Annotated in this window: 52 protein-coding genes, 2 tRNA genes, 1 other RNA gene, 2 pseudogenes and 1 riboswitch (1 of these 58 running past the window's edge); of the genes and pseudogenes, 30 read left to right on the forward strand and 27 right to left on the reverse strand. The window is 46.3% G+C overall.

What is annotated here, in order from left to right; genetic code table 11:
* Positions 1–78 precede the first annotated feature (78 nt).
* The 3 genes from ICE90_RS07205 to tsaE all read right to left on the reverse strand — a co-directional run bounded on the left by ICE90_RS07205 (position 79) and on the right by tsaE (position 2,145).
* Positions 79–154 (reverse strand) — tRNA-Lys (locus ICE90_RS07205).
* A gap of 87 nt (positions 155–241) precedes the next feature.
* Positions 242–1,588 (reverse strand): N-acetylmuramoyl-L-alanine amidase, encoded by a 1,347-nt coding sequence (locus tag ICE90_RS07210; RefSeq protein ID WP_216191753.1) that lies wholly within the window; start codon positions 1,586–1,588, stop codon positions 242–244.
* A gap of 14 nt (positions 1,589–1,602) precedes the next feature.
* Positions 1,603–2,145, reverse strand: a complete 543-nt coding sequence (gene tsaE, locus ICE90_RS07215) for a tRNA (adenosine(37)-N6)-threonylcarbamoyltransferase complex ATPase subunit type 1 TsaE (RefSeq protein WP_215320465.1) — start codon at positions 2,143–2,145, stop codon at positions 1,603–1,605.
* 43 nt (positions 2,146–2,188) lie between these two features.
* Here tsaE and queG point away from each other — a divergent pair, with 43 nt between their 5' ends.
* From queG to ICE90_RS07230, 3 genes are read left to right on the forward strand one after another with little or no spacing between them, the layout of a single operon-like run.
* The gene (queG, locus tag ICE90_RS07220) at positions 2,189–3,283 is read left to right on the forward strand and encodes a tRNA epoxyqueuosine(34) reductase QueG (RefSeq protein ID WP_216191754.1); all 1,095 of its coding nucleotides are present in this window, start codon (positions 2,189–2,191) and stop codon (positions 3,281–3,283) included.
* A gap of 27 nt (positions 3,284–3,310) precedes the next feature.
* Positions 3,311–4,096 (forward strand): AzlC family ABC transporter permease, encoded by a 786-nt coding sequence (locus tag ICE90_RS07225; RefSeq protein WP_215320462.1) that lies wholly within the window; start codon positions 3,311–3,313, stop codon positions 4,094–4,096.
* Positions 4,093–4,455: an AzlD domain-containing protein gene (locus ICE90_RS07230; protein ID WP_216860921.1), complete on the forward strand. Its 363-nt coding sequence runs from the start codon at positions 4,093–4,095 to the stop codon at positions 4,453–4,455. Before ICE90_RS07225 ends, ICE90_RS07230 begins: the two co-directional genes overlap by 4 nt.
* Positions 4,456–4,488: 33 nt before the next feature.
* Here the strand turns inward: ICE90_RS07230 and ICE90_RS07235 are convergent, their stop codons facing one another.
* Together ICE90_RS07235 and ICE90_RS07240 are read right to left on the reverse strand one after the other, a co-directional pair.
* Positions 4,489–7,566 carry an FAD-binding and (Fe-S)-binding domain-containing protein gene (locus tag ICE90_RS07235; RefSeq protein ID WP_215320460.1) on the reverse strand — a complete coding sequence of 1,026 codons (3,078 nt, stop codon included), beginning with the start codon at positions 7,564–7,566 and terminating at the stop codon, positions 4,489–4,491.
* Positions 7,563–8,249, reverse strand: a complete 687-nt coding sequence (locus tag ICE90_RS07240; RefSeq protein ID WP_216155774.1) for a GntR family transcriptional regulator — start codon at positions 8,247–8,249, stop codon at positions 7,563–7,565. Before ICE90_RS07240 ends, ICE90_RS07235 begins: the two co-directional genes overlap by 4 nt.
* Before the next feature lie 216 nt (positions 8,250–8,465).
* Here ICE90_RS07240 and ICE90_RS07245 point away from each other — a divergent pair, with 216 nt between their 5' ends.
* The 3 genes from ICE90_RS07245 (at position 8,466) to ICE90_RS07255 (ending at position 11,687) form a co-directional block, all read left to right on the forward strand.
* A complete protein-coding gene (locus tag ICE90_RS07245) occupies positions 8,466–9,650 on the forward strand; it encodes an alanine--glyoxylate aminotransferase family protein (protein ID WP_215320456.1) in 1,185 nt (394 codons plus the stop codon).
* 144 nt (positions 9,651–9,794) lie between these two features.
* Positions 9,795–10,202, forward strand: a complete 408-nt coding sequence (locus ICE90_RS07250) for a heme-binding protein (RefSeq protein ID WP_215320454.1) — start codon at positions 9,795–9,797, stop codon at positions 10,200–10,202.
* Positions 10,203–10,208: 6 nt separating this feature from the next.
* Entirely contained in the window at positions 10,209–11,687 is a 1,479-nt protein-coding gene (locus ICE90_RS07255) for a DEAD/DEAH box helicase (protein WP_215320452.1), read from the forward strand.
* Here ICE90_RS07255 and gluQRS read toward each other — a convergent pair.
* Positions 11,674–12,618, reverse strand: coding sequence for a tRNA glutamyl-Q(34) synthetase GluQRS (gene gluQRS, locus ICE90_RS07260; RefSeq protein ID WP_370624656.1), 945 nt, complete (start codon positions 12,616–12,618; stop codon positions 11,674–11,676). The two genes, ICE90_RS07255 and gluQRS, sit on opposite strands and share 14 nt — an antisense overlap.
* Before the next feature lie 15 nt (positions 12,619–12,633).
* On the opposite strand from gluQRS, the gene dnaE reads away from it, so the two are divergent.
* Positions 12,634–16,251, forward strand: a complete 3,618-nt coding sequence (gene dnaE, locus ICE90_RS07265) for a DNA polymerase III subunit alpha (protein ID WP_215320449.1) — start codon at positions 12,634–12,636, stop codon at positions 16,249–16,251.
* A 14-nt stretch (positions 16,252–16,265) separates the two neighbouring features.
* Here dnaE and ICE90_RS07270 read toward each other — a convergent pair whose 3' ends face one another.
* The 3 genes from ICE90_RS07270 to ICE90_RS07280 are packed head-to-tail and all read right to left on the reverse strand — an operon-like array spanning position 16,266 to position 18,975.
* Positions 16,266–17,435: a glycosyltransferase family 9 protein gene (locus ICE90_RS07270; protein WP_255533331.1), complete on the reverse strand. Its 1,170-nt coding sequence runs from the start codon at positions 17,433–17,435 to the stop codon at positions 16,266–16,268.
* Between the two features lie 2 nt (positions 17,436–17,437).
* Positions 17,438–18,217 carry a glycosyltransferase family 2 protein gene (locus tag ICE90_RS07275; protein WP_216191756.1) on the reverse strand — a complete coding sequence of 260 codons (780 nt, stop codon included), beginning with the start codon at positions 18,215–18,217 and terminating at the stop codon, positions 17,438–17,440.
* A complete protein-coding gene (locus tag ICE90_RS07280) occupies positions 18,214–18,975 on the reverse strand; it encodes a glycosyltransferase family 2 protein (RefSeq protein WP_216191757.1) in 762 nt (253 codons plus the stop codon). Before ICE90_RS07280 ends, ICE90_RS07275 begins: the two co-directional genes overlap by 4 nt.
* A 10-nt stretch (positions 18,976–18,985) precedes the next feature.
* Between ICE90_RS07280 and msbA the strand changes: the two genes are divergently transcribed.
* The gene (gene msbA, locus ICE90_RS07285) at positions 18,986–20,749 is read left to right on the forward strand and encodes a lipid A export permease/ATP-binding protein MsbA (protein WP_215320443.1); all 1,764 of its coding nucleotides are present in this window, start codon (positions 18,986–18,988) and stop codon (positions 20,747–20,749) included.
* Positions 20,750–20,759: 10 nt separating this feature from the next.
* Here msbA and rng read toward each other — a convergent pair whose 3' ends face one another.
* The 8 genes and pseudogenes from rng to ICE90_RS07325 all read right to left on the reverse strand — a co-directional run bounded on the left by rng (position 20,760) and on the right by ICE90_RS07325 (position 27,448).
* Positions 20,760–22,223 (reverse strand): ribonuclease G, encoded by a 1,464-nt coding sequence (gene rng / locus ICE90_RS07290; protein WP_215320441.1) that lies wholly within the window; start codon positions 22,221–22,223, stop codon positions 20,760–20,762.
* Positions 22,220–22,843 carry a nucleoside triphosphate pyrophosphatase gene (locus ICE90_RS07295; protein ID WP_216191759.1) on the reverse strand — a complete coding sequence of 208 codons (624 nt, stop codon included), beginning with the start codon at positions 22,841–22,843 and terminating at the stop codon, positions 22,220–22,222. The genes rng and ICE90_RS07295 overlap by 4 nt, the downstream gene beginning before the upstream one ends.
* Before the next feature lie 4 nt (positions 22,844–22,847).
* Entirely contained in the window at positions 22,848–23,291 is a 444-nt protein-coding gene (gene rlmH / locus ICE90_RS07300; RefSeq protein ID WP_215320437.1) for a 23S rRNA (pseudouridine(1915)-N(3))-methyltransferase RlmH, read from the reverse strand.
* Positions 23,292–23,314: 23 nt separating this feature from the next.
* Positions 23,315–23,701, reverse strand: a pseudogene (gene rsfS, locus ICE90_RS07305) (ribosome silencing factor); the annotation flags it as partial.
* A 45-nt stretch (positions 23,702–23,746) separates the two neighbouring features.
* Positions 23,747–24,436 carry a nicotinate (nicotinamide) nucleotide adenylyltransferase gene (nadD, locus tag ICE90_RS07310; protein ID WP_216191761.1) on the reverse strand — a complete coding sequence of 230 codons (690 nt, stop codon included), beginning with the start codon at positions 24,434–24,436 and terminating at the stop codon, positions 23,747–23,749.
* Entirely contained in the window at positions 24,433–25,344 is a 912-nt protein-coding gene (gene hemF, locus ICE90_RS07315) for an oxygen-dependent coproporphyrinogen oxidase (protein ID WP_216192009.1), read from the reverse strand. The genes nadD and hemF overlap by 4 nt, the downstream gene beginning before the upstream one ends.
* 42 nt (positions 25,345–25,386) lie before the next feature.
* On the reverse strand, positions 25,387–26,664 hold the full coding sequence (gene purD / locus ICE90_RS07320; RefSeq protein WP_216191763.1) for a phosphoribosylamine--glycine ligase: 1,278 nt from the start codon (positions 26,662–26,664) through the stop codon (positions 25,387–25,389).
* 64 nt (positions 26,665–26,728) lie between these two features.
* Positions 26,729–27,448 (reverse strand): YebC/PmpR family DNA-binding transcriptional regulator, encoded by a 720-nt coding sequence (locus tag ICE90_RS07325; protein WP_215320431.1) that lies wholly within the window; start codon positions 27,446–27,448, stop codon positions 26,729–26,731.
* Between the two features lie 152 nt (positions 27,449–27,600).
* Here ICE90_RS07325 and ICE90_RS07330 point away from each other — a divergent pair.
* Positions 27,601–27,685, forward strand: a tRNA-Leu gene (locus ICE90_RS07330).
* Positions 27,686–27,723: 38 nt separating this feature from the next.
* Here ICE90_RS07330 and ICE90_RS07335 read toward each other — a convergent pair.
* From ICE90_RS07335 to lptF, 3 genes are all read right to left on the reverse strand, one after another.
* Positions 27,724–28,665, reverse strand: a complete 942-nt coding sequence (locus tag ICE90_RS07335) for a CysB family HTH-type transcriptional regulator (RefSeq protein WP_215320429.1) — start codon at positions 28,663–28,665, stop codon at positions 27,724–27,726.
* 62 nt (positions 28,666–28,727) lie between these two features.
* Entirely contained in the window at positions 28,728–29,882 is a 1,155-nt protein-coding gene (lptG, locus tag ICE90_RS07340) for an LPS export ABC transporter permease LptG (RefSeq protein ID WP_215320427.1), read from the reverse strand.
* Positions 29,879–30,994: an LPS export ABC transporter permease LptF gene (lptF, locus tag ICE90_RS07345; protein WP_216155750.1), complete on the reverse strand. Its 1,116-nt coding sequence runs from the start codon at positions 30,992–30,994 to the stop codon at positions 29,879–29,881. Before lptF ends, lptG begins: the two co-directional genes overlap by 4 nt.
* A gap of 164 nt (positions 30,995–31,158) precedes the next feature.
* Between lptF and ICE90_RS07350 the strand changes: the two genes are divergently transcribed.
* The 9 genes from ICE90_RS07350 (at position 31,159) to ICE90_RS07390 (ending at position 41,005) form a co-directional block, all read left to right on the forward strand.
* Positions 31,159–32,763, forward strand: coding sequence for a leucyl aminopeptidase (locus ICE90_RS07350; protein ID WP_370623821.1), 1,605 nt, complete (start codon positions 31,159–31,161; stop codon positions 32,761–32,763).
* A 27-nt stretch (positions 32,764–32,790) separates the two neighbouring features.
* Positions 32,791–33,255, forward strand: a complete 465-nt coding sequence (locus tag ICE90_RS07355; RefSeq protein WP_216191768.1) for a DNA polymerase III subunit chi — start codon at positions 32,791–32,793, stop codon at positions 33,253–33,255.
* Positions 33,256–33,260: 5 nt separating this feature from the next.
* Complete coding sequence (gene lgt / locus ICE90_RS07360; protein WP_215320418.1) at positions 33,261–34,049, forward strand: prolipoprotein diacylglyceryl transferase; 789 nt, start codon at positions 33,261–33,263, stop codon at positions 34,047–34,049.
* 7 nt (positions 34,050–34,056) lie between these two features.
* Positions 34,057–34,965, forward strand: a complete 909-nt coding sequence (locus ICE90_RS07365) for a LysR substrate-binding domain-containing protein (RefSeq protein ID WP_216155744.1) — start codon at positions 34,057–34,059, stop codon at positions 34,963–34,965.
* A gap of 138 nt (positions 34,966–35,103) precedes the next feature.
* Positions 35,104–36,408 (forward strand): malonyl-CoA decarboxylase domain-containing protein, encoded by a 1,305-nt coding sequence (locus tag ICE90_RS07370; RefSeq protein WP_216191769.1) that lies wholly within the window; start codon positions 35,104–35,106, stop codon positions 36,406–36,408.
* A gap of 142 nt (positions 36,409–36,550) precedes the next feature.
* The gene (gene dctP, locus ICE90_RS07375) at positions 36,551–37,585 is read left to right on the forward strand and encodes a TRAP transporter substrate-binding protein DctP (RefSeq protein WP_215320412.1); all 1,035 of its coding nucleotides are present in this window, start codon (positions 36,551–36,553) and stop codon (positions 37,583–37,585) included.
* Between the two features lies 1 nt (position 37,586).
* Positions 37,587–38,105, forward strand: a complete 519-nt coding sequence (locus tag ICE90_RS07380; protein WP_251368446.1) for a TRAP transporter small permease — start codon at positions 37,587–37,589, stop codon at positions 38,103–38,105.
* A 1-nt stretch (position 38,106) separates the two neighbouring features.
* Positions 38,107–39,462 (forward strand): TRAP transporter large permease, encoded by a 1,356-nt coding sequence (locus ICE90_RS07385; protein WP_215320410.1) that lies wholly within the window; start codon positions 38,107–38,109, stop codon positions 39,460–39,462.
* A gap of 13 nt (positions 39,463–39,475) precedes the next feature.
* Positions 39,476–41,005, forward strand: a complete 1,530-nt coding sequence (locus ICE90_RS07390) for a malonyl-CoA synthase (protein WP_215322332.1) — start codon at positions 39,476–39,478, stop codon at positions 41,003–41,005.
* Here the strand turns inward: ICE90_RS07390 and ICE90_RS07395 are convergent, their stop codons facing one another.
* The 5 genes and pseudogenes from ICE90_RS07395 to ICE90_RS07415 form a co-directional block, all read right to left on the reverse strand.
* Complete coding sequence (locus ICE90_RS07395) at positions 41,006–41,824, reverse strand: sulfite exporter TauE/SafE family protein (RefSeq protein WP_215320408.1); 819 nt, start codon at positions 41,822–41,824, stop codon at positions 41,006–41,008.
* Positions 41,825–42,043: non-coding RNA, 6S RNA (gene ssrS / locus ICE90_RS07400), on the reverse strand.
* A 99-nt stretch (positions 42,044–42,142) separates the two neighbouring features.
* Positions 42,143–42,364: pseudogene (locus ICE90_RS10895) on the reverse strand (cell division protein ZapA); the annotation flags it as partial.
* Positions 42,339–42,626 carry a hypothetical protein gene (locus ICE90_RS07410; protein WP_215320406.1) on the reverse strand — a complete coding sequence of 96 codons (288 nt, stop codon included), beginning with the start codon at positions 42,624–42,626 and terminating at the stop codon, positions 42,339–42,341. The gene ICE90_RS07410 and the pseudogene ICE90_RS10895, both read right to left, overlap by 26 nt.
* A gap of 27 nt (positions 42,627–42,653) precedes the next feature.
* Complete coding sequence (locus ICE90_RS07415) at positions 42,654–44,621, reverse strand: TonB-dependent receptor domain-containing protein (protein ID WP_216191770.1); 1,968 nt, start codon at positions 44,619–44,621, stop codon at positions 42,654–42,656.
* 142 nt (positions 44,622–44,763) lie between these two features.
* A riboswitch (cobalamin riboswitch) is annotated at positions 44,764–44,979 on the reverse strand.
* Positions 44,980–45,061: 82 nt separating this feature from the next.
* Here ICE90_RS07415 and ICE90_RS07420 point away from each other — a divergent pair.
* From ICE90_RS07420 to ICE90_RS07475, 12 genes are all read left to right on the forward strand, one after another.
* Positions 45,062–45,679, forward strand: coding sequence for a Crp/Fnr family transcriptional regulator (locus tag ICE90_RS07420; RefSeq protein WP_072583791.1), 618 nt, complete (start codon positions 45,062–45,064; stop codon positions 45,677–45,679).
* Positions 45,680–45,883: 204 nt separating this feature from the next.
* A complete protein-coding gene (gene oxc / locus ICE90_RS07425) occupies positions 45,884–47,593 on the forward strand; it encodes an oxalyl-CoA decarboxylase (RefSeq protein WP_215320401.1) in 1,710 nt (569 codons plus the stop codon).
* A gap of 81 nt (positions 47,594–47,674) precedes the next feature.
* Entirely contained in the window at positions 47,675–48,925 is a 1,251-nt protein-coding gene (gene frc / locus ICE90_RS07430) for a formyl-CoA transferase (RefSeq protein WP_215320399.1), read from the forward strand.
* Positions 48,926–49,007: 82 nt separating this feature from the next.
* Positions 49,008–49,436: a PAS domain S-box protein gene (locus ICE90_RS07435; protein ID WP_216191772.1), complete on the forward strand. Its 429-nt coding sequence runs from the start codon at positions 49,008–49,010 to the stop codon at positions 49,434–49,436.
* Between the two features lie 139 nt (positions 49,437–49,575).
* The gene (gene frc / locus ICE90_RS07440) at positions 49,576–50,823 is read left to right on the forward strand and encodes a formyl-CoA transferase (RefSeq protein WP_215320395.1); all 1,248 of its coding nucleotides are present in this window, start codon (positions 49,576–49,578) and stop codon (positions 50,821–50,823) included.
* A 1-nt stretch (position 50,824) separates the two neighbouring features.
* On the forward strand, positions 50,825–51,757 hold the full coding sequence (locus ICE90_RS07445; RefSeq protein ID WP_216191774.1) for a methionyl-tRNA formyltransferase: 933 nt from the start codon (positions 50,825–50,827) through the stop codon (positions 51,755–51,757).
* Between the two features lie 209 nt (positions 51,758–51,966).
* On the forward strand, positions 51,967–52,719 hold the full coding sequence (locus ICE90_RS07450) for a transporter substrate-binding domain-containing protein (RefSeq protein WP_215320391.1): 753 nt from the start codon (positions 51,967–51,969) through the stop codon (positions 52,717–52,719).
* Between the two features lie 20 nt (positions 52,720–52,739).
* Positions 52,740–53,399 carry an amino acid ABC transporter permease gene (locus ICE90_RS07455; protein ID WP_216191776.1) on the forward strand — a complete coding sequence of 220 codons (660 nt, stop codon included), beginning with the start codon at positions 52,740–52,742 and terminating at the stop codon, positions 53,397–53,399.
* A complete protein-coding gene (locus tag ICE90_RS07460) occupies positions 53,396–54,124 on the forward strand; it encodes an amino acid ABC transporter ATP-binding protein (RefSeq protein ID WP_216191778.1) in 729 nt (242 codons plus the stop codon). Before ICE90_RS07455 ends, ICE90_RS07460 begins: the two co-directional genes overlap by 4 nt.
* A gap of 2 nt (positions 54,125–54,126) precedes the next feature.
* Entirely contained in the window at positions 54,127–54,798 is a 672-nt protein-coding gene (locus tag ICE90_RS07465) for an amino acid ABC transporter permease (protein ID WP_216191780.1), read from the forward strand.
* Positions 54,799–54,835: 37 nt separating this feature from the next.
* Positions 54,836–56,275 carry an amino acid permease gene (locus ICE90_RS07470; RefSeq protein WP_216191782.1) on the forward strand — a complete coding sequence of 480 codons (1,440 nt, stop codon included), beginning with the start codon at positions 54,836–54,838 and terminating at the stop codon, positions 56,273–56,275.
* Positions 56,276–56,281: 6 nt separating this feature from the next.
* A complete protein-coding gene (locus tag ICE90_RS07475; protein ID WP_216191784.1) occupies positions 56,282–56,770 on the forward strand; it encodes a cupin domain-containing protein in 489 nt (162 codons plus the stop codon).
* Between the two features lie 25 nt (positions 56,771–56,795).
* Here ICE90_RS07475 and panC read toward each other — a convergent pair whose 3' ends face one another.
* Positions 56,796–57,647: a pantoate--beta-alanine ligase gene (gene panC / locus ICE90_RS07480; RefSeq protein ID WP_215320378.1), complete on the reverse strand. Its 852-nt coding sequence runs from the start codon at positions 57,645–57,647 to the stop codon at positions 56,796–56,798.
* Positions 57,644–57,671 carry the 3' portion of a ScpA family protein gene (locus ICE90_RS07485; protein WP_215320375.1) on the reverse strand. The gene runs 836 nt beyond the window's last position, so the window shows 28 of its 864 coding nt (coding positions 837–864); the start codon falls outside the window, past its right edge — the gene reads right to left on this strand; it ends in the stop codon at positions 57,644–57,646. The genes panC and ICE90_RS07485 overlap by 4 nt, the downstream gene beginning before the upstream one ends.

The raw sequence follows: 57,671 nt of genomic DNA on the forward strand, positions 1-57,671 counted from the left end.
TATTCACCAATTGGTGAATATTATGGTGAATATAAAGAGAAAGGCTCTCAAGCGTTAACCTGAGAGCCTTGATATTACTGGTGGGTCGGGCGAGATTCGAACTCGCGACCAACGGATTAAAAGTCCGCTGCTCTACCGACTGAGCTACCGACCCAGTTAAGCCATAAATTATAGCAAGAAGTTTGTTTGCCATCCTCAGGTCTGCGGGGGCTGCCCCTCAACCCTTGTACTTACAAGTGACTTATGAATTTATCCGTCTGGCAACCGGTGGATTTTTGGAAAAATAGTCCTTAATTCCCTTCAAAATCGCCTCTGCAATTCGGTCCTGATAGCCATCATCGTTTAATCGGGCTTCTTCCTGCGGATTGCTAATAAAAGCGGTCTCAACCAAGATTGAGGGGATGTCTGGAGCCTTCAAAACAGCAAAGCTGGCTTGTTCTACCTTGCCTTTGTGTAAAGGTGCAAATCCACCAATTTGCCTCAAGATGGAGTTGCCCACCTGTAAGGAGTCTTTAATCTGGGCGGTAGTCGACATATCTAATAGCAAGTTAGCAACCTGCCTGTCTTGAGTCTTGATGTTAATGCCGCCAATCAAGTCGGAAGCATTTTCTTTATTGGCCATCCATCTGGCAGCAGTACTACTGGCTCCCATTTGGGAAAGTGCAAATACGGATGCACCTTTGGCATTTCTTTCAATGAAAGCATCAGCATGAATGGATACAAATAAATCCGCTTCAACACGTCTGGCTTTTTGAACTCTGACATGCAGTGGTACAAAGTAATCGCCATCTCTAGTTAAGAAAGGGCGCATATAGGCTTCGCCTTCAATCTTGTCTTTGAGTCTTTTGGCAATGGCGAGTACGACATTCTTTTCTCGTGAGCCTGCTGCGCCAATGGCGCCAGGATCTTCGCCGCCATGGCCGGGATCTATGGCTATTGTGATCAAACGCTTGTATTTAGCAGGTGCTGGTAGATCCTTCTGTTCTGGAATAGCTTGCGCAACTGGTGCTGCTGGAGTTTTAGTCAGCTCTTTTTCTTTCTTGGTGGCGAACTGTGCAATGAGATCCACCTCTTCATTGGATTTTTCCAGGGCGCTTTCTTTCTTGGCGCTACTTCTCACTAAAGCCATTAATGGATCTGGTGGCGTAGTGGGGTAGAGGTCAAACACCATGCGGTAGTTGTACTCACCAATGGGATCAAGCGTAAAGAGTTGCGGCTTGATCGGTTCTTTTAAGTCAAATACCAAACGCACAACCCCTGGTTGAAACTGCCCAACCCGAACTTGCGAGATATACGGATCATTTGGCTTTACTTTAGCTACCAAATCTTTAAGAGTCGGATTTAGCTCTAATCCCTGTACATCAACTACCAAGCGATCTGGATTCGTCAAAATCTGCTGCGTAATCGGGAGCGGCTTATCAGATTCCAGGGTAACGCGAGTGTAGTCCTCAGAAGGCCAGACACGCACACCTAATATCTTGGCACCCCAAGCAATATCAAGCTCAGTCAGCAAAAGAGCAAAGCTTAAGAACTTCGCAGAAGTCTTGAGGTGTTGCCTTCTGGAGAGATTGATTTTTTGATTACTCATTAACTGCTTAGCTCTTACCGAGACGCTTGTATGTCATCAACCAAGGTTTTACCTTGCGCAGATAAAACATTGATTGTGATGATGCGCTCATTTTCATCCGCACCAGCAGCTAACTGAATCTGAATATCAAATGCAGGCAAAGTGCCCTCTGCTTTTTCTGGCCACTCAATTAAGCAAATACCCGGGACATCAAAATGCTCTGCAAATCCCGCTTCTTGCCATTCCAGGGGATCACGCATGCGATACAAATCAAAGTGATGAACAGTGATTGCTTGCTCTTTTAATTGCAGCGGATAAGGCTCGCACAAAGTATAGGTAGGACTCTTTACTTTGCCCTCGTGACCTAGCGCCTGGATGAGGTATCTCGCAAAGGTCGTTTTGCCAGCACCAAGATCACCCTCTAGAGAGATGTTTAAATGGGAACCTGGCTGATTAGTCAGAAAGTGCTCAAAACTGGCAGCCAGATGCTTAGCAAGAGAGGCGGTATCGGCTTCCTGCCTACAATAGAGATCTATTGCAGTGAGCGGAATTGCTGTGGTTGCCTGTGTTTGAGCCATTCCCCTAGTTTATTCAATTATTGCGCTACATTCTGTATTCCATATGCCTTTATCTACTAGTCCTCAATCTTTAGATGAGTCCAATCTACGTGATTGGCTTGGGGAGCAGGCTGCATCCTTAGGATTTGATGGCTTACGCATTACCGACACTCATTTGGGGCCTGCAACAGAACGTTTGCAGGAATGGCTGGCTGAGGGTCGTCACGGTCATATGGAATACATGCAACGCCATGCTGAATTACGCTCCAATCCCGAGCTCTTAGTTCCCGGTACCGTGCGCGTCATCTGTGTGTCCATGAATTACCTTCCGCCCGAAACTGATTTCGATACTGAGTGGCAACGCTTGGAAGATCCCACTCAAGCAGTGGTCTCGATGTATGCCAGAGGGCGTGATTATCACAAGGTACTTCGTAATCGTTTGCAAGAATTTGCCCTACTCATTGAAGAGCGCATTGGTAAATTAGGTTATCGCGTGTTCACAGACTCGGCTCCGCTGATGGAAGTAGAGTTGGCACGTAAGGCGGGTTTAGGTTGGCGCGGCAAACACACGCTCTTACTGAATCGAGAATCTGGCTCGACATTCTTTTTGGGTGAGATCTTGGTGGATGTACCACTTCCATTGGATCAAGAGATTGAAGAGCATTGCGGTACCTGTGCCTCTTGTATCGATATTTGCCCTACTCAAGCTATTACTGCGCCGTATCAATTAGACGCACGTAGATGTATCTCTTATCTCACTATTGAAAATCCTGAAGCCATACCAGTTGAATTTAGAAGTGCGATGGGTAATCGTGTGTATGGCTGTGATGATTGCCAACTGATTTGCCCATGGAATAAATTTGCTAAACGCACTGAGTTACCAGACTTTGCCAGACGCCATGGCTTGGGGCAGGCATCACTTTTGCACCTGTGGTCCTGGACTGAAGCGGAATTTGAGCGGCGACATGAAGGCAGTGCCATTCGCAGAATTGGTTATAGCCGCTGGCGTCGTAATTTGGCTGTAGCAATGGGTAATGGGCTAGCAAGTAATCAGGTAGTCGAAGCTGATAAGTCAGCCATACGCGCAGCTTTAAGTGAGGCACTTGCCCAAGCTGATGCTCTAGTAGCTGAGCATATTAAATGGGCCCTGAAGGCTTAGAAGTCCTATAAAGCTTACAATTAAGTTATGTCATCCGCAGACCAGCCCTATATTGATCCCAGCGAAATCGCGCTAGAAGAGTCTGCGGCAGAGCGCTTTAAAAATTCACGCGATGCGTTTTGGTCTGGTATCCGGGATGCAGCGGGCGCTCCAGCAATGGTGCTCTTTGCTGGCATGGTGGGCTTCGGAGCAATGGGTAAAACCAACGGCTTTGATGTTTGGTTTACGACCTTTACTTCCTTCTTTATGTTTGCATTACCGGGGCAGGTGGTCTTGCTCGAGATGGCTACTACCGGCTCATCTGTTGTGGCTATCGCTTTGGCTGTCACGCTGACATCCACGCGCTTCATTACGATGACGGTGACACTCTTTCCTCAGTTCCACCAAAAAGATCGCAATCGCAGTCTATATGCTTCTGTTCATCTATTAGCGATGACAGCATGGGCTATCTCCATGCGCGAGTTTCATGCGATTGAAGTGAAGCATCGCCTTAGCTATTTTGTTGGCTTGGGATTGCTATGCTGGTTGATTTCTATTCCGGGAACCATTCTGGGTTTTTACCTGGCGGGTATGGTGCCCAAACCAGTCACCTTAGGATTGGTATTTATTAATCCCTTGTTTTTCTTACTGACATTTACTGAAGTAAAGCCTTGGATTAACCGTATTGCGATTTGCTTAGGTTGTATCTTTGGCCCCATCTTCTTCATAGTTGATCGCGATACCAGCCTATTAACCGCAGGATTAGTCTCCGGAACCATCGCCTACTTTATTGACCGTAAGTTCTTGCGCAAAAAATCTGGGGTGCTTGGATGATAGACACAATCAACACCATGACTAACGCCCTCTCTGGATGGGGTTTGTGGATTGCCTTAGTGGGCGCCTGTCTGGGCACCTACTTCTGTCGTGCGATCGGTGTATTGCTATCGCAAAGCATCAACCAAGATAGCGAGATCTTCCGCTGGCTGGCTGCTGTGACCTATGCGATGGTTGCTGCTTTAACTATTCGTTTGATTGTGATGCCGCTCGGCCTGATGGCAACCGTACCTTTGTGGATACGAGCGCTGATTTGTGCTTTAGCTATCGGCGTGATGATCTCTAAACCCACCAAGCGTTTGGTTCCTGCCTTGCTGACAGGAACTTTGCTAATGGTGGGTTATGGCGTCATTCGTTAAATAAAAATACGCCGCTCCATTCTCTTTTTTCTCCTATAGATGCGCCGCCAAAATTCTGGCGATATGCACAGCCTCTCGTTGGGTGCCATCGGCAATTTGATGGCGACAACTAGTGCCATCGGCTACCACCCAACTGTCTGGTGATTTTCGAATACTAGGCAAAAGACTAGCTTCTGCCATTTGCTTAGACACTTCAATGTGCTCGGCTTCATAGCCAAAACTACCGGCCATACCGCAGCAAGAAGATTCAATCAATTTAGGCTCTGCATTAGGAATGAGCTTGAGTAATTCTATTGCAGGGGTCACTGCAGCAAATGACTTCTGATGGCAGTGACCATGAAAAAGCACTGACTTATCGGCCGCTTTGAGATTCAATTTGAGCTTGCCTGCTCGTACTTCGCTAGATAAAAACTCTTCGAGTAATTGCGCTTGCTTAGAAACACTTATTGCTTTGTCACCAAAACCCATCACCAAGGCTTCATCCTTCAAGGTAAATAAGCAGGAAGGCTCTAAACCAATGATTGGGATGTCCTTAGCTGCGTATGGCGCGAGGTGATCAACCAATTCACCGAGAGTGGCTTTTGCCTTATCGACCATGCCTGCAGCTAAATAGGTTCTGCCACAGCAAAATTCTTTAGAGCAGCCATTTTCATTGTTATTAGCTTGCTTTGTTTTATTTGTTTGACTCTTGTGCGGAATATGCACGCGATAGCCAGCAGCATTGAGTACTTTTAATGCCGCTTGGAGATTTTCATCTTCAAAGTAGGCGTTAAAGGTGTCTGCCAACAGAACTATCCCTTTGCCATCAGGGTTGCTAGCAAGCTGCTCTGGTGTGTACTCATAAGAGTTTGCTGCTTTCTGATTCCAGAAGGTCTTGCTTTTCCAGCTCGGCAAGCTTCTTTGTGCAGAAATACCCATGACCCACTCTTGGAGTGTTGCAATAGGTTTAATGTGATTGCGCAAGTTGAGTAATGCTGGCAAGAATGGAATAGCGCTAATCGTATGGGCGTATTTAGGTAAATAGGCAACCGCTAAATCCCGTAACGAGTGTCCAACACGTTTCTTATAGGCGGAGAGGAACTCAATCTTCATCTTCGCCATGTCTACGCCAGTAGGGCATTCGCGACGACAAGCCTTACAGCTCACACATAGCTCCATCACCTCTTTAATCGCATCGCTACCGAGCGGTGAGGCCTCATCTTTGATGTCGAGTTGATTCGAAAGCGCTAGACGCAAGGTATTTGCTCTACCACGGGTGAGGTGTTTCTCATCACGCGTTACGCGATAGCTAGGGCACATCACTTCAGCATCAAACTTGCGGCAGTGGCCATTGTTATTACACATCTCCACTGCTTTAGCTAAGCCCATGGCTGGGTCACCGCCTGTGCCAGGGGCAGTAGTTGCTTCTGTAATAGCATCGTTTTGCACATTCCAAGCAGACCAATCTAATACAGGCTGTAGAGGAATGACTTTGTAACTTGGCGGAAATCTAAAGTTGCTCGCATCATCCATCTTAGGTGGATTAATGATCTTGCCTGGATTAAATAATCCCTTTGGATCAAAAGCGTGTTTGATTTGTGCGAGGGCTTCAGTGATCTTGGGGCCAAACTGCCAAGAGATCCATTCGCCACGACAGAGGCCATCGCCATGCTCACCGCTATAGGCGCCTTTGTACTTGCGTACCAAGGCGGAAGCTTCTTCAGCAACCGCACGCATTTTCTGGGCGCCATCTCTGCGCATATCCAAAATAGGGCGCACATGCAAGGTGCCAACAGAAGCATGGGCATACCAAGTACCACGTGATCCATATTTAGAAAACACATCTGTTAAGGCTTGGGTATATTCAGCCAAACTCTCTAGTGGAACAGCACAGTCTTCAATAAAGCTCACCGGCTTGCCGTCACCCTTGAGACTCATCATGATGTTGAGGCCCGCTTTGCGCACTTCCCATAAGTTCTTTTGCAAAGAAGCATCAGGCATGGGTACAACAGATCCTGGCAAACCTAAATCACTCATGAGTTCTTGTAGGGCTTTTAGCTTCTCAAGTAATGGTGCATGAGTCCCACCAGAAAACTCTACCAACAAGATGGCTTCCGGAGTCTGGGCTGTGTGATCAATTAAGGCGGTTTCAATGGTTTTCTTAAAGCTGGGATTGCTACGCGCTAAATCAATCATGGTGCGATCAACCAGCTCAACAGCAGTTGGACCTAACTTCACAATATGCTGAGCACTATCCATAGCTTTATAAAAGCTAGCAAAGTTCACAATACCCAGCACCTTATGTTGTGGCAAAGGCGCGAGCTTGAGTTTGAGGGACTTAAAGTACCCAAGGGTGCCTTCGCTACCAACTAAAAGGTGCGCAAGGTTGACGCTGCCATCTTGGGTATAAGGTAGTTCACTTTGAGGGTGGAAGATATCGAGGTTATATCCTGCAACACGGCGCAACACCTTAGGAAAGCGTGCTTCGATTTCTGGTTGGAGAGTGGTGGCTAGGTTTTTAACAAAACCACCCAACTGCTTTGCCGCACCAGTACTGCTTGCGTAATCGCTAAAGTTAGCAACTCTGCCGTCTGCTAACCAAGCATCAATACCTAAAACGTTATGCACCATATTGCCGTAAGCGATTGAGCGGCTACCACAAGAGTTATTTCCGGCCATACCGCCAATCGTCGCTTGTCCAGCAGTAGAAACGTCCACTGGATACCAAAGACCGTGTTGTTTGAGTGAGCCATTGAGATGGTCTAGGACAATGCCTGGCTCAACTTCAACATAACCGTGATCCAGATTGAGATCTAAAACATTTCTGAAGTATTTGGTGTTATCAATAACTAGTGCTGCGCCAGTAGTTTGACCGCACTGACTAGTACCGCCTCCACGCGGTAGAACGGGTACACCCATCTCCGCTGCAATCTGAATCGCGCTAGCAATATCTTGTGCAGTCTTCGGCACAAAGACTGCAACCGGCATGGCTTGATAGATTGAGGCATCGGTTGCATAGCGGCCACGACTGGCGCTATCAGTCATCACCTCACCTGAAGTCTCCTTGCGAAGACGTGCCGCTAAAGCCGCTTGATCAACCATGAGTTCTTTAAGATCTAAGGGTTTGTTCATGATTTGGCGGATTCTAACGGGGATTCTGATTGGAGTAATTGAGCAACCACATCGCGTTTATTTCTGACGTGCTGGATCATGATTTTGCGCATGCGGACACCATCTCTTGCCTTAAGGGCATCGAGCATTTCTTGATGTTCTTCCACAGCCTTTTCCCACTTAACGCCATCTTGATTGGAACGAAAGCGTAATGCTTCAATGCGCGCATTGACTTGCGTAAAGAGTTTGGAGAGAACAGGATTGTTTGCCGCCTGATTAATCAAGTGATGAATACGTAAATTGAGTTTGTAATAACTCGATAAATCTCGGCGCGCATAGGAGGCCATCATTTCATATTGGAGGGCTTCTAATTCAGAGAGGGTGGCATCGCTAATATTGTTGGCAGCCAATTCTCCAGAAAATCCCTCGAGGTCTGCAATGACATCAAACGTATTTAAAACATCTGCAAGGCTGAGTTGCACAGCAATCGCACCACGATTGGCGATCAGCTCTACCAAACCTTCGGCTGCTAGACGGCGAATCGCCTCCCGAATGGGTGTGCGGGAGACGTTGAGGCTCTCAGCCAGTTCACGTTCATTCAATTTGCTGCCAGGGGCAATCTTGCCCTCAACCAAGAGGGATCTCAGCTTCTCGAAAGTCGCTTCATGCAAATTTTGTGAATTTGGCTGTTCTATTGCGGTCATGGATCAACCCTTAGTTAAGCTATTGGCTTATTAATTTGTATACAAAATAAGAATAAACTATCTTAAGGTATAAATACAGCCTTTAAATGCTTAATTTAGGCTTTATTCTGATGATTATTTAAAATAATTTGTATACAAAATGGAAATTTACTAAAAATTGTCATACACTATCAACAGAAATTACTACCTATAAACACTTTAAAAGTGAGACAAAGCATGTTGAAACTTGATAACCACGCATCAGGACGCCATTTTTTACATATCCCTGGCCCAAGTCCTGTGCCCCCACGCGTACTGCGCGCCATTAGCTATCAAACTATCGATCATCGTGGTCCAGAATTTGGTGCGTTCGGCCTCAAGGTGTTGGATGGCATCAAAAAGATTTTTAAAACTGAGCAACCGGTCATTATTTATTCCGCATCCGGAACGGGTGCTTGGGAAGGTGCATTAGTCAACGTTCTCAATCCTGGTGACAAAGTGTTGTTCTATGAAACTGGTCAATTTGCAAACTTGTGGCGTGCACTTGGTAAGCGTCTTGGTTTAGACGTTGAAGTGGTTGGTAAAGCCGGACAAGATTCTTGGCGTTGGGGTGTAGATGCATCTCTGATTGAAGAGCGTTTGCGCAAAGATACTGGTCATGAGATCAAAGCAGTTTGTGTTGTGCATAACGAAACTTCAACTGGCGTTACCTCCAATATTGCAGCGGTTCGTAAAGCAATTGATTCCTTAAAGCATCCTGCCTTATTGCTCGTAGACAGCGTATCCGGCTTGGGTTCAGCCGATTACGAACATGACAAATGGGGCGCGGACGTAACTATCTCCGGCTCACAAAAAGGCTTGATGTTGCCACCTGGAATTGGCTTTAATGCTTTATCACCGCGTGCAATTGAAGTTAGTGAAAAAAACAAAATACATAAATCGTATTGGGCTTGGGATGAGATTCTAGAGTCTAATAAAAATGGATATTGGCCAACGACTCCCAGCACCAATTTGATGTATGGTTTACATGAAGCCATGGACATGATGATGGCCGAAGGATTGGATACGATCTTTGCACGTCACCAACGTTTAGCTGCTGCTTGTCGTGAAGCGGTTAATGCATGGGGTCTAGAAATTCAGTGTCAAGATAAAGACTGCTATTCACCAGTGCTTACTTGTATCGCGACACCAGAAGGTATGGATGCTGACGTATTGCGTAAACATGCACTGGAGAAATTTAACCTCTCCTTGGGAACGGGTTTAGGCAAGATCAAAGGCAAGGCATTTCGCATTGGCCATTTAGGCGATTGCAATGAATTGAGCTTGATGGCCGCCCTCAGTGGGGTAGAGATGAGTCTGGGCTCTATGGGTTACAAACCGAAGGCCAGCGGAGTCGTTGCAGCCCAAGAGTTCCTTAAATAAGAAGTACTTAGGGCAACTTAGAGCAAATTAGGGTGGGTGGAGCTAGATTCCTCAGGTTCAATCTGGTTACACCCCTTATAATTCAAGTACTTATATAGAAGTGCATAAAATAAATACACCATATTCGAGATAGAAAGATTAAACATGACTGCGACTAAACCTTACCTCACTCAAGCTGATGCTCAAAAGATTTTGGACGCAGCAAATAATCATGCGGCTGCCAATAATTGGGCTGTAACGATTGCCGTTTGTGATGACGGCGGTCATATGTTGGGCTTGATTCGTCGTGATGGTTGTGCTCCGGTATCTGCATACATTGCACAAGAAAAAGCACGTACAGCTGCAATGGGTAAACGTGAGAGTCGCGTTTATGAAGAAATTATTAACAACGGCCGCACCTCTTTCTTATCTGCCCCACATATTTCGGGCATGTTGGAGGGTGGGGTCAATATCGATGTAAATGGGTTTACCATCGGCGCAGTCGGCGTTTCCGGCGTTAAATCGACCGAGGATGCTGAAACCGCTAAGGCTGGCATTGCGGCCATCCTGTAAGTTACCTTGACAAATACTGCTACTGAAATAAATTCTTCAGGGGTTAGCGACACCGCTACCCCTAGCGTTACTGATATTACTAGCGCTGCTGCTGCCCCTGCGGCAACAATCACTTTTGCTGACTTTGGTTTAGATCCGAAAATTCAAAAAGCGGTTCTTGAGCAGGGTTACACCATTCCTACTCCGATTCAAGCGCAATCTATTCCGCATGTATTGGCGGGCAGTGACTTAATGGGTGCAGCACAAACTGGTACTGGTAAAACAGCTGCCTTTGTATTGCCGATTATTCAAAAGATATTGCGTCACGCCAGTAATAGCGCATCGCCAGCACGTCATCCAATCCGTGCATTGGTTCTCACTCCGACCCGTGAGCTGGCAGTGCAAGTAGCCGAGAATGCGGCAAGCTATTCCAAACACACTGATTTACGCGCTGCCGTTGTTTATGGTGGCGTGGATATGAAAGAACAAGTATCAATACTGCGTAATGGCGTAGAGATCTTGATCGCCACTCCAGGACGTTTGCTTGATCACATTGGCTCTAAAGTGGCCAACCTCTCCCAAGTGGAGATTTTGGTTTTAGATGAAGCCGATCGCATGCTTGATATGGGTTTCTTGCCTGACCTACAGCGCATCATTGATTTGATTCCTGCGCAAAGACAGACATTGTTGTTCTCTGCAACGTTCTCACCAGAAATTAAGAAACTGGCACAAAGTTATTTACGTACTCCGGTAACGGTTGAAGTGGCACGTCAAAATGCTGCGGCTGATACGGTGAAACAAGTAGTGCACATGGTTTCCTCTGCCGATAAGCAACGCGCGATTGTCAAAGTCCTTGAAGCACGTACTCGTGCTGGCTTATCACGCCAATGCATCATCTTTACCAATAGTCGTTTAGGCTGTGCAAAGTTATCTCGTGCCTTAGAGCGTGACGGTATTAAAGCGGGCGCGATTCATGGTGACAAGAGTCAGGGTGAGCGTACTTTAACTTTGGACGCATTTAAATCTGGCGCAATCGAAGCATTAGTAGCAACCGATGTGGCTGCTCGAGGTTTAGATATTCCCGATATGCCGTGCGTGATTAATCACGAGCTGCCTTACAACGCAGAAGATTTTATTCACCGCATTGGCCGTACGGGTCGTGCTGGTAGTAAAGGTGATGCGATTGCTTTGGTGGATGCCAGTGAAAAGCGTTTGCTTGACGATATCGAAAAGCTAATGAAGCGCAAGCTGGATGTGCAGCCTTTACCAGCAGGTGAACCTTCACAAAGCCGCCCTTCATCTAGTGGTTATGGCGGCTCCAGTGGATCTAGAAGTTCTTACAGTGCACCAGCCAAAATGTCTGACCCCTTTTTCTACAAGCCTTACGAGCCATCTGCAGCACCATCAGCTTCTGCAGATCCCGCTAAGCCAGAAGAGAAGAAGGCGGGCATTACCCCTGCTAAGCCCGCTGTTGGCGCTTTACTCGGCGGCTTTAAGAAAAAGTAGGCCATGCATGAGTGGCTGCAAGCAGCCACTCTGCAATAGTGACATTCTCGCCATCCGGCAAATTCTGCAATCCCAAATGTGTTGCCGCTTTACGTAGCTCTATCAGCGAGTGCTTTGCATCTTGCGTATTGATTTGGGTGGCTAAAGTTTGCTTGCTGAGTTTTTCACCGTGCTCATCCAGCACCAGTGGCAGGTGAAGATATTCTGGCCGCTTGTATCCCAATATCTCTTGTAGATAAATTTGCCTTGCAGTATTACTCAGCAAATCTTTGCCACGAACGATGTGTGTAATATTCTGCTCGGCATCGTCAACCACTACAGCTAGCTGATAAGTAAATAAGCCATCAGTTCTGCGTATTACAAAATCACCCACTTCTGTATTGAGGTTTTGGTTTTGAGAGCCTAGAGCTAAATCCCTAAATTCAATATGGCAATTTTGGGGAAGGGCAATCCGCCAAGCCCGCTGCAATTCCCCGAAAGATTCTGCGTGATTGCTAATTAAGGTAGCGGGGCGGCAGGTGCCGGGATAGACCATTTCTTGGTTTCGGGAAGTTTCTATTCCGAGCTTGGCCAGGGCATTGGCAATGGTTTGTCTTGAACAAGTGCAGGAATACAGGCATTGAAGCCCATTTAAGCGTTCTAAAGCCCTTTGATGAGCCTCTTGGCGCTGAGATTGCTGAACGACCTCCTCGTCCCAAGAAAGGCCGCAGGCGAGCAATTGAGCCTGAATTTGCCTGGTTGCCTCAGGGAGGCACCTTGGGGTGTCCAAATCCTCGATTCTGAGCAGCCATTTACCCCCGTTTTTTCGGGCATCTAGCCAGCTTCCCAGGGCAGCAACCAGGGATCCGGCATGTAGCGGACCAGTAGGCGAGGGGGCGAATCGCCCGCGATAGCCGCCGGTTGGGGGTGGAGGGTTTTTGAATGTCGACACAGCTAAAATCATCTCATGGCTTCACCCCGTTTTGTACATCTCCGCGTCCATTCCGAGTTTTCGATTACGGATGGAGTCGTGCGCATTGATGATGCGGTGGCTGCTGCCGTCAAAGATGAGATGGGTGCGTTAGCAATTACCGATTTAAGTAATTTATTTGGTTTGGTGCGGTTCTATACTGCCGCCCGTTCTGGCGGGATCAAGCCCATTGCTGGGGCGGATGTTTGGGTGAGCAATCCTCAGGATCCAGATCAGCCTCATCGCTTATTGCTCTTGGTACAAAATCATTCCGGTTACCTCAATTTATGTGAGTTGCTCAGTAGGGCATCTCTCGACAATCAATCCCGTGGTCGCGCTGAAGTCGATGCCGCTTGGTTTAGTGAGCCCGCTGCAAAAGCAGAGGATAAAGCTGCCAAGCGCACACTCTCTTATGGCTTGATTGCACTTTCTGGCGCACGTATGGGTGAAATCGGCATCGCGCTACTGGGTGGGCAAGAAGATCAAGCGAAGATTGTTGCTAGACGCTACGAAAAACTCTTTCCGAAGTCTTTCTATATCGAGGTCCAGCGCGGTGGTAATCCTCAAGATGAAAAACAACTCCAACTTGCCTGTCATCTGGCCAGCGAGTTAAATTTGCCAGTGGTGGCAACACACCCAGTGCAGTTCATGCAAAAGAGCGACTTTACTGCGCATGAGGCCCGGGTCTGTATTGCTGAAGGCGAGTTACTCGGCAATCCACGTCGAACCAAAAAGTTTAATGACGAGCAGTACTTCCTAACCCAAGAGGAAATGGAAAAACGTTTTGCAGATTTGCCAGCCGCATTGGCGAACTCGGTTGAAATTGCCAAGCGTTGCAATCTCTCATTGGTATTAGGTCAACCGCGTTTACCAGATTTCCCTACGCCTCCTGGTATTACGCTCGATGACTACCTTTTGCAGCAATCGGAAATTGGTTTGAAGCGCCACATGGAGCGCAATTTCCCGGATGTAGAAGAGCGCGAAAAAGAAATGGCGCGCTATCACGATCGTTTGGTATTTGAAGTCAAGACGATTTCTCAAATGGGTTTCCCAGGCTATTTCTTGATTGTGGCGGACTTCATTAACTGGGCTAAAAATAATGGCGTGCCTGTAGGCCCTGGTCGCGGATCGGGTGCTGGTTCTTTAGTGGCTTACTCACTCGGGATTACCGATTTGGATCCGCTCCGTTACAACCTACTCTTTGAGCGCTTTCTAAATCCAGAGCGGGTATCGATGCCCGACTTCGATATCGACTTCTGTCAGCATGGTCGTGACCGTGTGATTCAGTATGTAAAAGATAAATACGGCAAAGATGCGGTAAGTCAGATTGCTACCTTTGGCACGATGGCTGCGAGAGCGGCGATTCGTGACGTAGGGCGCGTATTAGAGCAGGGTTATAACTTCGTAGACGGTATCGCTAAACTCATTCCGAATAAGCCAGGTCAGTACATGACCATTGAGATGGCTAAGAAGGAAGAGAAGCAATTAGCCGAGCGCGAAAAGAATGAAGATGAAGTGCGTCAACTACTTTCCTTGGCGCAACAGCTAGAGGGTATGACCCGTAACGTCGGTATGCATGCGGGTGGCGTATTAATTGCTCCAGGGCGTCTCACCGATTTTTGTCCGCTCTATACGCAAGAAAGTAAAGATCAAGACAGTAGCTCCGTTATTAGCCAGTTCGATAAGGATGACGTAGAAGCGATTGGCTTGGTGAAGTTCGACTTCCTGGGTCTGACTACGCTTACTATTTTGGCAGCAGCAGAGCGTTGGATTAAAGCATTACACGCTGATCGCAGAGACTGGAATATCGGTGAGATTGCGCTCGATGATGAAAAAGCATTTGATGTTCTCAAGCGCGCCAATACCGTTGCCGTGTTCCAGCTAGAAAGCCGCGGTATGCAAGGCATGCTACGTGAAGCCAAGCCTGACCGCTTTGAGGACATTATTGCTTTGGTAGCGTTGTATCGTCCAGGCCCAATGGATTTGATCCCAGACTTTATTGAACGTAAGCATGGTCGTCAAAAAGTGGAGTATCCAGATCCCCGAATTGAGCCTGTTCTTCGTGAGACCTACGGCATTATGGTCTACCAAGAGCAGGTGATGCAAATGGCGCAGATGATTGGTGGCTACTCACTAGGTGGTGCCGACATGTTACGTCGTGCGATGGGTAAGAAAAAGCCTGAAGAGATGGCTCAGCATCGCAAAATCTTTAGTGATGGTGCAAAAGCGGGCGGCATTACCGAGTCAAAGGCAAATGAGATCTATGACTTGATGGAGCGTTTTGCTGGCTACGGATTTAATAAGTCCCATGCTGCTGCATACGCACTCTTGGCATATCAAACTGCTTGGCTCAAAGCGTATTACCCAGCTGAATTTATGGCGGCCAACTTATCACTCGCGATGGATGACACCGATAAGGTGAAAATTCTGTATGACGATTGCTTAGTCAATAACATTCGGGTGTTCTCTCCTGATATCAATACTGGTGTTTATGAGTTCACGCCATTGCGCGCACCCGATGCAGCTCCAGATTCATCCATCAGCCACATTCGTTATGGCTTAGGTGCTGTGCGTGGTACTGGTGAGGCAGCAATTGAATCCATCGTGAAGGCGCGTGAAAGTGGCGGGCCATTTAAAGATTTGTTTGATTTCTGTGCAAGAGTGGATCGTAGACAAGTCAATCGCCGCGCTATTGAAGCGCTGATGCGTGCTGGTGCGTTTGATAGCTTGTATCGTGACTCTCTTCCTGCGGGCGGAAATTTGTATGACATTCGCTCTACCTTGCTTGCCTCTTTAGCTAGAGCGATTGAGGCTGCTGAGCAAGCGGAGGCATCGATTCACCAGGTGAGCTTGTTTGAGGCAGCTGGCGAAGAGGATCGCCATCTTCCAGAGTTAGTGCGCGAGCCTATCTGGTCTGAGAAGAAGCGTTTGCAAGAAGAGAAGAATGCCTTAGGTCTTTGCCTAACGGGGCACATGTTTGACGCCTATCGCGATGAGACTTCTCACTTTATCCGGCAGCCTTTAGCTAAGGTAACAGAGGGTAAAGATCAACTCATTGCCGGCATTATCACTTCAGCACGAATGCTGACTGGGCAACGCGGTCGCATGATGATTGCAACTATCGATGATGGCTCTGCTGCCCTCGAAGTCACTTTGTATAGCGAAGTCTACGAGCCTAATCGCTCTTGGCTAAAAGAAGATGAGCTCTTGGTTGCCAAGGTCAATGTGACGCCTGATAAGTTCTCAGGCGGTATGCGCATTGTGTCTGAGGCAGTGATGGATATCACGGGTGCGCGTATGCGTTTTGCTCGCAATGTTCATGTCTGCATTGATAACGCAATTGATATCAAGATGCTCCGTAGCCAAATTAATCCCTACCTTATGGCTAATCGTGTGCGTGATCCTAAGCTTGGTGCATCTGCCCCTGCTGCGCCGGGATCGAATGATGGTATGAAAGGCTTAATGCTGACGGCTGCCGTTACTACCAGTGGGGGCGCATGCTTGATGCAGTTCCCAGAAGAGTTGCGTATTTATCCAGACGATGCTTGCTTGCACGGACTAAATCAAATCCTAGCTTCTAAGCAAAAAGATCCTGTACAGATTCAGTATCACTGATCGTATTGGTTGATCTAGTTCGGTAATGCTTTCTGAATCGCCTCAATGACTTGCTGAGGTTCTAGTAAGTCCAAGCACTCACTATAACTATCGGCCTTATCTAAGCATCCTGCTTTACGGCAAGGCACGCATTCACCAGGGCCTTGCAGGATGGTGACACTGCCAACGGTTTGGGTGCGAGCACGCAATTGATATGGCTGTTCACCAATAAAACCATTGGGCCATGGCCCAAAGTTCGTTGGTGGGGTGGCGCCAAAGAGGGCAATGGTTGGTGTGTTGCATGCTGCTGCTAGATGGGTGATTGAAGTATCAACTCCGATATACAAAGCAGCACCACGAATCAAGGTGCCCGCTTGCGGAATGGATAATTTACCAGCAGCATTAACCACTTTTTTCTTAGTTTCTTCATTTAGCAGAGAAATGATGTCGTGATTGAGTTGTACATCCTGCTTGGCGGGTGAAGCACTGAGGATTACCTGGAAGTTCTGCTTTACGAGCCAGGTGATGAGCTCTTGCCAATACGCAAGGGGCCAGCGCTTATAGGCCGTTAAGGGTCCTGGGTGTACAACAACATAAGGTTGCTTAAGTTCGTTTGTAATGACCGGCGTTAAGGGCTCTCCTGTAGGCGGAGTAACTGTGATCGGTTTGGAAAATAATTCAGCTCGGTTTTTAAAAAAGACCTCTAGCAGGCGCAGTTTTTCGGTAATGACATGCTGCTGAAAGTAGTCAACATCCACTGTGTGCATACAGATGAATTTCTTCCAGGTATTTTGCTTCTCACTCTTACTTCGCTTTTGTTGATCTTGCGCATCTTTGCCTTGAGGATGACCACCCAGAACACCGACTCTTTTAAAGGCTGCTACTAAGCCATACAGGTAGGCGCGATCACTAGGTTGCGTAACAAAAACTAAGTCATAGCGTTGAAACAGGCGATTAAAGAGCGAGAGGTATTCACCAAAACCGGGACGATCTGAAGTTTCTATCACTTCAGCAATGTCGGGATTGCCATGAAGCATCTCTAACTTGCCGCGATACCCCAAAAAATGAAACTCCGCATCAGGCCAAAGCTCTCTAGCCTTGCTAATTAAGGGTGTTGTTACTAATACGTCTCCAATTTGCCTCGTGGCAATAAATAAAACCTTTTTAGGTTTAAGTGTGGAGTACGCAGTCATGGCAGTGCGCATGCTCAAAGGGCCTTAGCCAAGATCTTCTCACGAACCCGTCGAGCATTCTCAGCGGCGTTACTCTGATCATGGGTTTGATGAAAGAGATGGAAGACTTCAGTAGACCATGAGCCTGACTTGCGGCGAATACGATGGTGTTGTAAGCGGAAGATAAAATCGGCATCTTCATGGCCCCAGCCGGTCATAGTTTCATCAAAGCCGTTAATAGCTTCAGCATCGGCCTTCCAGCAAGCCATATTGCAACCCTTAATGCGACGCCAAACAAATTTTTTATAGTCGCGCCAAGAGCCATTGCCTAGCTTTACTTTGAGGGGCCAATATTTATTGATGCCGCCACTCAAGCGCTTGCTAATGAGGTTAGAGCAAAATCGCTCAAAATTCCACTGAGGCCAAGTGAGCAATTCGGTGGTGAGGCTTTCATTTAGCAGGACTCTGCTGCCAGTAACTAAGTACCCCTTTTGTGCCAGCGCACGATGCTTTGCTACAAAGTCTGGCTGGACAATGCAATCGCCATCCAAGAAAATCAGGTAGTCGCCATGGGCTGCAGCGATTGCTTTATTAAGAATCTTGGTTTTCTGAAAGCCTTGGTCTTCTTGCCAAAGATGAGTAATAGAGGCCGGGTGTAAGGCTTTAATGGATTCAATGAGGTGTTTTGTGCTCTCAGTAGAGCCATCATCAGCAATGATGATTTCAAAGTTCTGATCAGTTTGAGTGGCTAGAGATTCTAGGCAAAGCTTGAGTGCTTGTGGCCAGTTATAGGTAGCCAGCAAAATCGAAATCATTTACTGGTTTCCTGATTCAGGTGCCACAACTTAATATAGCGGTAATAGGTTCCCTGACCATTGGATACTGCCAATGCAAATCCTTGGGGGCCGTCTAAGAATCCCGCACGCAAAACATATGTACGGAAAAATGCCCAAGCGCCATGCAGGGCTGCCTTGAGGGGGCTACTGGTTTTACCTCTGGCAAATGCTTGCTCTGCGGAAGCGGTGGAGTAGCGATCTAGCTTTTGAAGGACTTGAGAGTAATTCATGAAGCTGTAATGCAACATGGGGTTCTCTAGCTTGGCGACTTGGCCATTCGGTATCAGGCGCTCATGAACTAAATCATCCGAGAAGCGGGCGGTACCGCGTTTAAATAAACGATCGACATAATCCGGGCTCCAGCCAGAGTGGTGGATAAAGCGTCCGCAATACCAAGAAAGTCTGGGGATGGCAAAGCAATCCACATGGGCACTATGGTGAATCGCTGTCAGAATTTCCGATTTGAGAGCCGGAGTCAGTCTTTCATCGGCATCCAGCGATAGAACCCATTCGCTGGTAGCTAAATCCAGGGCGCGGTTCTTCTGGGGTCCAAACCCGGGCCAATCCACAGGCTGAGAAATGCTTGCCCCATGCTTTTTGGCTATTTCTAGGGTGCAGTCAGAGCTATTGGTATCGACAACCACGATCTGCTGGGCGATCCCCTCCAGAGAGGCCAGACAATCGTCCAAATTGGCCTCTTCATTGCGGGTGATGAGTATGACTGATAAGGTGGGCATAATTCATTATATGAATGCTCAAGACCGCACCGCCCTAAATCGCTTAATTACCTACCTCAAGCCCCATTACAGCTTGATTATTGGATCACTTTTAGCCATGGCTTTGGTGGCTGGCGCCGAAACCTCCATTCCGGCTCTGATGAAACCTTTGTTGGACCGCGGGTTCACTGGTCAGCTCAATAGCAAGCTCTGGCAAGTCCCTGTTTTTTTGGTCGGCTTGGCCTTGGTTCGTAGTTTGGCTCAATTTTTATCCAACTATCTATTAACTCGCGTAATTAATGCGGTGTTATTAAAATTGCGTGAGCAAATGTTTCAAACACTGTTGCATGCAAGGACCACTTTTTTTCAACAGAACTCCGCATCAAATCTGATTAATGCCGTTGTCTTTGAGGTAAATAATGTTCTTTCCATCATGGGTGGAATGCTAATTAGCTTAGTTCGTGATTCACTCACTGTAATTGGTTTAATGGGTTATCTCATCTACCTAAACTGGCAATTGACATTGGTTGTTCTGTTTATTTTTCCCGTGATTGCATTCATCATGAGCAAAATTAATCGTCGCCTAAGATCGCTCAATAGAGAACAGCAAACACTCACCAGTGAGCTTGCTTATATTGTAGAAGAGGCAGCTGCGGGATACAAGATAGTTAAAGTTCATGGTGCTCAAGAGTACGAAGCGAATCGTTTTAAGCAAAAGGCTGAACGTGCACGTCAGTTTGCTTTGAAGTCTGCTGTGGCGGGCGGGCTAAATCAGCCAATTACTCAGCTGATTGCCTCTATGGCCTTATCCGTAGTGCTAGTAATCGCGTTGATGCAATCTGCCACCGAAGGCACGACTGTCGGCGGGTTTGCAGCCTTTATTACCGCCATGATGTTGGTGATTTCACCACTTAAGCACTTGGCTGATATTAATCAGCCGCTACAACGTGGCCTTACTGCTGCGGAAATGATTTTTGGATTGATGGATCAACCTTTTGAAGAGGATGAAGAGCGTAAGCAAAACATGAAGTCGCTCAATAAGGCAAAAGGCGCTATTCGTTTTGATGATGTTGGCTTTTCATATCAACAAGATGTAGGGCGAAAAGATGCTTTGCGCAATATCAATCTCAACATTAAACCGGGTGAGGTTGTAGCTTTCGTTGGTCCCTCAGGTGGCGGTAAATCTACGCTCGTTAATTTATTGCCACGCTTCTATAAGCCGACCAGCGGCCACATTTTCTTGGATGACATTCCTATTGAAGATATTGTGTTGGCTGATGTGCGACGCCAGATTGCCTTTGTAAGTCAGGATGTCATTCTCTTTAACGATACGATTGCTGCCAACGTCGCCTATGGCGCTAACGATCATGATGGCATTGATCGCGGACGTGTCATGGAGGCTTTGGAGGCTGCCAATCTGAGCGCGCTGATCAAAGAGTTGCCTGAGGGCGTTGATTCGATGGTGGGGGATAACGGTAATCGCTTATCTGGCGGACAGCGCCAGCGTATGGCTATTGCCCGAGCAATATATAAGAATGCGCCAATTTTGATTTTGGATGAAGCAACTTCAGCATTGGATTCTGAATCTGAGCGTCAGGTTCAGGAAGCGCTCGAGCGCTTAATGGTGAATAGAACTACCTTAGTGATTGCACATCGTTTATCTACTATTGAACATGCCGATAGAATTGTGGTTCTGGAGCATGGCAAGATTGTCGAGAATGGCTCGCACGAGGATCTCATTAAGCATGATGGCTTGTATGCGAACTTACATCGCATCCAATTCTCTAACGCTTAATTCAGAAAACTTAACTCAGAACAATATCGTATTGCTCTTGGCGGAAGCTACCTTCCGCTTGCAGGGTAATTGGCTTGCCAATGAAATCCCCTAACTGCGCCAAGAATTGATTCTCTTCCTCTAGGAATAAATCAATTACATCTGGCGCAGCCACAATTCGAAATTCTCGCGGATTAAACTGGCGATGCTCTCGCACAATTTCACGCAAAATCTCATAACAAATCGTTTGGGCGGTTTTAATCTCACCTTTGCCCAGGCAAGTGGCACAGGGCTCACAGGTGATGTGGGCCAATGACTCCCGTGTCCGCTTGCGGGTCATTTCCACTAAGCCCAATGCGGAAAAGTCGCTCACTGAGGTGCGCGCATGATCGCGCTCAAGATTGCGTTTGAGTTCATGCAATACTGATTCTTGATGGTCTTTGCCCAGCATGTCGATGAAATCAATAATGATGATTCCGCCTAGATTGCGCAAACGGAGTTGGCGTGCAATCGCTTGGGCCGCTTCTAGATTGGTTTTAAAGACGGTGTCATCGAGATTGCGTGCGCCGACGTAACTACCCGTGTTTACATCAATCGTAGTCATGGACTCAGTTTGATCAATCATGAGATAGCCGCCAGACTTGAGATCGACTCGGCGACCTAGTGCTTTATTAATCTCGGCATCAACATCAAATAAGTCAAACAGGGCGCGCTCGCCACGATGTAGGGTCAGTTTGCCCAGAAGGTTGGGCATATAAGCGTTTGTAAAAGCTTTGAGCTTCTCGAAATTCTCAGCCGAATCCACGCGGATCTGAGTCGTGTCTTCTCCGGCAACATCGCGTAATACCCGCTCAGCTAGGCTAAGGTCCTGATAGAGTAGGGTTGGTGCTGGATTGTGTTTCATGGCAGCATGAATGTTTTCCCAGGTGGTGCGTAGGTAAAGCATGTCATGCTGAAGTTCCGTATCGGATGCATCCTGAGCGCTGGTACGGACGATGATGCCGCCTTTTTCGTCTTCAGCCATTAGGCCTGCAAGACGTACCTTAATGGCATCACGCTCTTCAGGTTGATCAATCCGCTGAGAAACACCAATATATTTTTCAGTAGCAGTATCGCTACCTGCTGGAGGTAGATAAACTAAATTGCGTCCAGCAATACTCAACTGAGTTGTTAAGCGCGCGCCTTTAGTTCCTAAAGGATCTTTTAAGACTTGCACTAATAGCGTTTGACCTTCAAACAATAATTTTTCAATTTGTGCTTGAGGATTATTTTGTGTGATGTCAGCGACATGCATAAATGCTGTGCGCTCAAGACCAATTTCGATAAATGCCGATTGCATGCCTGGTAGTACACGAACCACTTTGGCTAAATAGATATTCCCCACAATACCGCGTTGGCGAGTGCGCTCAATCTGTAGCTCTTGAACTGCTCCTTGCTGAATTAAAGCAACGCGCGTTTCTTGCGGGGTGATATTAATTAGTATTTCTTCATTCATATGCTGCTAACTTGGGCACGATCTAGTAAAAGCTTCGTTTCATAAATAGGTAGACCCATGATACCGCTATAGCTACCCTGAATTGAGGGAATAAAAGATCCGCCCAAGCCCTGTATGCCATAGGCGCCAGCCTTACCAAAGGGTTCGGCGCTGGCGATGTAGTTGTCAATCTGCTCTTTCGACAAAACAGCAAACTGAACTTGAGAAATCTGTACAAGCTGTATGGGTTTTTCATCGGGGCTCATGGTTATCGCTACCGAGCTGAGTACTTCATGTACTTTGCCGCTGAGCATAGTCAGAATTCGGGTGGCATCTGCTACGTCAACTGGCTTACCCAGAATTTCACCATTGGGATGATTGGGTAGGCTTACAGTGGTATCGGCGCAGAGTATCGGCGCCCAAGGTAAGCCGCTTTTTTCCCATCGACTGAGTGCTGCAGCACTTTTTGCCAAGGTAACGCGCTGTACGTAGGTGCGTGCTTTTTCTTGTGGGAGAGGTGTTTCGATGCTCTCATTATCTTCACCGGGACTTGGCAGTAGCATTTCAAAGCGAACACCCATTTGCCTCAAGATCTCTTGGCGGCGAGGACTTTGCGAAGCGAGATAAATAAAAGAGTGCAACGGATTACTCGCGATGATAGGGGTGGCCTTGCAGGATAGTCCATGCTCGATAAAGCTGCTCTACTAACATGACTCTAGCCATGGCATGAGGCAAGGTAAGACTGGAGAGTCGCCACATAGCTTGCGCACTTGCTTTTAAGCCAGCATCCAAGCCATCTGCACCACCAATTAAAAAGGTAATGTCAAAGCCTTCTTGGCGCCAGCTAGCCAGTTGAGTGGCAAGATTCTGAGTGGTTTGGTCTTTGCCTCGTTCATCCAAAGCGATCACTCTGGATCCCTTGGGAATGGCTGCTGCAATTTTGACGGCTTCTTTTGCGGGTGTGAGATCAGGTTTGATCTCTTTGATTTCAATGCTGCAATCCGCAGGCATTCGTTTGATGTAGTCATGAGTTGCCGTGGCAACCCAATCAGGCATCTTATGACCAACAGAAACGATGGTGAGCCGCATTGTCGCAAGTGACGACGAGACTACTCGTCGTCTTCGGATTCGCTGGCCTTAACAAGACCTTTATCACCAGCTAATTTCACGCGTACAGGTTTAGCACCCCACATGCCTTCAAGCTGATAGTAAGAGCGCAGCATCGGTTGCAAAATATGCACGACGATATCGCCACAATCAACCAATACCCATTCGCCGGTTTCTAAGCCTTCGATAGAAATGACTTCTCCACCTTTAGCATTCACCTCTTCTTTAACCGACATAGCTAAAGAGCGGGTTTGACGATTACTAGAACCAGTGGCAATAACCACTCGATCAAATAACTCGCTTAATTTAGTGGTGTCATACACGCGGATATCTTGTGCTTTAACATCTTCTAGGGCATCAATCACGACGCGTTGTAATTTACGTAAGTCCATATTTTCTCGAGAATAATTTTTCTATTTAGGGTGATCTTAGCTTGATTACTGGTACAAGCCCAGATTTGTAATGATTTCTAGGGTGTGGGTTGGAATTTGCTCGGATGCAATAGAGCTCCGTGAGCTGGATTTGAGGCATTCTCGTAATGCGGTTGAGGATAGATCAATATTCAAGCTTTCATCGATGTATATGAGGCCTGCAGCGCTATTTTCAAGGGCATCGGGGCCTGATGTTTGATGGGTCTCCAAAAATTGACCTACTTCAGAGCTTATTTCTAGCTTTAAATCATGGTGTGGCCTAGTCGCCACCGCAAAATTCACATACTGGCTCAGTTTTTCCCAGGAGTTCCAGCTAGGCAGAGCAACAAGAGAGTCTGCTCCCATCAGCCAAGTTAGGTTAGCGCTTGTTCCAAAGCGCTCACGTAGGGCTTTAACGGTATCAATCGCATAACTTGGCCCAGCGCGGTCAATCTCCATACGATCAATGCCTAATTGAGTGGGAATCTTGAGATATAAAAATGCGCGCGCTAAATCAATGCCCGCAGCTTCAGTCAACTTCAGGCGTATTTCTGCGGGAGTAATGCCGGTTCCCTTTTGCCATGGCTGACCACTCGGAATAAGCAGTAGTGCATCTAAGTGAAGTAGCTTTGCAAAATGTGTAGCCAATTTCAAATGACCCACATGCGGAGGATCAAATGTACCTCCAAGAATGCCAATTTTCTTTATAGCGCTCAAGCTAGCCAATCTCGTGGCTTGAGGTAATAGTCATACAACTTAGCCTCAGGACTGCCAGGCTTGGGTTGCCAGTTGTACCACCACTGAACTACTGGCGGCATCGACATTAAGATAGATTCGGTGCGGCCACCAGAGTGCAAACCAAAGATAGTCCCGCGATCAAAGATCAGGTTGTATTCCACATAGCGGCCGCGGCGATATTCTTGGAAAGACTTTTCATCAAGGGTGAAGCTATCTTGATAGCGGCGCTGTACGATTGGTAGGTAAGCGTTAATAAATGCATCACCCACTGCACGAGTCATAGCGAAGCTCTTTTCAAACCCAAGCTCATTAAAGTCATCAAAGAAAACGCCGCCAATACCACGCGGCTCTTCGCGATGTTTTAAGTAAAAGTATTCATCGCACCATTTTTTAAAACGAGGGTAGAGCTCCTCGCCAAAAGGGTCTAAGGCATCTTTAGCGGTTTGATGAAAGTGTTTGCAGTCTTCATCAACGCCGTAATAGGGCGTGAGGTCAAAGCCGCCTCCAAACCACCATACGGGCTCTTTATCAGGTGCTTGCGCAATAAAGCAACGGACGTTCATGTGCGTGGTGGGTACTTTAGGGTTATTCGGGTGGAATACCAAAGACACGCCCATCGCTTCAAAGCTGCGACCTGCGACTTCTGGGCGATGATGAGATGCCGATGGAGGCATTTGATCACCACGGACATGGGAGAAGCCCACACCCCCTTTTTCCAGAATATTGCCGCCATCCAAAATGCAGGTGCGACCATAGCCTTTGAGTTTGCTGTCTTCGGGCTTATGCCATTCATCTGCAACAAAGACCTTACCATCCAAAGCGCTCATGGCGCTTGTGATGCGATCTTGCAGACCTAAAAAATATTCTTTTAAGGTAGTGATATCGATGTGGGTCTGTTGATCTGACAAGGGCGTTCTAACTTGATGGATTTACTTAATTGCGCGGTAGCCGATATCTTTACGATATTGCATGCCGTCAAAATGTATATGGTTGATGGCTTCATATGCTTTTTGTTGGGCGCCACGTACGGTATCGGCAAGTCCAACAACGCACATCACCCGTCCACCGGAGGTCACTACTGTGCCATCTTGCAATTTTGTACCAGCATGGAATGTAATTTGATCTGCCGTGTCAGCCGGAATGCCGGTAATTACATCCCCAGCACGCGGGGTGTCGGGATAATTGTGGGCCGCAAGCACAACGCCTAGGGCAGTGCGGCGATCCCATTCCAGCTCAACTTCATTGAGCGTGCCGTCAACTGCATGATCTAGTGCATTGACAAGGTCGCTGCGCAGGCGAGCCATGATCGGTTGTGTTTCTGGGTCGCCCATGCGGCAGTTAAATTCTAAAGTCTTAATCTTGCCATCAGGCGTGATCATGAGGCCCGCATATAAGAAGCCTGTATACGGAATGCCATCTGCTTGCATGCCCTTCACTGTTGGCATGATCACTTCACGCAATGCACGTGCATGAATTTCTGGGGTAACAACTGGTGCGGGGGAGTAAGCACCCATGCCACCAGTATTCGGCCCTTGGTCAGCATCGAGTAAACGCTTGTGATCTTGGCTAGTGGCTAATGCAAGAACATTCTTGCCATCCACGAGAACAATGAAGCTAGCTTCTTCACCGGTTAGGAACTCTTCAATCACAACGCGGGCGCCTGCATTGCCTAATTTGTTATCAGCCAACATCATGTCAACTGCGGCATGAGCCTCTTCAAGGCTCATTGCAACTACAACACCTTTACCTGCCGCAAGGCCATCGGCCTTAATCACAATCGGCGCACCCTTAGCATCAATATAAGCATGCGCTTCAAGTGCACTAGAGAATGTTTGGTAATCGGCTGTTGGAATGCCATGACGCTTCATAAAGGCTTTAGAAAAGTCTTTAGAAGACTCCAATTGAGCTGCCAATTGAGTTGGGCCAAAAATACGCAAGCCATTATTGCGGAATACATCCACGATGCCAGCAGCAAGTGGCGCTTCTGGTCCAACAACGGTTAAGTGAATCTTCTCGCGCTTGGCAAAATCAGCCAGCTCCTGTAATCCAGTGATCGGTAAGTTCTCAATGCCTGCAGCAGTTTGTTTAGCAGTAGCTGTACCGCCATTACCAGGAGCAACATAAACCGTTTGGACTTGTGGGGATTGAGCCAGTTTCCAGGCTAAAGCATGTTCGCGTCCGCCGGATCCAATTAGGAGAATTTTCATAACGATAGTTTGTCAGTATTAATGAAGTAAAAATGCAGTAAATTTTTTATATATGCAAAGTCAATTAAAGAGCAGCGTTCGTAAACACTTCTTGAACGTCATCCAAATTCTCAAGCGCATCTAACAATTTCTGCATGCTCTCAGCCTGATCACCTTCCAAAGTAATCTCGGTTTCAGGGCGCATTGCAACGGTTGCCAGCTCAGGCTTGAGGCCCGCTTTACTAATGGCATCTTGTACGTTTGAAAAATCAGGAACAGGAGACAACACCTCTAAAGAGCCGTCGTCATGAGTAATTACATCCTCGGCGCCAGCGTCTAAAGCTACTTCCATGAGTTGATCTTCGCTAGTGCCTGGAGCAAATAACATCTGCCCACAATGCTTGAATAAAAATGCAACAGAACCTTCGGTGCCCATATTGCCGCCATTCTTATTAAAAGCATGACGAACTTCAGCGACGGTGCGAGTGCGGTTATCGGTTAAGCAATCCACAATAATGGCGGCGCCATTCATGCCGTAACCCTCATAACGAATTTCTTCGTAGTTCACGCCTTCAAGAGATCCAGTGCCGCGTTGAATCGCTCTTTGCACGTTATCGTTCGGCATATTGGAGTCTTTGGCCTTATCAATAGCCAGACGTAAACGTGGGTTGGTAGCGATATCACCGCCACCTAATTTGGCGGCTACGGTAATTTCTTTAATGAGTTTGGTCCAAATCTTGCCGCGTTTTTCGTCCTGACGACCTTTGCGGTGCTGAATATTGGCCCATTTCGAATGGCCGGCCATACGGGTAAGTCCTTTTAATAATTTGGCTAGAAGACCTCATTTTAAGGGGTTCTAGACCCAAGGTAGGGGGTAACTAACCATTTTTTGTTACACTCTCATGTCTCAGCAGTAACAAAGTAGCAAAGTAAGCAGAATTTCCACTGCAAACACCTGCCTCGGTGATGGAATTGGTAGACGTGCCGGACTCAAAATCCGGTGCCGCAAGGCGTGGCGGTTCGAGTCCGCCCCGAGGCACCACTCAAAGACTCTTCAGTCCTTGAGCATTCCCAGATTATTTAAATTTCGTAAGTCTCGGATTCGTTATTCATCGCCTGCTCAACAATTTTCTTGGTGAGCGTTGGTGAGAAGAGTTCAATGAAGGTGTAAACAAATGAGCGCAAGTAAGCACCCTGTTTGACGCCAAGATGGGTGACATTGTTGCCAAATAGATGTCCTGCAGGAATCACTTTAAGATTGCGATCTCGATCCGGGTCATAAGCATGACCCGCAACAATACCAATGCCCATACCCGTTTCTACATAAGTCTTAATGACGTCGGCATCAATCGCTTCCAAAATAATATCGGGCGCAATGTTTCTTTGCGCAAAGGCTGCATCAACCTTGCTGCGACCAGCAAATGCTTTGTCATAGGTGATGATTGGGTACTTAGCAATCTCTTCTAGAGTAAGTGTTGCCTGGTTGAGAAGGGGGTGGCTTAGCGGCACCATGAGTACGTGCTGCCATTGATAGCCGGGTAAAGCCAGTACACCCGGAGTATTCGCAATCCCTTCAGTAGCGATGGCAATATCCGCACGATCATGTGTGAGTAGCTCTGCAATTTGACCTGGGTTACCTTGCTGAATACTCACCTTTACCTTTGGAAAGCGTTTAGTAAATTCAGTCAGCACTTTAGGAAGTGCGTAGCGCGCTTGTGTATGGGTAGTGGCAATAACGAGGCTACCTTGATCTTGACTAGCAAAATCCTTACCCACTCTCTTCAGTGTTTCCACTTCATCAAGGATGCGTTCAACCGAGCTCAAAATGCGTTTACCTGGTTCCGTCAAGGAGCGAATCCGCTTGCCATGGCGACGAAAGATCTCCACGCCTAACTCATCCTCCAATTCAATAATTGCTTTAGAAACCCCTGGTTGAGAGGTGAATAAGGCTTTAGCAGCAGTGGTTAAGTTGAAGTTTTGCCTAACGGCTTCACGCACAAAGCGAAATTGGTGGAGATTCATGAGGATTCCTGTCTATATATCAGCAATGATATAGGAATCAAATTCTAAATGATTTATGAGTATTAAGCCTTGGAAACCCAGCGCAACCCGAATAGCGCCAAAAGGAAGTAGAGCAAAGGCGGGGTAAGTGCTGTTAGAAGCGCTGGCCAAGAGCCCAAAAGCCCTACGTTAGAGAAGAGGGAATTAAATAGCTGGAAACTCATGCCCAGCATGATTCCGCCAAACACCTTAATACCCACGCTACCTGCTCGAACCTTAAGATATGCAAAGGGAAGTGCTAGCGCGAGCATCACAAAAATAGTGAAGGGATAAACCACTTTCTTCCAGAAGGCGATGGAATGTCTCTGCGCATCTTGTTTGTTTTCACGAAGGTGGGAGATAAAGCGACCCAAGCTCATGATCGACATTTTTTCAGGACTAATTAAAAGAACATTCAAAATTTGGGGCGTGACCTCCGATTCCAAAGTGAGAATCGGGTGCGTAAAAGTTTGCGCAGAAAAAACGGGGTTCAGTGGGTCGGACTGCTTTGATTCTTTAAAGCGAGTTTCGGTGACATCATTTAGAACCCAAATGCCAGTCTCATCAAACTGTCCGGAGGCTGCGCTACGGATTGAGAGAAGATGATAGGTATCATCAAACTCATACATACGGATGTTTTGAATCTCATTATCTTTGTCAACTTTGCCCACGTTGACATAGCGCACTCCTGGGCGCACGGGTCCGCTGCCATCCTCATCGCGTAGCCGATCTTTTACCCAAACACCCGTTTTAAATTGTGACGTATAGGCTGAGCCCATAGCCTTCATGCGAATCTGGTCAGACTTTGCTTCGGAATAAGGGCCAACCCATTCACTCATGATGAGTGTGAGCGCTATTAATGGAAGTGAAATTTTTGTGAGAGTAATGAGCCCACGTTTAACGTCTAATCCAGCGATACGCAAAATGGTGAACTCAGACTGGCTAGCCAGCATTGCAAATACATAGATACTGCCAATCAAGCCTGCAATGGGGATGATTTCTGAAATGCGGCTTGGGGCTTTCAGAAGTACATGAAGTAGCGCTAGAGGAAGCGTGTAGCCTCCCTGCACGGACCCTAACTCGCTCAAGATATCGAAGAACAAAAACAAAGCTACCAAGGCGAACAAGATAAAGCCAAAAGCAGCATAAATCTGCTTGGCTAAATAGCGCTCGTAAATAAAAGGAAAGAGCAATTTCATTTGGCGGCCATAGAGGCAGGCAATTGACGGCGCCACCACTTTAGAGAAGGATTAATGCGATTGCGAATTAAAGCTATCGCAATTAATAGGGCGAGCAAATGAATAGGCCAAATAGCAACAAATACACTGACCTTGCCTTGTGAGACAAAATTTTGCGTCAGGTTCAGTAAGTTGCTATAGATTAAATAAATTAAGACCGCATAAAACATCGCAGTGTAATTGCCCAAGCGAGGGTTTACATAAGCAAGCGGAATTGCAATCAGCACCAAACCCAATGCCATTAATGGCAAGCCAATACGCCAAAGTAACTCAGCACGATTGGGGCTGGTAGAGTTTGGATTGGGGTCATCTAAAAGCTCGGTGATCGTCTTCTCGCGATCGCGTGGTGGGGGCGCCAATGATTCTTTACTCCGTATCTTGGTGCTGTATTCGTTAAATTCCAGAATTCTGAAATCAGGCTGAGTGGGTTGCCCTTCATAGCGTCTACCGCTATGAAGCACAACGGATTTCTCGCCACCAGCAGAGTTTTGAATAAAACCAGTTTGGGAAACTGCAATGCTCAGCCGACCATTCTTGGAATCAGCCACGAAGATATTCTTGACTTCGCTTTTATCAACATCGAGCTCTTCAATAAAAAATACACGTTCTGCTTTTGCGGACTCTTTGAATTGTCCGGCGCTCACCATGGATACGTCATCACGTTGTTGAAAGCGTTGGCTAATTAAAGTGGATTCTCGGTTAGCCCAGGGCCACACAAAAAGAGCCAGGAGCGCGATCACAATGATGAGCGGCGTGGCAAATTGCATGATGGGGCGAATAAGATTGGTAATGCTTAGGCCGCTAGCAAACCACACAATCATTTCTGAGTCTTTGTACCAGCGCACCAGAACAATTAAGGTTGCGACAAATAGGGAGACTGTTAAAAGAACAGCAAGATAACCCAGGGTAGCCAAGGCAATCAACACCAGGGCATCTTTTGGATTGACCGCCCCGTTAGCGGCATAACCCAAAATTCGGATCACCAAGGTGGTCACCATAATGGTGACTAAGACCAAAAAGACCCCGCCAGTCGTAAAACTGAGTTCGCGGCGAAGGGCCTGGTTAAAAATCATGAGAATTTATAGGTCTGGATATGAAGGGTTATTGGGCTTGTAAATGGCTTATATTGCTGCAGGTAAGGGAAGTTATTCTCATGTCGGAGGATAATGGATAAACGTCCCAAATTAGCAGATTACCCCCTTTTGAATCGACCAAAACACTGTAATAGATTATGACAATTCAATTCAGCACCAAGATTTTCCCTCAAGCAGACCTTCAGAGTCTAAAACTCCAGAAATCTAGCCTCAAATCCTTGCTTAGCTACAATACCGACTGCTTGGTTTTGGCGTATTCCAAGGCGGATTTTGATAGTTTCTCAGGCGCTAAAGACGCAAAGGCAAAAGTAGGATTTTTGCCGGGGCTAGATCTTTTGCTCGGAGGCTCAGTCAATCATGCCAATCTGGTTGGGGATTTAGATTCCACGCAAGCTTCCGTATGCATGCTACGCGCAGAAAAATCTTGGTCCACCAATGGGGTTAAGGCAAAACGAGTATTACTCGTGGCTTTGGGCGATGTGCATCTTGCTAGCGAACGGAGTTTGACTACTTATTCCAAAGTTGCTCGCGCAGCTTTGAAGGTTTTAAGTGGCGGATCAGTTGAAAGTGCGCTTTGGTTTACACCAAGCTTTGCGCTTGCACACAAAGCTGACTTCATTGCCGAAGAGGTTCGCCTAACTGTTCAATACGCTGGCGACCAAGCTTATCGTTTTGGCGTGCGTCAACCAGCAATGAAATTCAAAGTAAAAGATAAAGCAGACACATTTAAGCATCTCGTCTTTGCAGGTAACGATGCGTGTGCTAAAGAGCTGAAGCCTGCAGTAGAGCAAGGCGTCGCGATGGTAGAGGGGATGAACCTGGCGAAGGATTTGGGTAATCTTCCTCCAAACATCTGTACACCAACTTACCTCGGTAAGGCTGCGCAGGGCTTAAGTAAAAAGACCGCTCTAAAAGTGGATGTACTTGGGCTCAAACAAATTGAGGCCTTGGGAATGGGTTCATTCTTATCTGTGGCTAAGGGCTCTGATACCCCGCCACAATTTATTGTGATGAAGCATCAAGGCGGTAAAGCAGGAGAGGCCCCGATTGTTCTTGTTGGCAAAGGAATCACTTTTGATACTGGCGGAATTTCATTAAAGCCAGGCGAAGCTATGGATGAAATGAAGTACGACATGTGTGGCGCAGCTTCAGTGATCGGTACGATGTACTCCGTTGCTTTGATGAAATTAAAGAAGAATGTGATTGGCGTCATTCCTACTTGTGAAAATATGCCATCAGGCCAAGCAACTCGTCCTGGCGATATTGTGAAGAGTATGTCTGGGCAGACTATTGAGGTCCTCAACACCGATGCAGAAGGCCGCTTAATTCTTTGTGATGCGCTGACTTATGTAGAGCGCTTTAAGCCGGCGGCAGTGATCGACGTTGCCACCTTAACTGGCGCTTGCGTGATTGCTTTGGGTCATGTACATAGCGGATTGTTTTCTGAAGACGAGAACTTGGTAAGTGAATTGACTAAAGCAGGCCATGCTTCTTTGGATACGGTTTGGCGTTTGCCCTTGGATGCTGCTTACCATGAACAGCTCAAATCCAATTTTGCAGATGTGGCTAATATTGGTGGTCGTCCCGCTGGTAGCGTGACAGCGGCATGCTTCTTGTCTCGCTTCACCGAGAAATATAAATGGGCTCATTTGGATATCGCTGGCACCGCATGGAAAAGCGGTGCCGCCAAAGGCTCTACCGGTCGTCCTGTGCCGCTCTTGGTGAATTTCTTGCTCGAGCACAAGTAAGCACCTTAGATCTCGGATAAATATTGAATGGCTCGAATTGATTTTCATAGCAATGTGAGTGATAAGTTGGAATACGCTTGTCGCCTTACGCGTAAGATTTGGAGTGCTACGCCTGAAGGTGAGCCAGTCCGCAATATTGTGATGGTGGGTGAGAAAGCAGATCTGAAAAAGTTGAACGACCTTCTTTGGGCGTTTAGCAGTACCGATTTCTTGCCGCACTGTTTTATTGAGGATGAGGCCGCAGCAGAAACGCCCATTGTCTTAACTGATGACTTTGCATCTTCATCCCTTAATAACATTCCTCATGCTGATGTCATGATTCATTTAGGAATGCGTATGCCTGCTGATGTACCGGCCTTGGTTGCGCGCTTTCCCAGAATTGTTGAGGTGGTCACGGTGAGTGAAGCAGAGCGTTTGGCAGGGCGCGAGCGCTTTAAAGCCTACCGAGAGTTAGGCCATGAGTTACATAACTTTGACCAATCCAAAAGCTAAGAACTATGTTGATTCATCCACAGTTTGACCCTGCAGCAATTCGTATTGGATCTTTTGCAATTCATTGGTATGGCTTGATGTATCTGATGGCCTTTGTTCAATTTTTGCTTTTGGGTCGCTTACGCATTAAATCACCTCGTTATCAAGCCCTGGGTTGGACCTATAAAGATCTTGAGGATCTTCTGTTTGCCGGCGTTCTTGGCGTAGTGTTAGGTGGTCGTTTGGGCTACACCTTGTTTTATATGCCAGGCTTCTATTTAACTCACCCTTTGAGTATTTTTAAAATATGGGAAGGTGGCATGTCTTTTCATGGTGGTTTATTAGGGGTGCTAGTTGCACTTTTCTGGTTTGCTAAAAAGCATAAGACCACTTTTTTTGTGGTGAGTGATTTGGTCGCTCCACTAGTTCCCTTTGGCTTGGCTTTTGGTCGTCTGGGTAACTTTATTAATGGCGAGTTATGGGGTAGACCTACCGATCTTCCATGGGCAATGATTTTTCCTTTAGTGGATTCTGTGCCACGCCATCCATCACAGATTTATCAACTGCTTGGTGAGGGTGTGCTCCTGGGTATTGCGCTTTGGATTTATGCGGGTAAGCCAAGACGTGTTGGCCAGATATCTGGATTTTTCATGTTGGGTTACGGTATTTGCCGCTTCTTGGCTGAGTATGCGCGTGAGCCCGATTCCTTCTTGGGCCTTCTAGGCTTAGGTTTATCGATGGGTCAGTGGTTGTGTGTGCCAATGATGTTCTTTGGCCTCTATCTCATGGCTGCATTTAAATCAAAGAGTCAATAATTAGCTCATGCTGAATGAAGAGCTAACACTTCGAAAATTAGAGGTGCTGTGCTCGTTTATTCGGACCGGTAGTCTTTCAAAAACAGCAGAAGAGTTGCGTTTAAGTTCAGTCAGTATTCATAAGGCGCTGCATTCTCTGGAGTCCGGAATAGGGTGCGCTCTATTTGTAAAAGATGGACGTCAGTTAAAGGCCTTGCCAGCAGCTATTTATTTGGCTGAAGCAAGTGCCGATTTATTGGCTGACGTAGACCGTGTATTAAAAAAGACGAGAGCCAAAGCCGGTGTCGAGAGTGGGCAAATTCGTCTGGGGTCAATGTACTCTTTGACGGCCAATATTATTCCTAGAGTTATCATGGGTACCAAAATTCGTAGACCCGACTTAGATATTGATTTATATCTAGGATCTAACGAGGATTTGATGAAAAGGCTCAGCGAGGGAAATGTAGATGCAGTAGTCATGGCAGTTCCCACAAGAGATCTTCCGGAGGGTGTCCAGGTAGTCCCCCTTTTTGAGGATCAGTTGTTTTTGGCTTCCTCAAAAAACAATAAGCCAACCGAAGCTAATATTGATTTATCTGAGTACCAAAATGAGAAATTTTTAACCCTTCAAGATGGTTTTGCCACCACCTCAGGGTTTTATGAGGCTTTCCAGTTGGCTGGATTTGCCCCCAATGTAGTCATGAAGGTGGGCGATATCTTTTCTCTCATGAATATGGTCTCAGGGGACCTGGGAAGATCTTTGTTGCCCGGCAGGGTGAAGGCATTAATGGGTGATGCGATTGAATTTACCCCATTATTGCCAAAATATCAGGTGACGCAGCATATCGGCCTAATGTACCTCCAGGCTAATGAATCAAACCCCAACATCCTTGCTCTAGCGGCTGAAACCCGCATGTTGCATCGCAATAATCCCTAAACCCGTCTAAACACTTTTTCTAATTCATTAACTTAAAGTTAATGAATATACACTTTCATTAATTGATTCAGGTATGGCTCAGCTATACATTAGTAATCAACCCGCTACCCTTTGGGTTGAATTCTTTGAGAGATACACATGCTTGAAAAGCTAGCAAAAGCCCGTTACTTTTCCCGCGTTACAGGCGCGGTCAATCGACTCATTTCTGAGCGCGGTGAATCGAATGCTGTCAGCATGGCCGATGATGTCATCCATAACTATCGCAAGCTCTCCAAAGATCAGCATTCTAAATTTTTCAATTTTCTATTTGAAAAGCTAAATCCCGATGCCGCTGCGGTCATGGCTGCCGCGCAAAATTTTTCAGCAGAGGCGAGTGCTCGCAATTACATTAAATTACAGCGTGTGACTGAGCCACCGAGGCAAGAATTGTTTCGTCGACTTAACCGTGCAACCAATGGAACTGCTGCGCTCGTAGGTATGCGTCGTGACCTGTTGCAATTACTTGAAAAGCAGCCAGAGTTAACAGCAGTTGATTTTGACTTACGTCACCTCTTATCTTCTTGGTTTAACCCAGGATTTTTAAAGATGCATCGGGTGGATTGGAAGTCGCCCGCCGAAGTTCTTGAAAAGCTCATTCAGCATGAGGCTGTACACGCAATTGATGGTTGGGATGACCTGCGCCGCCGCTTGCAGCCTGATCGCAGATGTTTTGCGTTCTTTCATCCGCAGCTTCCAAATGAACCTTTGATTTTCGTTGAAGTAGCGCTATTGCCAGAAATCCCCGCTGTGATTACGCCTTTGGTAGATAAAAAGGCAGAGACCGTTCATCAAACTTCACAATACAAAGTGGCTGCTTTTTATTCCATTAGTAACTGCGAGCCAGGCTTGCGTGGTGTTTCAATGGGTAACTTCTTGATTAAGCGGGTTGCAGAGCAATTGCATGCAGAGTTCCCAAGTCTTAAAACATTTGTAACCCTTTCACCAATCCCGGGTTTCATTGACTGGGTCTCTGCTGGCGCAGATGTTGGCGGTGAAAAGACTGGCACCCAACTTAAGCCGGCAGTTCGCACAGCTCGTGAGCAATCCTTGGAAGTTCTTGGGCTTTCTAATCGCTCTTGGTCTGAGCGTTTAAGTACTGGTTGGCATCCAGACAATGCTACTGAAAAAGAAAAAGCCGCTTTACTGTGCCTCGCAAGTATTTACTTGGGTTTAGGTTCTGCTGGCCGTAACGGTAACCCGGTTGCCAAATTTCACTTGGGCAACGGCGCCAAGCTTCATCAAATTAACTGGGCTGGAGACCTCTCTCGCAAGGGTTTGCGACAGTCCGCGGCACTTATGGTTAATTATTTATATGATCTTTCGGCTGTTGAGGAGAATCATGAGCGATTTACCCGGGGTGAAATTGATTATTCCCGTGCGGTTGGTCGTTTAATGCAGCCCTAAGCAAGAAATTTAGTAGAGGAGGCTCTAAAGCAGAATTCACAGAGTATTCGCTTTAGAATGGAACATGAAGAAGCCAGCGGCTACAAAACTGGCAGTACCCACAGTAGTAAGTAGAAAAATAATAGTCATTTAGGAGATGAGCATGACAGATTCAAAAGAAATTTCTCAATTGCGTCGCACATTGTTGCTGGGTGCGGCTGGAGCATCCGTTGCTGGTTACGATCTGAGCGCGTTTGCTCAATCAGGCGCTAAAAGTTTAAAGATTTCTCACCAATTTCCAAGTGGCACAGACTTCCGTGATCGTTTATGCAAGAAGTTCGGTGAAGAGGTCACTAAAAAAACAAACGGCGAATTGAAGTTTGACGTTTATCCGCAATCCTCATTAATGAAAACAAATGCTCAATTTAGCGCTCTCCGCAAAGGCGCTCTTGACTTTAGTTTCTACCCAATGCCTTATGCGGGTGGAGAGGTTGTTGAGGCTAACATTGGTCTAATGCCAGCGCTAGTTACTAGTTATGAACAGGGCGCTAAATGGAAAAATGCTGAAGTTGGTAAGATCTTGAATAAGGTCATGGAGTCCAAGGGTATTGTGATTGTTAGTTGGGTGTGGCAGGCTGGTGGCGTTGCTACACGTTCTGGTCCTATCGTGGTTCCGGACGACGTTAAGGGCGTTAAGGTGAGGGGTGGCAGTCGTGAATTTGATGCCATGCTTAAGGCAGCCGGTGCATCCGTAATGACCTCGATTCCTTCGAATGAGATTTATCAGGCCGTGCAAACCGGCTCACTAGAGGCAGCCTACACATCATCAGCAAGCTTAATGTCATTCAAGCTTGCGGAGTTAACTAAAAACTTTACCTCCGCCAAAAATAAATCCTATTGGTATATGTTAGAGCCACTCATGATGTCAAAAACGGTGTTTGATTCTTTAACACCAAAACAACGCGACGTCATTATGGCGGTTGGGGTGGATATGGAAAAATTTGGTACCGAACAGGCCAAGTTGGATGATATTGATGCATCCATTGCATTTGCTAAAGCCGGCAACAAGGTTTTTGAAATGGATACGTCGGTAGTTGATAAATGGAAGGCAGTGGCTAAGAATTCTGCTTGGAAAGAATTCTCGGAGCGTAATGAAACTTGTGCTGCAATGATGCGCTCGGCAGAAAAGCTTTCATAAAATGATGTTGATTCTAGAAGCTGCCGACAGGGTGATGTCGGCAGTGAATAAATTCTTGGTGTTACTGGGCTCACTCGCCCTGATGGCTGCGGCCCTCATTCTGAGTTACAGCGTTATGTCTCGTGGTTTATTTCATACGGCTAACGACTGGCAAGATGAGGCCGCTCTATTTTGCTTGGTGGGCGTAACTTTTCTCTGCAGTTCATATGTGCAAGAGAGACGTGGCCATATAGGAATTTCCGCAATTGAGGGCCTGTTGCCTCACCCAGTTAATAAAGTACGCGGAATTGTTATTGATGTGATTTCCTGCCTATTTTTTGCCTTTTTTTCTACGAAAACTTGGGATTTGCTTCAGGAAGCATGGGTAGATGGTCAAGTAACCAACTCCACTTGGGCTCCTCCTTTGTGGATTCCCTATTCTATGATGTTTGCTGGCATGGCATTACTCACATTTCAACTATTTCTACAAATTTTCATCAGAAAAACGATCACTACTGATGTTGTGAGTGGGGGTCACTAATATGTCTATTCTTACCATTGGTCTTTTATTTGCTTTTGTAACCCTTGTGATTATGTTTTCAGGGATTTCAATTGCTTTTGCTTTAGGTATTGTTGCAATTATTTTTATGTATTTCTTCATGCCTGCTTCATCATTAGATACGGTTGCGCAGAACGTGTATGAGGAAATGTCCAGCATTACTTTGATGTCCATACCATTGTTTATCTTGAAAGGCGCCGCTATTGGCCGTTCACGCGCGGGCAAGGATTTGTATGATGCTCTTCATGTATGGATGGGTAAGATACCTGGCGGCTTAGGAGTTGCGAACGTATTTGCTTGTGCGCTGTTTGCTGCTATGGCCGGATCTAGCCCTGCAACTTGTTCTGCGATTGGTAGCGCAGGAATTCCTGAGATGCGTAAGCGCGGCTACTCTCCAGGTTTTGCAGCAGGCATTATTGCTGCTGGTGGCACCTTGGGAATTTTATTGCCACCTTCAATCACCATGATCTTATATTCTGTGGCAGCAGAGCAATCATTGGGGCGCTTATTCTTGGCGGCCATTGGCCCTGGCGTCATGCTGGTCATATTCTTTTCCGCATACACCGTCTATCGCTTCCGTAAAGAGTACACCAGCGCTTACGAAGCTTATGCTGTCACTAAGGTTTCTACGCCCATATTGGAGCGTCAAACCTACACCATTCAGCAAAAAATGAGCTCATTGCCTAGAGTGCTGCCTTTCTTAGTTTTATTGATTGGTGTAATGGTAGCCTTGTACGGAGGATATGCAACGCCTGCTGAAACAGCGGGCTTGGGCGCAGTCTTTGCATTTTTATTAATTGCAGTGATTTATAAGATGTGGCGTTTCAAGGATTTATATCCCTTGTTAGATGTCACGATCCGCGAATCCGCGATGTTGATGTTCATCATTGGGATGTCCCTCTTATTTGCAAATGTGATGAGTTATTTGCATTTAAGTCAGTCTGCTGCACAGGCAATTGTTGATCTAAATACTTCTAGATGGGTGTTATTGGGGGCCATTCTACTGATGGTGATCGTTCTAGGATTCTTCTTGCCACCCGTCTCAATTATTTTGATGACTTCGCCAATTTTCTTGCCACCTCTGCGTGCCGCTGGCTTTGATTTAATCTGGTTTGGCGTGGTGATGACTATTGTGATGGAAACGGGCTTAATTCATCCACCAGTTGGTCTGAATATTTTCGTTATTAAGAATATTGCCCCTGATATCACCTTGCGTGAAATCATCTACGGCGTGATGCCATTTGTATTCATCATGCTTTTTTCTGTTGTATTGCTTTGCGTATTCCCAGAAATCGCCACTGGATTATCTAATTGGGTAATGGGTGCGCCTCTAGTTTAAGAAATCAAGGAATATTTTCATGAATTTGTATTCAGTATTGGAAAAAGGTTTTCCAAAGGATAAAAAAGCGTGCGCTCTCGAGACGCACGACGGTCTTTATTACTCTTGGGGTGACCTTGAGTCAGCAACCGCCAAGCTTGCCAATTTACTTGCTAGCCTGAAGCTTCCAAAAGGAGCCAGGGTTGCAGTGCAGGTTGAGAAGTCTCCTGAAGCACTTTTTCTTTATCTAGCAACGATTCGTGCGGGCTATGTGTATTTGCCGCTGAATACCGCTTATCAGTCAGCTGAAATCCAGTACTTCCTAGAGAATGCTGAGCCCGCAGTGGTTGTGTGCAGCAGCAAGAATCTCTCTTGGGTTTCTAAGGTGGCTTCCAAGGCTGGCACTAAGCATGTATTTACGCTGGATGAGAATCGTACGGGTACCTTATTAGAGCGTGCAGGAAATCTGAGCGACAAATTCAAGACTATTCCAGCAAAAGATGATGATCTTGCAGCGATTCTGTATACCTCTGGTACAACAGGACGCAGTAAAGGCGCAATGCTTACTCATAAGAATCTTGGCAGCAATGCACAAGTGTTGCAAAAGTTCTGGGGCTGGAAAAAAGGCGATGTATTGCTACATGCTTTACCTATCTTCCACGTTCATGGATTGTTTGTGGCGGCGCATGGCGCATTGATTAATGGCAGCAAGATGATTTGGTTGCCACGTTTAGATACGGCACAGCTGATTAAGCACATGCCACAGTCCACAGTGATGATGGGTGTACCTACATTCTATGTACGTCTATTGGCTGACAAAGGATTTACTAAAAAAGTAGCAAGCAATATGCGCCTATTTGTTTCCGGCTCAGCTCCTTTGCTGACAGAAACATTTAATACCTTCAAAGAAGTGATTGGCCAGCCTATTCTTGAGCGTTATGGCATGAGTGAGACGGTGATGTTGGTTTCCAATCCTTACAAAGGCAAGCGCGTAGGTGGTTCGGTTGGTCTGCCATTGCCTGGCGTTAAGGTGCGTGTAGTTGATGAAGATAATAAGCCATGCAAAGTAAACGAGATCGGCAGTATTCAAGTGAAGGGTCCGAATATATTTGCTGGCTACTGGCGTATGCCTGAGAAGACTGCTGAAGAATTTACCAAAGACGGCTGGTTTAAAACTGGCGACGTCGGTCGTTGGGGTGGCGATGCCAATGGTGGTAAAGCTCCAAATGATTACTTGTGCATTGTTGGCCGCAGCAAGGATTTGATTATTTCTGGTGGCTACAACGTTTACCCGAAAGAAATCGAAAGTTTCATTGATGACATGACTGGTGTTGATGAAAGTGCTGTGATTGGTATTCCGCACCCTGATTTTGGTGAGGCAGTGATGGCAGTAGTAGTGCCTAAGGCCGGAGCAAAACTCAATGCAGAAGCAATGATTGCTACTTTGAAAACACAAATTGCAAACTTTAAGATTCCAAAGCGCGTAGAGATTGTTGCTGATTTACCTCGTAATGCTATGGGTAAGGTGCAAAAGAATATTTTGCGTCAGCAGTACACGGCGTAATTAGAAGCCGAATGCCTTGCGGCTTTCATTAAACATGAAGGCTGCAAGGAAAAAAAGCATGATGCCAAAAACTCGTTTGAGCTGAGCAATATCGAGTTTTCTGGCCATCTTTGCACCCAAGGGTGCAGTAAAGATACTGACCGTCACAATGCACGCAACCGCCGGTAAATAAACAAAGCCCAGAGAGCCTGCCGGAAGATTAGGATTGCCCCAGCTTCCATACATATAGCCAATAGTTGCTGCTGCTGCAATTGGAAAACCCAAGCCAGATGAAGTAGCCATCGCTGTATGCGGTTTGACATTGCACCAAAGCATAAATGGCACAGTAATAAATGCCCCGCCTGCGCCTACTAAGCTTGCAAGAGCTCCAGCAAAGGTGCCAAAAGAAAATAAACCAAGCGTCCCAGGCAAATCTCTACCTGCTTTAGGCTTCTTATTGAGCAGCATTTGGATTGAGGTGTAAACAATAAAGACGGCAAAGAAGAGTGAGAGCCATGAGGTCTTGAGTGCTTCGAATAATTCACTGCCACCAACCAATCCACCAAAAATCATTCCGGGACTTAAATAAGAAACTAATTTCCAATCAATCGAGCCATGTTTGTGATGCGCCCAAATTGCGGAGGTGGTTGTAAACAGTATGGTGGCCATGCCTGTTGCAATGGCCATGTGCACAATCACTTCTTGGCTAAATCCTAGATGATTAAAAACCAAGATCATGAAGGGCACCAGGATCATACCGCCACCAATACCCAGCAGTCCTGCCAGGTAGCCAGAGATGGCACCACACAACATCAACATCAAGATGTCGTTTAGTAACATGAATTCCCCGCCTTAGCCGCTAGGCCGTCATCCTGAACCCTAAGGTTCAAGGTGGAACGGCTACTCTGTTTCGGGTGCATTAAGAGGCTCAGGGAGTAACCAAGTCTAAGTTGGCACTGTGAACTTGCAAAACGCTCGCGCCCACAAGGTAAAGATCGTTCCGGATGCTTGCGCATCGGTTCAAGGAACTATTGGCCTTGGCGAACCAGGCAGGGAAAGGGTTTGCATCAAAGCATCTACCTGGTCTTCAAGTGCACGAATCTCACCCTGTAGGCGAGTAACTTCATCTGTGCTGACATTGGAAGAACTGCTTTGCTGTGATGGATTTTTTTGTAAGGTAATAAGATCGCCAGCAATTTTGAGTGCGGCCATCATGCTCGCTCTTTCAATACTGCGGTTACCACCATTAATAGCCAGTTGAATTTGTTCATCTACCAAGACGCACGCTGCACGGAGTAATGGCTCATGCTCGGCACTAGTTGCCAGAGTAATTTTCTGACCGGCAAGACTTACCTCAATGCGTTGTTGGCTCATTGTCATCCTCAGGGTTATTTGGTGGGATAGCTTCGCCAAGTAGATTGAGTTGGCGACCGTCGCTTTGTTCTGGCAGGCGACTCAAGATGCGTTGAACTCGCTTTTGTGCCTCATCAATCTTACCCTCAAGCTGCACTCGATTTTGATTAATGCTTTGCACAGCTTCAGCAATAACCTGAATTTTTCCAGCCACTCGATTGATGGATGCGCATAGCGCATCCATACCTAAGGCTAGGTCGCCAGTGGAAAGAGGGGGGGTCTCGCTCATACTGGCATTGTAGTCTGAAAAAAGAGCTTATTTCATGGCGTAACGTAGTCCTACAAATACGTTTGAGCCCGGGGTGTTATAGCCATAACTAAGTTGGTAAGTCTTATTTAAGGCATTATTCCAGCGGGCAAAGACGCTAAAGTCTTTCTCTAAATCATAGTTGGCATAGAGGTTAAAGATGGTGTAGCCGCCCATGCCGGTGTTCGCACCCTGAAAATCATCCCTTCTTCCGGAAAAGGTGGCCCCGATCCCGGCAGTTAATTTGAGATAAAGATATTCACCTGCCACATTGCCGTATTGCTTAGCTTGTTTTATCAGAGTGCTATTAGTGCTCTCGTTTACTGGGTTTTGCTGTGTGAAGGAGCCTTTTAAGCTGAGTGAGGACATTTGTACGGTACCGCTCAAAGTGCTACCAGTAATTTTGGCGCTTGCCACGTTGGATGCACAGCCAAAGATGCCCGTTCCCACCGGGCACGTGTCAGAATTGCTAACTTGAATCAAGTTTGAGATGGAGTTACTAAAGACCACGACATGCCCATCAAGACCTGGTTTTTCGTAATGAAGTCCTGCTTCAGTATTTTTACTTTTCTCAGGAAGGATGGCTGTATTTCCGTATCCTGGGTAGTAGAGGTCATTAAATGTTGGCGCTCTAAAGCCAGTTCCATAGTTAATGTTCGCACGCCATTCTTTGGTGAAGAAGTAGCCGTACGCTGCTGCGCCTGTAGTTTGTGGTCCGTAACCTGTGATGCTGTCATTGCGGAGTGAGAAGTTAGCTAAGTGCGCTTCTCTTTTCAGTTGATAAGCAATAGCACCTGAATTGGTGTTACGGGTTTGACTAAAGCCCAAAAAAGGGTAGGGCGCTGTCAAGTTGTTGAAGTCACCGTTGTTGTAGTCCAATTGATTGCTGGAAACTTTTTGGGTTTTTCTTTCCGCTAATACTTGCAAAATATCAGCGCCAATAGCGAAATCATTTTGCCAGGTGTAGATATTTTGTCTTTGATTCAGGGTGCTGTCGTATGCTGGATTATCTGGTGTGCCAGGAGCATGGTTTAGTGCGGTTCCTGTTTGTGCGGATGCTTGCAGGAGGCTGCGCCAGTTTTCCATCACTTGATTTTTAGAGTAGAGGGAATAGGTTCCCAATTGAGAAACTTGATTTTGAGTTTGTTGATATAAAAACTCTTGCGGATCAAACCCGGGCAGTTGGTTATTCAGGCGACTATTTAAAAACTGCAATCCAAACTCTTGTCCCTTACTCCACTCCTGGGATAGTCTGCCAGTAATGCTGTCTTGAGCGTAGCCCGTTCTGCCTGATGCGGTAAGCCCATCCTTATTGTTAGGTGCGATGGTATTAAAGCCCATAGAGAGGGTTTGGCTTGCGGCAAGCGAGTAGCGAATTTTTTGATCGTCTTGAGTAGATCCATTAATACTGGCTTCACTAATACTCGTGCCGTAACTGCCATATCCAAAAGAAGCGCCTACCTTAGCGGGCCCATCACCTTTTTTGGTAAAGATTTGCACAACTCCACCGATGGCATCAGAGCCATAAAGACTACTCTGAGGGCCAAATACGATTTCAATATGATCGATGATCGTCAGTGGGATGACTGACCAGTTGGTGCCGCCATTAATTGCATCATCAATACGAACGCCATCGATCAATACCAGAGTCTGATTATTAGTAGTGCCTCTTAAGAAAACACTGGCATTGGATCCGCCTGTTCCATAACTAGAAATGGTCACACCCTTTTGTCGTTGCAGTAATTCAACCAAGCTCGTCTGTCCGGCTTGCTCGATTTCTTCAGGGCCAATGTAAACGTTATCAGCCAATACATCGCTCGCTTTGGTTGGCATGCGCGTTGCGGTGACGATGATGGGGTTAAGTGGGCTAGTTACACTTGCTAAAACTATTGGTGCGTTGTTTTGTGCGAAGGCATTAATACTGATGAGGGCACCCAAAAGGAGTGCGGCTTTTTTGTTGTTGAACTGCTGCTTCATGATCCACTTTCTGTCATCGATTGCCTAGCTCACTTCCCCGTAAGCTGGGTCGAACAGAATTTCACTTGCAAGAGTTCAGGCGTCAATTGGGCGCAGTATGAAGAAACTAAGCGCTTTATTGGCGCGCGAAGGTCCCCGTCCGCAAAATTCCACCTGTCTTGGCCGGTATCCGGGCTAGTAAATATCAGAATCTGGCCTTCCCATGCGATTGACGCGCACAGTGGCTTTGTCAGACTCCTGACGTCTTTGACCGCTAGAAAAGACGCATTTACCTACCGTTGCGGGGGCAGCACACGTTTAGTGTTTCCCGTTTAACTTTATTGCACTGCAATAAAGCACCATGACCTCATCATTCTAGCGGATTTGAAGTGCGCCAAGTGGGGGTTCAAGGCTTTGAGGGGTAAAAAAGCCTACAATAGAGGGTCTTGGAGCAAGGATTCATGACCGTATTAGATAAGCATCCCGAAAAAAACCTGATTCGTCTGCAGTTGAGTCAAAACTCGGTCTTAAAAAGCTTGGATCCCTCGGCAATGGCTGATTTAGAGCGCCATTTAGAAATTGCAGACCTCAAAAAATCAGAAATCTTGCTGCATCAAGGTGATCACCAGATGGAGCAGTACTTCGTTTTGGATGGCATTCTGAAACGGATTGTTTCGAGCGCGGATGCCAAAGAGATGATTTTGCGTTTTGCTATCGAAAAAGATATTGAAACCAGCTATGCCGCATGGCGCTTAAAAACCGCTGCCCCATACAGTATTGCGTGTGTCACTAAGGCGCGTGTAGCTCGGATGCCCATGAAGAAGTGGGCTGAATTCCTGGAGGAGCACAAACCTCTCAAAGAGAGCTTTGAGTTTGAGGTGATGCGCCTGATGAGTGAAATCATGGCACACACCATTACCTTGCATATGCTCGATGCTCCAGGCCGGGTAGAGCGTTTCTTGCGTAAATATGAGGATTTATTCGAGCTTCTTCCAAAGAAGGAGTTAGCGGCTTACCTCAATCTCTCTCCTGAGACCCTAAGTCGCCTTAAAACGAAGCATAAAGAGCTCTTTGTTTAAGGGGCAAAACCGCCCGTAATTACAGGATTTAGGGGGAAATTGACCGAAGTCAATGATGAACCTCTTCCCCAAGCCTAATATTCATCTCAGCCTAAGCGGGACACAAAACCCGTTATGCGATTTATAACTACATTGGAGACGTTAGCGAAAGCTAAATTGCATTGGCTCTAGAAGAGCAAACCCGCAATTTCTATATAAATTTCTATGACAACTGATAATCAAAACACACAATTAACCGATGGCTTTCACCTCGTCATTGACGCCCTGAAAGCAAACGACCTCGATACTATTTTCGGCCTCGTTGGTATTCCAATTACTGACTTATGCCGTTTAGCGCAAGCAGAAGGTTTGCGTTTTATCGGCTTCCGTCATGAACAACACGCAGGTAATGCTGCTGCTATTGCTGGTTATATGACGCAAAAGCCGGGTATCTGTATGACTGTTTCTGCTCCTGGTTTCTTGAACGGTTTGACAGCACTTGCTAATGCAACTGTGAACTGCTTCCCAATGATTTTGATCTCTGGTTCAAGCGAACGTGAAATCGTTGACTTGCAACAGGGCGACTACGAAGAGATGGATCAGCTCAACGCAGCGAAGCCATATTGCAAAGCTGCATATCGTATTAATCACATTGAAGATATCGGCATTGGTTTTGCTCGCGCAATCCGTGCTGCTGTTTCTGGTCGTCCAGGTGGCGTTTATTTAGACTTGCCAGCTCAGTTGCTTGCACAAACTATGCCTGCTGATGAAGCAAAGAAATCCATTTTCAAAGTAATTGATCCAGTTCCACGTCAAATCCCAGCAGCTGATGCAGTTGCTCGTGCATTAGATGTGTTGAAGGGCGCTAAGCGTCCATTGATTCTCTTGGGTAAGGGCGCTGCTTATGCTCAAGCCGATAAAGAGATTCGTGACTTAGTTGAAAAATCAGGTATCCCTTACTTGCCGATGTCTATGGCTAAAGGTTTGTTGCCAGACAATCACCCACAATCTGCTTCTGCAGCGCGTTCATTTGTTTTGGCTGAAGCTGACGCAGTGTTGTTGGTTGGTGCGCGTTTGAACTGGTTGCTGGCACACGGTAAAGGTAAAACTTGGGGCAAAGAGCCTAAGAAATTTATTCAAATTGATATTCAAGCAAACGAAGTGGATAGCAACGTACAAATCGCTGCCCCATTGATTGGCGATATCGGTTCATGTGTTGGTGAACTCTTAAAGGGTATCTCTGTAGTTCCTAAGCCAAGCGCTGAGTGGATTGCTGCGATCACTGAGAAGAAGGATAAGAACTTAGCCAAAATGGCAGAGACATTGGCTAAAGAAGCAAGCCCAATGAACTTCCATGGCGCGTTACGTGTGATTCGTGATGTGATTAAGAAGAACCCAGATGTGAACTTGGTAAACGAAGGCGCAAATACGCTCGACTATTGCCGTGCAATCGTTGATATGTACAAGCCGCGTAAGCGTTTTGACTCTGGTACTTGGGGCATTATGGGTATCGGTATGGGTTATGCAATTGGCGCGGCCGTTACTAGCGGCTTGCCAACAGTTGCAGTTGAAGGCGACAGCGCATTTGGCTTTAGCGGCATGGAATTGGAAACAGTTTGCCGTTATAACCTGCCAATCACGACTGTTGTATTCAACAACAACGGCGTATACCGCGGTACTGACGTTAACCCAACTGGTGGTGCTGATGTTGCACCAACTGTGTTCGTGAAAGATGCTCGTTACGACAAAATGATTGAAGCGTTTGGTGGTGTTGGTTACTACGTAACTACCCCAGCAGAATTAGAAGCAGCGTTAACAGAAGCGATTGCTGCCGGTAAACCAGCCCTCATCAATGCTGTTATTGATGAAACTGCAGGTACTGAGAGTGGACGTTTAACGAACTTAAACCCATCCACCGCAGCTGCTAAGAAATAAGATATTAAAAAACGGTAATAAAAAGTTAATATTTTTGAGCTAAATTTGAAGTAAACAAGAAAGACTTAAGGAGAAACACACATGACTAAACCATTAGACGGTATTCGCATTATTGACTTCACACACGTACAGGCAGGCCCTGCATGTACTCAGTTGTTGGCTTGGTACGGCGCTGACGTAATCAAGGTTGAGCGTCCAGGTTCTGGCGACGTAACTCGTAGCCAATTGCGCGATATTCCAGGTGCAGATGCTTTGTACTTCACAATGTTGAACGGTAACAAGCGCTCTTTGACTTTGGATACTAAGACTCAAGAAGGTAAAGAAGTTTTAGAGAAGATGATCAAAACTTCTGACGTCATGGTTGAGAACTTTGGTCCGGGCGCTTTGGATCGTATGGGATTCTCTTGGAAGCGTATCCAAGAATTGAACCCAAAAATGATCATGGCTTCTGTTAAAGGTTTTAGCGATGGCCACTCATACGAAGACTTAAAAGTGTATGAGAACGTAGCTCAGTGTGCTGGTGGCGCTGCTTCTACAACTGGTTTCTGGGATGGTCCTCCTACTGTTTCTGCTGCTGCTTTGGGCGACTCTAATACTGGTATGCACTTGGCGATTGGTATTTTGACTGCATTGATGCAGCGTCAAAAAACTGGCAAAGGTCAAAAAGTATCTTGCTCAATGCAAGACGCTGTATTGAACTTGTGCCGCGTGAAGTTGCGCGATCAACAACGTTTGGACAAGATTGGATACTTGGAAGAGTACCCACAGTACCCACACGGTTCATTTACTGACGTAGTTCCACGTGGCGGTAACGCTGGTGGTGGTGGTCAGCCAGGCTGGGTGTTGAAATGTAAGGGTTGGGAAACAGATCCAAACGCATACATTTACTTCACAATTCAAGGTCACGCTTGGGAGCCGATTACTCGTGCGATTGGTAAGCCAGAGTGGGCAACTGATCCAGCGTACATGACAGCTGAAGCCCGTCAAGACAAGATTTTTGACATCTTCGCAACCATCGAAGAGTGGCTCAAAGACAAGACTAAGTACGAAGCTGTGGACATTCTCCGCAAGTTCGATATTCCATGTGCTCCAGTTCTCTCTATGAAAGAATTGGCTAACTCACCTGACTTGCGTAAGAGCGGTTCTATCGTTGAAGTGGACCACAAAGTACGTGGTAAGTACCTGACTATTGGTAGCCCAATCAAGTTCTCTGATTTGGAAATCGAAGTTGGTCCATCACCAGTATTGGGTGAGCACACTGACGAAGTATTGGCTGATCTTGGCTATAGCGCTGATGACATCGCTAAGTTACACACAGCCAAAGCAGTTTAATAACAAGTAACACTGGTATTAATTTAAAGGCGCTCCTAGTGAGCGCCTTTTTTATTTCTCAAAAACTCTATAGACTGATCACATGAACACCAATATTGATTTGCACCAGTTAGTAGAATGCATAGGGGATGCGATTGTGGTTGCCGATGTCCATGAAAAGATCGTACTGTGGAATCCAGCAGCTACTCGCATTTTCGGCTATTCAGAGCAAGAGGCTCTTGGGAATACTTTAGATCTCATCGTTCCTGAACGCCAACGTCAAAAACACAATGAGGGATATAGCCATTCTATGAAGACTGGTACAACCCGCTATGGCGCTTCGCTATTAAAAGTTCCAGCCAAACATAAGGATGGTAGAACCCTTTCGATCGCTTTTACTGTAGGCATGCTCTTTGACGCCTCGGGGAAGGCTAACGGAGTGGTTGCCGTCATTCGGGATGAGTCAGAGCGTTTTGCCGAAGAAAGGGCCCTTAAAAAGCGCCTTTCTGATCTTGAAAATCCCCAGACTTAGCCGTACATAGACCCTAACAAGAGTAAATGCAGGTTTAGACGGAATCCATGCCCAAAAAACGGGCACGCCTCAATTTCTCCCATTTCCCACTGGTAAAATTGCTTTAATTCAATATTTCATTCTTATTAGGACTTAAATCATGGCAAAAGCACTAGAAGGGGTCAAAATCCTCGACTTTACGCACGTTCAATCAGGCCCAACCTGCACTCAGTTGCTGGCTTGGTTTGGTGCAGACGTCATCAAAGTAGAAAAATCCGGTGAAGGCGATGCAACACGCGGTCAATTGCGTGACATTCCTGATGCAGATAGTTTGTATTTCACGATGCTGAACCATAACAAGCGCTCCATTACCGTGAATACCAAAACCCAAAAGGGTAAAGAAATCCTAGAGCGTCTCATTAAAGAGTGCGACGTATTAGTTGAGAACTTTGCACCAGGCGCGCTTGATCGCATGGGATTTTCTTGGGAGCGCATTCAGGAACTCAATCCGATGATGATCATGGCTTCCGTAAAAGGCTTTGGCCCTGGTCCATACGAAGATTGCAAGGTGTATGAGAACGTAGCGCAGTGCGCTGGTGGTTCTGCATCAACTACTGGTTTTGATGACGGTCCTCCAATGGTAACCGGTGCACAAATTGGTGATAGCGGAACAGGCTTGCATTTAGCGCTCGGTATTGTTACAGCTCTATACCAACGCACTCACTCTGGGCGTGGTCAGAAAGTATTAGCGGCGATGCAAGATGCCGTATTGAATTTGTGCCGCGTGAAGTTGCGTGATCAACAACGTTTAGAGCGCGTTGGTCTGATGCAAGAATATCCACAGTTCCCGAATGGTGAGTTTGGTGACGCCGTACCCCGCGCCGGCAATGCTTCTGGTGGCGGTCAGCCTGGTTGGATCGTTAAGTGTAAGGGCTGGGAAACAGATCCAAATGCCTATATGTATGTGATCGTACAAGCCCCAGTTTGGGAAGCTGTTTGTAAAGTAATCGGTCGTGAAGATTGGATTACCGATGTGCGTTTTGCATCGCCAATGGCACGCTTGCCGCACTTGATGGAAATCTTCGGTGAGATCGAAAAGTGGACTATGACGATGACGAAGTTTGAAGTCATGGATGTTCTTAATAAATATGACATCCCATGCGGTCCAATTCTGTCCATGAAAGAGATTGCTGAAGAGCCTGCATTACGCGCGACTGGGACAGTGGTTGAGGTGGATCATCCAATTCGTGGCAAGTACCTTACTGTTGGCAACCCAATTAAGTTGTCCGATAGTCCAACTGACGTAGAGCGTTCACCCTTACTTGGAGAGCATACTGATGAGATTCTCAGTGAGCTCGGTTACTCAACCGATGAATTGATCGCATTACGTCACGAGAAGGTGATCTAAGATGCGTGTTGCTTTGATTGGGAGTGCGGATTTTGGTAAGGCGGCGTTAGAAGCCTTTTTAGATCACGGCGACGAAGTGGTTGCTGTTTTCTGCCCACCCGATAATCCCAAATCAAGCAAACCCGAAGTCTTAAAAGAAGCTGCGTTAGCAAGGGGCTTAACCCCCTTGCAGTTTGCTTCACTGAAGGGTCCAGAGGCTGCCCAAGCCATGATTGACGCCAATGCCGATATCTGTGTAATGGCTTATGTGCTTCAGTTTGTGCCGCAAGAGCTTTGTAAGATTCCAAAGCATGGCACCATCCAATATCACCCATCCTTGCTACCTAAATATCGCGGTCCAAGCGCTATCAATTGGGCAATCGCATTAGGTGAAGAGAAAACAGGTTTAACTATCTTCCGCCCATCCGATGGCTTGGATGAAGGTGAAGTCATTTTGCAAAAAGAAGTAGCCATTGGACCCAATGACACCTTAGGCAAGATCTACTTTGATCATTTATTCCCGATCGGTGTACAAGCCCTCCTAGAGGCTGCTGATCTTGTAGTTGCAGGTAAGCATCAAGAAGTTGTTCAAGATGAATCACAGGCCAACTATGAAGGCTGGTTTGATGTGAATGCTGCACAGATTCATTGGGCGACTCATATTAGTCAAATCTATAACCTGATTCGCGCATGTAATCCAGCGCCAGGTGCTTGGACAAAGTTTGGCGAGCAAAAAGTGCAGATCTTCGATTGCCACAAACACGTAGCTGCTACATTTGGTGCCGTTAAAGGTAAGCCTGGTGAAGTAACCCAAATCACGCTAGATTCTTTCTTCGTAACCTGCCACGGTGGACAGATTGAAGTCCTGAAGGCTAAAGGTGCTGCGGGCAAAGTCACTGGTGCTGAATTGGCTAAAGAGCTGAATCTAGAAGTAGGGCGGTTCTTTATTCTTTAGATCGGTTGGCAAACAACCCAATGACGGCATGAATTGTGATGTTCTGCAATTCCTGCCAAAGAATCATCATTTGCAAACAGCCTTTCTGCCAATACCTTTTGATGAAATACTTTTCATTGTGCCGCTTCTGATCTTGGTGCATTATTGGTCAGATTTACGGAATATTTTTAAGCTTAATTGCCCCGATTTTTACTACAAGGATTTTGTCTATGAAACGCCGATTTTTGCTATTACTGATTTGTGCCCTAAGCCTAGGAATGGTTGCCTGCTCTAAGGGGACGAATTCAAGTGAAATTAAGGTAGCCGTATCGCCTGCGTCACCACCAATGCTATTTGATCAAAATGGTCAGATTGTTGGCGTCGATATGGATATTTTCCAGGGCTATTGCAAATCCCGTGGCTGCACTTTAAAAGTAACTCCTTATGATTGGCAGGGAATGCTTGGTGCTGTTTCAAGCGGTCAAGCCGATGTTGCCTTTTCTGGCATCTCAATCACGGATAAGCGCAAAGAGGCGATGGATTTTTCTCAGCCTTATTACGATAACTCTTGGCATCTCGTAAGTCTTAAAAGTAAGAACATTAAGATTACGGACTTAAATCAACTCAAGAAATATTCGATTGGCTACCCGCGTGGTATGGCCTATGATGACTTAATCAGAAATGAGCTGGAACCTAAGGGTTACTACTCTTTGAGTAAGGTAAAGCTTTATCCCTCATATGCTGAGGTGGTAACTGATCTGCAGAATGGCAATATTGATTTAGCATTTATTGAAGAGCCCGTGTTCTTAAATTACGAAAACAAGCTAAAGCTTCCATTGGAAAGTGCCTATGTATTCAAGGGTTACGATAAGTTGGGATTTGCTTTTGCCAAGGGCTCCAAGTTACGTGATGACTTTGATAAGTACTTAACGGAGTTAGGGCCAGAAAAAATTCAAGCGATCTTAGATAAGTGGATGAAGTAATCCTCTAGTAAAAGTTCGTCATGAGTCTTTTAGGTATTCTGCTAGAACTCTGTAAGGGTGTTGTCTACACCGTTATCGTGACATTGGTTTGTAGTATGACCGGCCTTGTTGTCGGTCTACTCCTTTCTAGCCTACATAGACTCTCTATCAGAAGCGTTTCTTTTCTAATTGATATCTATACCTACATCTTTCGTGGTGTTCCAGTACTCGTTCTCCTATTCATGGTGTACTTTGGTCTTCCTGGGACAGGTATTAAGCCGCCACCCTTAATGGCGATGGCGCTTAGTCTGGGTTTGGTAGGCGGCGCCTACTTAACGGAAGTCTTTCGTGGGGCATTTAATTCTGTCGATCCAGCTGAAATAGTTGCTGCACGGGCAATGGGCATGAGTCGTATCCAGGTGCTTCGATATATTGAAATTCCACAGATGCTCCGTTTCTCCATTCCCGGCATGGTCAATGAATTTACTTCCGTGCTGAAATATTCTCCTTTTGCTTATACCGTAGGTATTCCAGAAATCACTAAGGAAGCCATGACATTAACAGCCAACACCCTAAAGGGAATTGATGTTTATCTGATGGTTGGAGTTCTTTATTTTGTGATTTATCGGATCTTATTATTCGGCGTTCAGTTGATTCAAAAACATTATGAGATTCCAGACATGAAAGAAGTTGCTGTATGACGGTGATTTCCATTCGAGACCTCGCTAAGGAATTTGAGGGTCATTTAGTTCTCTCTGGGATTAACCTAGACTTGCAGCAAGGTGAGGTGAAGGTCCTGATGGGCTCTTCTGGAAGCGGAAAATCAACCCTCTTGAGGTGCTTAAATCGCTTAGTAGAGCCTACCTCCGGATCAATTCAGTTCAAGGGTAATGAGATCTTGGGCCCCAATGTAGATGTGCGGCAATTACGCAAGCAAATTGGCTTTGTGTTTCAGCAATTTGCTTTGTATAGCCATCTCACTGCCTTAGAAAATGTCACATTAGCATTGCGTAAATTAGAGGGTATGGGGCTTAAAGAAGCCAATGAGAAGGCTTTACATGAGTTGTCTCGATTTGAGATGACGTCCCATCAAAGTAAGTACCCATCTCAATTATCCGGTGGACAGAAGCAGCGCGTTGCTATTGCACGAGCTTTAGCGATGGACCCAGCCGTATTGCTGTTGGATGAGCCAACCTCAGCACTCGATCCCATCATGTCTCGCGATGTTGGAGATCTCATAAATCGCCTGCATCGCAATGGAATCACCATGATTTGTGTAACTCATGACTTGGGTTTGGCAAGCGCCATTTCAGATCGGGTGCTATTTTTGGATAGGGGTGTTATTCGTGCAGATGAGCGTATTGATGTTCTTGCGAATAATCATTCCGACCCAGAGCTACGAGCTTTTTTTGGTAAGAGAGAGTAGTCATGGCAGGATCTTGGAGCGGTTTTGAGCGTGACCTTCTTGAGCAGATGCCGCTCATATTGGCTGGACTTTCTAATACCCTCCAATTAGCAGTTGTTATTAGTGTTACGGGATTTTTATTAGGTGTTTTTGTCTTCTATCTGACGCTCAGTAAAAATGTCCTTATCCGCAATGCCATTAATAGCTACATTTCCTTTTTTATCGGCATGCCTTTGATCGTGCTTTTATTCTTAATGTATTACGGACTTCCACAGTGGGGGGTTCGATTGAATCCTTTCACAGTTGCAGTGATCGGATTTACCTTAAATGTGGCTGCTTACAATGCTGCATATCTAAAGACGGCGTTTAATGGCCTGGATAAGACTCAGTTAGAGGCCGCTAGGGCACAAGGCTTTAGGCCGTCACAGGTATTTTGCTTGATTACTCTGCCGCAAGTGTTGCGTACTTCAGTGCCGGCATTAACCAACCAAGTGATAGGCAACCTCAAAGATAGCTCGATTACGTTTTTGATTCAGTACACCGAGTTTTTTGCTCGAATGCAGGAGTTAGCTTCCACTAATTTTCAGTTTTTCAAAGCCTACTTACTCACCGCTTTGGTGTATTTACTCTTAGTTTCCATTATTGTCTTGGTTGCCAGAATGATTGAGCGACGGGTGCTAATGCCGATTAACTGAATTCAGCTAAATTTGTTTTACCAGAAATTGGATTTGTATGGAAAGTCATCATAAATTAGAGCGCGGTTTAGGTCAGCGACAAATCGAAATGATCGCTATCGGTGGCTGTATTGGCACCGGCTTATTTATGGGCTCTGGAAAGACCATATCGATTGCTGGCCCCAGCATCATTTTGATTTATGCCATCATTGGCTGCATCTTATATTTTGTGATGCGAGCTATGGGAGAGTTGCTCCTATCGAACCTCAATTACAAATCCTTTGTTGATTTTTCTGAAGACTTACTGGGGCCGTCAGCAGGATTTTTTATGGGCTGGACGTATTGGTTTGCTTGGATCGTTGCTGCGATTGCTGAGATTATTGCGATTACTGGCTATATTGCTTTCTGGTGGCCTAACTTACCCCCTTGGATATCCGCTCTTTCTATTGTGCTTTTATTGCTCGCCTTAAATATTCTTAGTGTTAAAGCATTTGGGGAGCTAGAGTTTTGGTTGGCTATCATCAAAGTCATTGCCATTATTAGTCTGATTGCTCTAGGGATTTACTTATGCATTACCGGTTTTGTTTCTCCGAGTGGGGTTACCGCTCATATCAGTAACCTATGGTCCTACGGAGGACTTTTTCCTAATGGGGTATCGGGCTTACTTGGTGGCTTACAGACCGCCATCTTCGCATTTGCTGGCATGGAAATCATTGGCACCATGATGGCAGAAACAAAGGATCCAGAGCGAATGCTGCCGGATGCGATTCATAAAATTCCCTTCCGCATCATGATTTTCTATATTGGCACTGTCATGGTTTTAATGATGGTGACTCCTTGGGTGGATATCTCTCCTGACGAAAGTCCTTTTGTGGGTATGTTTTCGCTGGTGGGAATGGTAAGTGCCGCATCCTTGATCAACGGAGTGGTGATTAGTTCGGCTACTTCATCGAGCAATAGCGGCATCTACGCCACATCGCGCATGGTATATGGCCTGGCAAAGAATCATCATGCGCCATCCATCTTTGGAAAGTTATCTTCCCATAAGACTCCTACTGGAGGCATCTTTTTTGGAACGGGGCTTGTGCTATCGGCATCCCTCATACTGACAACCACACAGTCCATGATGAGCGCATTTGAATTGGTTGGTAGCGTAACAGCTATTCTCTTTATTTATATTTGGTCGATGATTTTGTTTGCCTATCTTGCGTATCGCAAGCGTTTACCCCAAGTTCATGATGAGTCGAAGTTTAAGACTCCTCTGGGTAAAACGATGGTTTATGTTGCATTTATATTTTTTGCTATTGTCATCTACGCTCTAGGCCTGAATGAGAACACACGCATTGCGCTGTACTTCTTGCCATTATGGTTTGTGCTGCTTGGTTTCTTCTACTGGTTTAAGACTCGTAGAAGCCTGAATCAGAAAGCGTTGATAGCAGCCTTTAAGAAAAAAGTCATCGAGCAAAATGCTGCTGCAAAAATATATAGAGCTCGATAGAGACATATGCAAACAGTGAATGCCTTAGTTGAGACTCTCAAGCTTCTGCGGCACCCTGAGGGTGGCTTTTATCGAGAAATGTATCGATCGCCAACCCTTGTTAGTGCTGATGGCGCGGGACATAAGAGCGCCTATACCAGTATTTATTATCTTCTGGCGGGTGAAGACTTTTCATCATGGCATCGCATTAAATCGGATGAGACTTGGTACTTTCATAGCGGCTGCGATGTCATCATCCACTTTTTTGATGAAAACAAAGAACTTCAAACCATTCAACTGGGGCTAAATTCGAAATGCTTGCAGGCCACTATTCCGGCCAATACTTGGTTTGCTGCCAAACCTATACATCAAGACTCGTTTTGCTTAGTTAGCTGTGCTGTAGCACCCGGATTTGAATTTGCAGATTTTGAAATTGGTCAGCGTGACAGCTTGTTAAGAGGGTTTGGTCACTCTGCACATAACATCAAAGCTATTGAGATCCTTACAAGGGCTTGATCAATATCTCGACCGACCCCAAGACTTAGATTTCGAGGTTATCAATCAAACGCGTTTTACCCAGCTTAGCTGCTGTCAGAATGACGAGGGGCTCATCAGCTTGCAGTTGCTCATTGCTTGCAGGTGCTAAGTCGCTTTGTTGACGAATGGCGATATAGTCCGGTTGCCAACCGCGTTTAGCTAAAGAGGCAACCGCTGCTTTTTCAATCTCAGAGATGGATTGACTGTTGCGATTGTTGAGTTGCAGCACGCGTTCACGAACTTCTTTTAAAGCTTTCATGAGTTCTGGAGCCTCTGCGCGCTCTTCAACTGAGAGGTAGCCATTGCGAGAGGAGAGGGCAAGGCCATCTTCTGCACGAATGGTTTCACCAGGAATAATGTCGACTGGTAGGGCAAACTGCTTAGCCATCTGACGAATGATCATCAGTTGTTGATAATCTTTTTTACCAAATATGGCAACCTTGGGCTGCACGCAAGAAAAGAGCTTTAATACAACAGTACAAACCCCCTTGAAGAAGCCTGGACGGAACTCGCCCTCAAGGATGTCGCCCAACTGCTGCGGTGGATCGACTCGATATTCTTGTGGCTGCGGATAAAGATCGCGCTCGGTAGGCGCAAATAAGATGTACACACCTTCTTTTTCAAGCTTATCAATATCCGCCTGCATAGTACGGGGGTAGCTATCGAAATCTTCGTTAGGACCAAACTGCAGGCGGTTCACAAAGATACTGGCTACTACAGGGTCACCATGTTGTCTTGCTAGGCGCATCAGCGAGAGGTGGCCTTCGTGAAGGTTACCCATCGTTGGAACAAACGAGGCACGGTTTTGACCTCTTAGATGGTCACGTAACTCTTGAATGTCACTGATGATTTTCATGCAACAGGTGTGTAGGCGAGACGC

The sequence above is a fragment of the Polynucleobacter sp. AP-RePozz3-80-G7 genome, assembly GCF_018882145.1.
In the GTDB taxonomy this organism is placed as follows: Bacteria; Pseudomonadota; Gammaproteobacteria; order Burkholderiales; family Burkholderiaceae; genus Polynucleobacter.

Coding starts and splice junctions, on each gene's coding strand:
- ICE90_RS07210 (WP_216191753.1), bottom strand. CDS start 1,588: ATGAGTAATCAAAAAATCAATCTCTCCAGAAGGCAACACCTCAAGACT.
- tsaE (WP_215320465.1), bottom strand. CDS start 2,145: ATGGCTCAAACACAGGCAACCACAGCAATTCCGCTCACTGCAATAGAT.
- queG (WP_216191754.1), top strand. CDS start 2,189: ATGCCTTTATCTACTAGTCCTCAATCTTTAGATGAGTCCAATCTACGT.
- ICE90_RS07225 (WP_215320462.1), top strand. CDS start 3,311: ATGTCATCCGCAGACCAGCCCTATATTGATCCCAGCGAAATCGCGCTA.
- ICE90_RS07230 (WP_216860921.1), top strand. CDS start 4,093: ATGATAGACACAATCAACACCATGACTAACGCCCTCTCTGGATGGGGT.
- ICE90_RS07235 (WP_215320460.1), bottom strand. CDS start 7,566: ATGAACAAACCCTTAGATCTTAAAGAACTCATGGTTGATCAAGCGGCT.
- ICE90_RS07240 (WP_216155774.1), bottom strand. CDS start 8,249: ATGACCGCAATAGAACAGCCAAATTCACAAAATTTGCATGAAGCGACT.
- ICE90_RS07245 (WP_215320456.1), top strand. CDS start 8,466: ATGTTGAAACTTGATAACCACGCATCAGGACGCCATTTTTTACATATC.
- ICE90_RS07250 (WP_215320454.1), top strand. CDS start 9,795: ATGACTGCGACTAAACCTTACCTCACTCAAGCTGATGCTCAAAAGATT.
- dnaE (WP_215320449.1), top strand. CDS start 12,634: ATGGCTTCACCCCGTTTTGTACATCTCCGCGTCCATTCCGAGTTTTCG.
- ICE90_RS07270 (WP_255533331.1), bottom strand. CDS start 17,435: ATGCGCACTGCCATGACTGCGTACTCCACACTTAAACCTAAAAAGGTT.
- ICE90_RS07275 (WP_216191756.1), bottom strand. CDS start 18,217: ATGATTTCGATTTTGCTGGCTACCTATAACTGGCCACAAGCACTCAAG.
- ICE90_RS07280 (WP_216191757.1), bottom strand. CDS start 18,975: ATGCCCACCTTATCAGTCATACTCATCACCCGCAATGAAGAGGCCAAT.
- msbA (WP_215320443.1), top strand. CDS start 18,986: ATGAATGCTCAAGACCGCACCGCCCTAAATCGCTTAATTACCTACCTC.
- rng (WP_215320441.1), bottom strand. CDS start 22,223: ATGAATGAAGAAATACTAATTAATATCACCCCGCAAGAAACGCGCGTT.
- rlmH (WP_215320437.1), bottom strand. CDS start 23,291: ATGCGGCTCACCATCGTTTCTGTTGGTCATAAGATGCCTGATTGGGTT.
- purD (WP_216191763.1), bottom strand. CDS start 26,664: ATGAAAATTCTCCTAATTGGATCCGGCGGACGCGAACATGCTTTAGCC.
- ICE90_RS07325 (WP_215320431.1), bottom strand. CDS start 27,448: ATGGCCGGCCATTCGAAATGGGCCAATATTCAGCACCGCAAAGGTCGT.
- ICE90_RS07335 (WP_215320429.1), bottom strand. CDS start 28,665: ATGAATCTCCACCAATTTCGCTTTGTGCGTGAAGCCGTTAGGCAAAAC.
- lptG (WP_215320427.1), bottom strand. CDS start 29,882: ATGAAATTGCTCTTTCCTTTTATTTACGAGCGCTATTTAGCCAAGCAG.
- lptF (WP_216155750.1), bottom strand. CDS start 30,994: ATGATTTTTAACCAGGCCCTTCGCCGCGAACTCAGTTTTACGACTGGC.
- ICE90_RS07355 (WP_216191768.1), top strand. CDS start 32,791: ATGGCTCGAATTGATTTTCATAGCAATGTGAGTGATAAGTTGGAATAC.
- lgt (WP_215320418.1), top strand. CDS start 33,261: ATGTTGATTCATCCACAGTTTGACCCTGCAGCAATTCGTATTGGATCT.
- ICE90_RS07365 (WP_216155744.1), top strand. CDS start 34,057: ATGCTGAATGAAGAGCTAACACTTCGAAAATTAGAGGTGCTGTGCTCG.
- ICE90_RS07370 (WP_216191769.1), top strand. CDS start 35,104: ATGCTTGAAAAGCTAGCAAAAGCCCGTTACTTTTCCCGCGTTACAGGC.
- dctP (WP_215320412.1), top strand. CDS start 36,551: ATGACAGATTCAAAAGAAATTTCTCAATTGCGTCGCACATTGTTGCTG.
- ICE90_RS07380 (WP_251368446.1), top strand. CDS start 37,587: ATGATGTTGATTCTAGAAGCTGCCGACAGGGTGATGTCGGCAGTGAAT.
- ICE90_RS07385 (WP_215320410.1), top strand. CDS start 38,107: ATGTCTATTCTTACCATTGGTCTTTTATTTGCTTTTGTAACCCTTGTG.
- ICE90_RS07395 (WP_215320408.1), bottom strand. CDS start 41,824: ATGTTACTAAACGACATCTTGATGTTGATGTTGTGTGGTGCCATCTCT.
- ICE90_RS07410 (WP_215320406.1), bottom strand. CDS start 42,626: ATGAGCGAGACCCCCCCTCTTTCCACTGGCGACCTAGCCTTAGGTATG.
- ICE90_RS07415 (WP_216191770.1), bottom strand. CDS start 44,621: ATGAAGCAGCAGTTCAACAACAAAAAAGCCGCACTCCTTTTGGGTGCC.
- ICE90_RS07420 (WP_072583791.1), top strand. CDS start 45,062: ATGACCGTATTAGATAAGCATCCCGAAAAAAACCTGATTCGTCTGCAG.
- oxc (WP_215320401.1), top strand. CDS start 45,884: ATGACAACTGATAATCAAAACACACAATTAACCGATGGCTTTCACCTC.
- frc (WP_215320399.1), top strand. CDS start 47,675: ATGACTAAACCATTAGACGGTATTCGCATTATTGACTTCACACACGTA.
- ICE90_RS07435 (WP_216191772.1), top strand. CDS start 49,008: ATGAACACCAATATTGATTTGCACCAGTTAGTAGAATGCATAGGGGAT.
- frc (WP_215320395.1), top strand. CDS start 49,576: ATGGCAAAAGCACTAGAAGGGGTCAAAATCCTCGACTTTACGCACGTT.
- ICE90_RS07445 (WP_216191774.1), top strand. CDS start 50,825: ATGCGTGTTGCTTTGATTGGGAGTGCGGATTTTGGTAAGGCGGCGTTA.
- ICE90_RS07450 (WP_215320391.1), top strand. CDS start 51,967: ATGAAACGCCGATTTTTGCTATTACTGATTTGTGCCCTAAGCCTAGGA.
- ICE90_RS07455 (WP_216191776.1), top strand. CDS start 52,740: ATGAGTCTTTTAGGTATTCTGCTAGAACTCTGTAAGGGTGTTGTCTAC.
- ICE90_RS07460 (WP_216191778.1), top strand. CDS start 53,396: ATGACGGTGATTTCCATTCGAGACCTCGCTAAGGAATTTGAGGGTCAT.
- ICE90_RS07465 (WP_216191780.1), top strand. CDS start 54,127: ATGGCAGGATCTTGGAGCGGTTTTGAGCGTGACCTTCTTGAGCAGATG.
- ICE90_RS07470 (WP_216191782.1), top strand. CDS start 54,836: ATGGAAAGTCATCATAAATTAGAGCGCGGTTTAGGTCAGCGACAAATC.
- ICE90_RS07475 (WP_216191784.1), top strand. CDS start 56,282: ATGCAAACAGTGAATGCCTTAGTTGAGACTCTCAAGCTTCTGCGGCAC.
- panC (WP_215320378.1), bottom strand. CDS start 57,647: ATGAAAATCATCAGTGACATTCAAGAGTTACGTGACCATCTAAGAGGT.